The 56787-nt window shown below is 70.7% G+C and carries 51 protein-coding genes (2 of these 51 only partly in view); 31 read left to right on the top strand and 20 right to left on the bottom strand.

The features are described 5' to 3' along the window. Positions 1-785, bottom strand: the 5' portion of a protein-coding gene (locus JYA75_RS02180; protein WP_044476307.1) for an SDR family NAD(P)-dependent oxidoreductase. The gene continues 10 nt to the left of window position 1, outside the view; only the first 785 of its 795 coding nucleotides appear in the window; the start codon lies at positions 783-785; the stop codon falls past the left edge of the window. A gap of 73 nt (positions 786-858) precedes the next feature. On the opposite strand from JYA75_RS02180, the gene JYA75_RS02175 reads away from it, so the two are divergent. The 3 genes from JYA75_RS02175 to JYA75_RS02165 all read left to right on the top strand — a co-directional run bounded on the left by JYA75_RS02175 (position 859) and on the right by JYA75_RS02165 (position 5368). After that, positions 859-3048 carry a DNA polymerase III subunits gamma/tau gene (locus tag JYA75_RS02175; RefSeq protein WP_203329648.1) on the top strand — a complete coding sequence of 730 codons (2190 nt, stop codon included), beginning with the start codon at positions 859-861 and terminating at the stop codon, positions 3046-3048. Between the two features lie 98 nt (positions 3049-3146). Beyond that, on the top strand, positions 3147-4562 hold the full coding sequence (locus JYA75_RS02170) for an amidase family protein (protein WP_006943126.1): 1416 nt from the start codon (positions 3147-3149) through the stop codon (positions 4560-4562). Between the two features lie 92 nt (positions 4563-4654). Further along, entirely contained in the window at positions 4655-5368 is a 714-nt protein-coding gene (locus JYA75_RS02165) for a response regulator transcription factor (protein WP_029547118.1), read from the top strand. Positions 5369-5414: 46 nt separating this feature from the next. Here JYA75_RS02165 and JYA75_RS02160 read toward each other — a convergent pair whose 3' ends face one another. Both JYA75_RS02160 and JYA75_RS02155 read right to left on the bottom strand, forming a co-directional pair. Next, the gene (locus JYA75_RS02160; RefSeq protein WP_029547119.1) at positions 5415-6170 is read right to left on the bottom strand and encodes an IclR family transcriptional regulator C-terminal domain-containing protein; all 756 of its coding nucleotides are present in this window, start codon (positions 6168-6170) and stop codon (positions 5415-5417) included. Then, positions 6167-7588: an APC family permease gene (locus JYA75_RS02155; RefSeq protein ID WP_044476308.1), complete on the bottom strand. Its 1422-nt coding sequence runs from the start codon at positions 7586-7588 to the stop codon at positions 6167-6169. The genes JYA75_RS02160 and JYA75_RS02155 overlap by 4 nt, the downstream gene beginning before the upstream one ends. Before the next feature lie 446 nt (positions 7589-8034). Here JYA75_RS02155 and JYA75_RS02150 point away from each other — a divergent pair, with 446 nt between their 5' ends. The 8 genes from JYA75_RS02150 (at position 8035) to JYA75_RS02115 (ending at position 16772) form a co-directional block, all read left to right on the top strand. Further along, the gene (locus JYA75_RS02150; protein ID WP_006943134.1) at positions 8035-9540 is read left to right on the top strand and encodes an aldehyde dehydrogenase family protein; all 1506 of its coding nucleotides are present in this window, start codon (positions 8035-8037) and stop codon (positions 9538-9540) included. Positions 9541-9749: 209 nt separating this feature from the next. Continuing rightward, a complete protein-coding gene (locus tag JYA75_RS02145) occupies positions 9750-11231 on the top strand; it encodes an APC family permease (RefSeq protein ID WP_203329647.1) in 1482 nt (493 codons plus the stop codon). Then, positions 11228-13174 (top strand): primary-amine oxidase, encoded by a 1947-nt coding sequence (locus JYA75_RS02140; RefSeq protein ID WP_203329646.1) that lies wholly within the window; start codon positions 11228-11230, stop codon positions 13172-13174. Before JYA75_RS02145 ends, JYA75_RS02140 begins: the two co-directional genes overlap by 4 nt. 5 nt (positions 13175-13179) lie before the next feature. Beyond that, positions 13180-13662, top strand: a complete 483-nt coding sequence (locus JYA75_RS02135) for a hypothetical protein (protein ID WP_203329645.1) — start codon at positions 13180-13182, stop codon at positions 13660-13662. Next, positions 13659-14525: a polysaccharide deacetylase family protein gene (locus JYA75_RS02130; protein ID WP_203329644.1), complete on the top strand. Its 867-nt coding sequence runs from the start codon at positions 13659-13661 to the stop codon at positions 14523-14525. The genes JYA75_RS02135 and JYA75_RS02130 overlap by 4 nt, the downstream gene beginning before the upstream one ends. 119 nt (positions 14526-14644) lie before the next feature. Next, positions 14645-15331, top strand: coding sequence for a cutinase family protein (locus JYA75_RS02125; protein ID WP_203329643.1), 687 nt, complete (start codon positions 14645-14647; stop codon positions 15329-15331). After that, positions 15328-16545, top strand: a complete 1218-nt coding sequence (locus JYA75_RS02120; protein ID WP_203329642.1) for a M50 family metallopeptidase — start codon at positions 15328-15330, stop codon at positions 16543-16545. Before JYA75_RS02125 ends, JYA75_RS02120 begins: the two co-directional genes overlap by 4 nt. Positions 16546-16634: 89 nt before the next feature. Continuing rightward, positions 16635-16772 (top strand): hypothetical protein, encoded by a 138-nt coding sequence (locus JYA75_RS02115; protein WP_006943148.1) that lies wholly within the window; start codon positions 16635-16637, stop codon positions 16770-16772. A gap of 10 nt (positions 16773-16782) precedes the next feature. Here JYA75_RS02115 and JYA75_RS02110 read toward each other — a convergent pair whose 3' ends face one another. The 8 genes from JYA75_RS02110 to JYA75_RS02075 form a co-directional block, all read right to left on the bottom strand. Then, entirely contained in the window at positions 16783-17253 is a 471-nt protein-coding gene (locus JYA75_RS02110; protein WP_203329641.1) for a RidA family protein, read from the bottom strand. Next, complete coding sequence (locus JYA75_RS02105; RefSeq protein WP_065923132.1) at positions 17243-18841, bottom strand: gamma-glutamyltransferase; 1599 nt, start codon at positions 18839-18841, stop codon at positions 17243-17245. Before JYA75_RS02105 ends, JYA75_RS02110 begins: the two co-directional genes overlap by 11 nt. Then, a complete protein-coding gene (locus JYA75_RS02100; protein WP_006943156.1) occupies positions 18838-19194 on the bottom strand; it encodes a non-heme iron oxygenase ferredoxin subunit in 357 nt (118 codons plus the stop codon). The genes JYA75_RS02105 and JYA75_RS02100 overlap by 4 nt, the downstream gene beginning before the upstream one ends. 42 nt (positions 19195-19236) lie before the next feature. After that, positions 19237-20691: an aldehyde dehydrogenase family protein gene (locus tag JYA75_RS02095; protein ID WP_065923131.1), complete on the bottom strand. Its 1455-nt coding sequence runs from the start codon at positions 20689-20691 to the stop codon at positions 19237-19239. A 1-nt stretch (position 20692) separates the two neighbouring features. Then, positions 20693-21916 (bottom strand): FAD-dependent oxidoreductase, encoded by a 1224-nt coding sequence (locus tag JYA75_RS02090; protein WP_050034463.1) that lies wholly within the window; start codon positions 21914-21916, stop codon positions 20693-20695. Next, positions 21913-22296 carry a Rieske 2Fe-2S domain-containing protein gene (locus JYA75_RS02085; RefSeq protein WP_006943159.1) on the bottom strand — a complete coding sequence of 128 codons (384 nt, stop codon included), beginning with the start codon at positions 22294-22296 and terminating at the stop codon, positions 21913-21915. Before JYA75_RS02085 ends, JYA75_RS02090 begins: the two co-directional genes overlap by 4 nt. Positions 22297-22379: 83 nt before the next feature. Then, on the bottom strand, positions 22380-23099 hold the full coding sequence (locus JYA75_RS02080) for an iron-containing redox enzyme family protein (RefSeq protein ID WP_006943160.1): 720 nt from the start codon (positions 23097-23099) through the stop codon (positions 22380-22382). Positions 23100-23284: 185 nt separating this feature from the next. Further along, complete coding sequence (locus tag JYA75_RS02075; RefSeq protein ID WP_006943161.1) at positions 23285-23734, bottom strand: heme-binding protein; 450 nt, start codon at positions 23732-23734, stop codon at positions 23285-23287. A 254-nt stretch (positions 23735-23988) separates the two neighbouring features. Between JYA75_RS02075 and JYA75_RS02070 the strand changes: the two genes are divergently transcribed. After that, positions 23989-25662 carry a helix-turn-helix domain-containing protein gene (locus JYA75_RS02070; RefSeq protein WP_203329640.1) on the top strand — a complete coding sequence of 558 codons (1674 nt, stop codon included), beginning with the start codon at positions 23989-23991 and terminating at the stop codon, positions 25660-25662. Between the two features lie 7 nt (positions 25663-25669). Here the strand turns inward: JYA75_RS02070 and JYA75_RS02065 are convergent, their stop codons facing one another. Further along, positions 25670-27046 carry an MFS transporter gene (locus tag JYA75_RS02065; protein WP_203329639.1) on the bottom strand — a complete coding sequence of 459 codons (1377 nt, stop codon included), beginning with the start codon at positions 27044-27046 and terminating at the stop codon, positions 25670-25672. Between the two features lie 352 nt (positions 27047-27398). Here JYA75_RS02065 and JYA75_RS02060 point away from each other — a divergent pair, with 352 nt between their 5' ends. From JYA75_RS02060 to JYA75_RS02030, 7 genes are all read left to right on the top strand, one after another. After that, a complete protein-coding gene (locus tag JYA75_RS02060) occupies positions 27399-28958 on the top strand; it encodes a hypothetical protein (RefSeq protein WP_043799317.1) in 1560 nt (519 codons plus the stop codon). Positions 28959-29175: 217 nt separating this feature from the next. After that, positions 29176-29862 (top strand): hypothetical protein, encoded by a 687-nt coding sequence (locus tag JYA75_RS02055; RefSeq protein ID WP_043799319.1) that lies wholly within the window; start codon positions 29176-29178, stop codon positions 29860-29862. 44 nt (positions 29863-29906) lie between these two features. Continuing rightward, positions 29907-31841, top strand: a complete 1935-nt coding sequence (locus tag JYA75_RS02050) for a histidine kinase (protein WP_168578972.1) — start codon at positions 29907-29909, stop codon at positions 31839-31841. Then, positions 31826-32488 carry a response regulator transcription factor gene (locus tag JYA75_RS02045; RefSeq protein ID WP_082120183.1) on the top strand — a complete coding sequence of 221 codons (663 nt, stop codon included), beginning with the start codon at positions 31826-31828 and terminating at the stop codon, positions 32486-32488. Before JYA75_RS02050 ends, JYA75_RS02045 begins: the two co-directional genes overlap by 16 nt. A 148-nt stretch (positions 32489-32636) precedes the next feature. Further along, positions 32637-33851 (top strand): acetyl-CoA C-acetyltransferase, encoded by a 1215-nt coding sequence (locus JYA75_RS02040; RefSeq protein ID WP_006947448.1) that lies wholly within the window; start codon positions 32637-32639, stop codon positions 33849-33851. Positions 33852-33879: 28 nt separating this feature from the next. After that, the gene (locus tag JYA75_RS02035) at positions 33880-36030 is read left to right on the top strand and encodes a 3-hydroxyacyl-CoA dehydrogenase NAD-binding domain-containing protein (RefSeq protein ID WP_029547131.1); all 2151 of its coding nucleotides are present in this window, start codon (positions 33880-33882) and stop codon (positions 36028-36030) included. A gap of 123 nt (positions 36031-36153) precedes the next feature. Next, entirely contained in the window at positions 36154-37191 is a 1038-nt protein-coding gene (locus JYA75_RS02030; protein ID WP_050036250.1) for a type IV toxin-antitoxin system AbiEi family antitoxin domain-containing protein, read from the top strand. Between the two features lie 38 nt (positions 37192-37229). Here the strand turns inward: JYA75_RS02030 and JYA75_RS02025 are convergent, their stop codons facing one another. Both JYA75_RS02025 and JYA75_RS02020 read right to left on the bottom strand, forming a co-directional pair. After that, entirely contained in the window at positions 37230-38531 is a 1302-nt protein-coding gene (locus JYA75_RS02025) for a class I SAM-dependent methyltransferase (protein WP_203329638.1), read from the bottom strand. Continuing rightward, positions 38528-39961 carry an FAD-binding oxidoreductase gene (locus JYA75_RS02020; RefSeq protein ID WP_203329637.1) on the bottom strand — a complete coding sequence of 478 codons (1434 nt, stop codon included), beginning with the start codon at positions 39959-39961 and terminating at the stop codon, positions 38528-38530. Before JYA75_RS02020 ends, JYA75_RS02025 begins: the two co-directional genes overlap by 4 nt. Positions 39962-40098: 137 nt before the next feature. On the opposite strand from JYA75_RS02020, the gene JYA75_RS02015 reads away from it, so the two are divergent. Beyond that, positions 40099-40533, top strand: coding sequence for an SRPBCC family protein (locus JYA75_RS02015; protein ID WP_029547133.1), 435 nt, complete (start codon positions 40099-40101; stop codon positions 40531-40533). Here JYA75_RS02015 and JYA75_RS02010 read toward each other — a convergent pair. Continuing rightward, positions 40530-41288 (bottom strand): Rv3717 family N-acetylmuramoyl-L-alanine amidase, encoded by a 759-nt coding sequence (locus JYA75_RS02010; protein WP_203329636.1) that lies wholly within the window; start codon positions 41286-41288, stop codon positions 40530-40532. The two genes, JYA75_RS02015 and JYA75_RS02010, sit on opposite strands and share 4 nt — an antisense overlap. Positions 41289-41364: 76 nt before the next feature. Here JYA75_RS02010 and JYA75_RS02005 point away from each other — a divergent pair, with 76 nt between their 5' ends. From JYA75_RS02005 to JYA75_RS01990, 4 genes are all read left to right on the top strand, one after another. Continuing rightward, positions 41365-41688 (top strand): YbaB/EbfC family nucleoid-associated protein, encoded by a 324-nt coding sequence (locus tag JYA75_RS02005; protein WP_050034469.1) that lies wholly within the window; start codon positions 41365-41367, stop codon positions 41686-41688. Positions 41689-41697: 9 nt separating this feature from the next. Then, positions 41698-42306 carry a recombination mediator RecR gene (gene recR / locus JYA75_RS02000; RefSeq protein WP_006947462.1) on the top strand — a complete coding sequence of 203 codons (609 nt, stop codon included), beginning with the start codon at positions 41698-41700 and terminating at the stop codon, positions 42304-42306. Next, positions 42303-42860 (top strand): TetR/AcrR family transcriptional regulator, encoded by a 558-nt coding sequence (locus tag JYA75_RS01995; RefSeq protein ID WP_006947463.1) that lies wholly within the window; start codon positions 42303-42305, stop codon positions 42858-42860. Before recR ends, JYA75_RS01995 begins: the two co-directional genes overlap by 4 nt. Positions 42861-42960: 100 nt before the next feature. Beyond that, the gene (locus JYA75_RS01990; RefSeq protein ID WP_203329635.1) at positions 42961-44457 is read left to right on the top strand and encodes an MFS transporter; all 1497 of its coding nucleotides are present in this window, start codon (positions 42961-42963) and stop codon (positions 44455-44457) included. Between the two features lie 59 nt (positions 44458-44516). On the opposite strand, the gene JYA75_RS01985 is transcribed toward JYA75_RS01990, so the two are convergent. Further along, positions 44517-45527 (bottom strand): oxygenase MpaB family protein, encoded by a 1011-nt coding sequence (locus JYA75_RS01985; protein WP_203329634.1) that lies wholly within the window; start codon positions 45525-45527, stop codon positions 44517-44519. Continuing rightward, on the bottom strand, positions 45497-47011 hold the full coding sequence (locus tag JYA75_RS01980; RefSeq protein WP_203329633.1) for an aldehyde dehydrogenase family protein: 1515 nt from the start codon (positions 47009-47011) through the stop codon (positions 45497-45499). Before JYA75_RS01980 ends, JYA75_RS01985 begins: the two co-directional genes overlap by 31 nt. Before the next feature lie 130 nt (positions 47012-47141). Here JYA75_RS01980 and JYA75_RS01975 point away from each other — a divergent pair, with 130 nt between their 5' ends. Beyond that, a complete protein-coding gene (locus JYA75_RS01975; RefSeq protein WP_043799326.1) occupies positions 47142-48293 on the top strand; it encodes an acyl-CoA dehydrogenase family protein in 1152 nt (383 codons plus the stop codon). Positions 48294-48297: 4 nt separating this feature from the next. Next, positions 48298-48981, top strand: coding sequence for a GntR family transcriptional regulator (locus tag JYA75_RS01970; RefSeq protein WP_006947472.1), 684 nt, complete (start codon positions 48298-48300; stop codon positions 48979-48981). A 109-nt stretch (positions 48982-49090) separates the two neighbouring features. Here JYA75_RS01970 and JYA75_RS01965 read toward each other — a convergent pair whose 3' ends face one another. From JYA75_RS01965 to JYA75_RS01955, 3 genes are read right to left on the bottom strand one after another with little or no spacing between them, the layout of a single operon-like run. Beyond that, positions 49091-49567: a DUF4334 domain-containing protein gene (locus JYA75_RS01965; protein WP_006947474.1), complete on the bottom strand. Its 477-nt coding sequence runs from the start codon at positions 49565-49567 to the stop codon at positions 49091-49093. A 2-nt stretch (positions 49568-49569) separates the two neighbouring features. Continuing rightward, complete coding sequence (locus tag JYA75_RS01960) at positions 49570-50688, bottom strand: NAD(P)-dependent alcohol dehydrogenase (protein ID WP_084648676.1); 1119 nt, start codon at positions 50686-50688, stop codon at positions 49570-49572. Beyond that, the gene (locus JYA75_RS01955; RefSeq protein ID WP_050034472.1) at positions 50685-51965 is read right to left on the bottom strand and encodes a TetR/AcrR family transcriptional regulator; all 1281 of its coding nucleotides are present in this window, start codon (positions 51963-51965) and stop codon (positions 50685-50687) included. Before JYA75_RS01955 ends, JYA75_RS01960 begins: the two co-directional genes overlap by 4 nt. 247 nt (positions 51966-52212) lie before the next feature. On the opposite strand from JYA75_RS01955, the gene JYA75_RS01950 reads away from it, so the two are divergent. The 5 genes from JYA75_RS01950 to JYA75_RS01930 all read left to right on the top strand — a co-directional run. Next, complete coding sequence (locus JYA75_RS01950; RefSeq protein ID WP_203329632.1) at positions 52213-53196, top strand: nitronate monooxygenase family protein; 984 nt, start codon at positions 52213-52215, stop codon at positions 53194-53196. Continuing rightward, positions 53193-53972 (top strand): enoyl-CoA hydratase, encoded by a 780-nt coding sequence (locus tag JYA75_RS01945; protein WP_006947482.1) that lies wholly within the window; start codon positions 53193-53195, stop codon positions 53970-53972. Before JYA75_RS01950 ends, JYA75_RS01945 begins: the two co-directional genes overlap by 4 nt. A 274-nt stretch (positions 53973-54246) precedes the next feature. Then, positions 54247-55830, top strand: a complete 1584-nt coding sequence (gene fadD5, locus JYA75_RS01940) for a fatty-acid--CoA ligase FadD5 (RefSeq protein WP_203329631.1) — start codon at positions 54247-54249, stop codon at positions 55828-55830. A gap of 71 nt (positions 55831-55901) precedes the next feature. Next, positions 55902-56711: an ABC transporter permease gene (locus tag JYA75_RS01935; RefSeq protein ID WP_029547144.1), complete on the top strand. Its 810-nt coding sequence runs from the start codon at positions 55902-55904 to the stop codon at positions 56709-56711. Then, positions 56711-56787: the beginning of an ABC transporter permease gene (locus JYA75_RS01930; RefSeq protein ID WP_006947487.1), read on the top strand. It continues 784 nt past the right edge of the window; 77 of the gene's 861 nt are visible here — the first part of the coding sequence; its start codon is at positions 56711-56713; its stop codon lies off the right edge, out of view. The genes JYA75_RS01935 and JYA75_RS01930 overlap by 1 nt, the downstream gene beginning before the upstream one ends.

The following is a 56787-nucleotide window of genomic DNA, read 5'->3' as shown; positions in this document are numbered from 1 at the left end:
GCGGACGCCGGCGCGGCCATGAAGCGGTGGAGGAAGGCCTTCACCGAATCCGGTGTCACCGTCGACGCCGCCGCCATCGCCTTGGACATGGGGGAGCTGGCCACCACCTTCCGTTTGCCCTTCAGCATCGCCTCGTAGCCCTTGCGGGCGACCTTCGCAGGGTCGTCCTTGGGGCCGCGGGCGATCGGCGCGTCCGCCATCCCGGCCTTGCGGAAGAACGGGGTGTCGGTCGCTCCGGGCATCAGCGCGGTGACGGTGACCCCGGTCCCGCGCAGCTCCTCGTGCAGCCCCTCGGAGAACGACTGCAGGAACGACTTGGAGGCGTTGTAGACGACCTGGTACGGGCCGGGCATCTCCGAGACCACCGACGACGTGATCAGCACGCGCCCGGTGCCGCGCCCGGCCATGCCGTCGAGGACGTACTTGGCCAGATGCACGGTCGAGCGCACGTTGACGTCCACCACCTCGAGCTGGTCGTCGAGGCCGGTGTCCACGAACAGGCCACCCTGCCCGGTGCCGGCGTTGAGCGCAGCGGCGGCCAGTGGCCGGCCGGTCGCCGTCACGGCGGTGCACACCTCCTCCACGCCCGTCGCCGTCCGGAGGTCGGCGCGCACCGGAATCACGGCGGCGCCGGTGGCGGCGAGAGCGCGGGTGGCGTCGTCGAGGGCATCGGAGCGGGCCACCAGGATGAGGTCGTATCCGTCCCGGCCGAACAGTCGGGCGAGTTCCAGGCCGATGCCGCTCGACGCTCCGGTCACCAGGGCCAACGGTCGTGTTTCGGTCATGTCCCCGGATACCCGCATCACTCCGCCGCAACCACGCGGCCGGGGTGTCGGTCGGCGCCGGTAGTCTCGGCGCGTGGCCCTCTACCGTAAGTACCGACCGGCGACCTTTGCCGAGGTGGTGGGTCAGGAGCACGTCACCGAGCCCCTGAGCATCGCCCTCGACGCAGGTCGCATCAATCACGCGTATCTGTTCTCGGGCCCGCGCGGCTGTGGCAAGACCTCCTCGGCCCGGATCCTGGCCCGCTCCCTGAACTGCGCGGAGGGCCCCACGTCGGCCCCGTGCGGGACGTGCCGGTCCTGCCTGGCGCTCGGCCCCGGCGGTGGCGGCAACCTCGACGTCATCGAGCTCGACGCCGCCAGCCACGGCGGCGTCGACGACACCCGCGAACTACGCGACCGCGCCTTCTACGCGCCGGCCGAGTCGCGGTACCGCATCTTCATCGTCGACGAGGCCCACATGGTCACCACGCAGGGCTTCAACGCTCTGCTCAAGATCGTCGAGGAGCCGCCGGAGCACCTGATCTTCGTGTTCGCCACCACCGAACCGGAGAAGGTGCTGCCGACGATCCGCTCGCGCACCCACCACTACCCGTTCCGGTTGCTGCCGCCCCCCGTCATGCGCGGGCTGCTCGAGAAGATCTGCACGCAGGAGAACGTGGCGGTCGAGGACGCCGTCTACCCGCTGGTGATCCGTGCGGGCGGCGGTTCGCCGCGCGACTCGCTGTCGGTGATGGACCAGCTCCTCGCCGGCGCCGGCGAGGAGGGCGTGACCTACAGCCGTGCACTCTCGCTGCTCGGCGTCACCGACGTCGCCCTCATCGACGAGGCCGTGGACGCCCTCGCCGCCGGCGACGGTGCAGGTCTGTTCGGGACCGTCGAGAAGGTGATGGATGCCGGCCACGACCCGCGACGGTTCGCGGTCGACCTGCTCGAGCGGCTCCGGGATCTCATCCTGATGCGATCGGTGCCCGACGCCGCCGATCGCGGTCTCGTCGACGCCCCGGGCGACGTGCTGGAGCGGATGCGGGAGGAAGCCGACCGGATCGGTCCCGCCACCCTGACCCGGTACGCGGAGATCGTGCACTCCGGTCTGGGAGAGATGCGCGGTGCCACGGCCCCGCGCCTGCTCCTCGAGGTGATGTGCGCGCGGATGCTGCTGCCCGCCGCTTCGGGTTCGGAATCGGCTGTGCTGCAACGCCTCGAGCGTCTCGAAAGCGGGATCGCGGCCCCGCAGGGCGCCGCCCCGCGGGCCGTCGCTCCGGCGCCGGCCGCGCCCACGCCGCCGATCGCCCCCGAAGAGCCGGCCGCCCGTTTCCAGCGACCCTCGCAGCGACGAGCCGCACCGTCCTCGGTCGCGCCCGTCCCCGAGCCTGCGGCCGAGCCGGCCCCCGTTCCACCGGCGGAGTCACGACCGGCCGCCGCGGCGCCGGCGCCCGTGCCACCGCCGGCGCCCGCCCCACCGCCGACGCCCGCCCCACCGGCGCGCGAACCGGAGCCTGCACCGCGCCCCGTCGTGCAGGAACCGGAGCCTGCACCGCGCCCCGTCGTGCAGGAACACGAGCCGCCCGCACCGCGACCCGCGCCGGAACCCCAGCCGGAGCCGGCGCCCGCCCCCGCCGCCGGGCCCGACGCCGCGGCCGTCCGCGCGGTGTGGTCCGAAGTCCGTACCAAGGTCCGCGAGCGCAGCCGCACCGTCGAGGTCATGCTGTCCGGCGCCACGGTCCGCAGCGTCGAAGCGGGCCGCATCGTGCTCGGTCACGATTCGGCCCCCCTGGTCAAGAGGCTCGTCGAACCGCGCAACGCCGCGGTGATCGCCGACGCCCTGCGGGCGGTGTTCGGGGTGGACTTCGAGGTGACCTGCGTGCAGGGCGCTGCGACACCCCCCACCGCCGCGAAACCGGCCCCGGCGCAGGCGGGGTCGCGTCCTTCCGGTCAGCCTCGGTTCTCCCGGCCCAGCCAGGCCCGGCAGGCCCAGCCCGCCCCGCAAACGCGCGGGACGTCCCCCGGCGCGCCCCCGGTTCCGTCGCGTCCCGAGGTCGACGACATCCCGCCGCCCGAGGCGCCGGACTACCCGGACGACCCCGGTCCCGAGCCGGACTACGAGCCGCCGCGGATCAGCCCCGCCGACGTCACCCCCGAGGACGAGGAAGAGATGTTCGCCGAGGCCGCCACCCCGGGCGACCCGTCGACGCGGCGCGAACCGGAGGACGTGGCGATCGAGTTGCTGCAGGACATCCTGGGCGCGAAGAAGATCAGCGAGTGAGCACGAAAGATCGGTAAGTTGACCGATTGTCGGCGTGATCGCCGGGTTCCTATGGTCGAGCCACCTCAACCGGAACCCCGCGATTCACGGAGACAACCATGACCGATACCCTTTCCTGGCTCAGTGCAGCCGAACTCGCGACCGACGTTCGCCGAGGACAGATCAGCGCGAGCGAAGTCGCGGCGCACTTCGTGCGGCGCGTGGACAACGTCAACCCGGCGATCAACGCGATCGTCGACTTCGATCGCGAACAGGTCCTGGCGGACGCGCGCGCACTGGATGCGAAACTGGTCGGCGGCGAGTCCGTCGGACCTCTGCACGGAGTGCCGTTCACGATCAAGGATCTGACGGCCGTGGCGGGCCGGCCCCTGACGTTCGGCATGGTGCCGATGAAGGACAACATCGCCGAGCACGACGCGGTAATCGTTCGGCGGCTGAAGGCCGCAGGCGGTCTCTACCTGGGCAAGACCAACACACCGGAGAGCGGGTACTACGGCGGCACGGACAACCACCTGTTCGGTCCTACCCACAATCCGTGGAAGCGCGGATACAGCGCGGGAGGTTCCAGCGGCGGAGCCGCCGCCGCCGTCGCGGCCGGTCTCGGCCCGCTGGCCGAAGGCAGCGACGGGGCGGGGTCGGTGCGCATTCCTGCGTCGCTCTGTGGCGTGGTCGGGCTCAAGCCCTCGACCGGGCGGGTGCCGCAGACCATTCTGGGTGGTCGCTTCTACCATTGGGCCTACCACGGTCCGATCACCCGCACGGTCGAAGACAATGCCCTCATGCTCGGTGTCGTCGCCGGACCCGACGAATCCGATCCGCTCAGTCTGCCGGCCTCGGACACCGACTACGTCGCCGAGACGAAGAAGGACATCGCCGGGTGGCGCATCGCGTGGTCACCGGATCTCGGCTTCGCAGAGGTCGATCCGGAGGTGGCGGCGATCTGCGCGCAGGCCGTTCGGGCGTTCGAGGACCTCGGTGCCCGGGTCGAGGAGGCGACGCCCGGCTGGGGAGACCCGGAAGAAGCGATGTGGCACGGCATCTGGGTTCCCGGTTTCGCGGCCGAACACGACATGATCGACTGGGACGAGTGGCAGGGCCAGGTCGACGACAATCTCGTCGAATTGATGCGTGAAGGAGAGCGTCTCACAGGTGTCGATGTCGGGCGGGCGGACCTGTTCCGTGGCCGGATGTGGGATACGTTCTCGTCGTTCATGCAGGACTACGACCTGCTGGTCTCGCCCACGCTGTGTGAAGCGGCCCATCCGCTGGGACAGTTCGCTCCCGGCCGGCTGGCGGGCGCGTCTCTGCGCACCCAGTTGCTCGGCTGGCTGATGACCTATCCGTACAACATGCTGACGACCCCGGCCGTCACCGTCCCTGCCGGATTCACGTCGGACGGACGTCCGGTCGGACTGCAGATCGCGGGACGGCTCCACGCCGACGCTGCGGTACTGCGCGCAGCGGCGAACTTCGAACGCGCTCGCCCCTGGGCGGACCGCATCCCCGAACTGTGACCGGGCGGGGAAACGGGCACACGAGAGGGAAAATATCTGCCCGGTAACAGGATTCGGCTCCACTGGACACTGGGTTCGACTATCGTCGAGCAATGGTCGTACCCGTGTTCAGTGGACTGGTCTCGGTGTTGCTGGGAGAGAACGCCGTCGACCGCATGGCCGGACTCACCCGGTACATGACCGATCAGCTCGACTGCGCGGCGGCTGCCGTGACACGCGTGGCGGGCGGTCGGCACGCGGTGGTGGCCAGCCGTGGCTACGACGACCGGACCCTGGACTACCTCGTCACCGATTTCGTCGACAAGGATCCGGGCATGCAGGCGGTTCGGGCCGAGCCCTCCGCGATACTGACCTGGCGGGATATCCCGTCGTATCGTCAGACCTACTCGGTGCGCGAAGTGTTCGTCCCTGCCGGATTCTCCGAAGGCACCTCCGTCGTTCTGACGTCCCCCACCGGCGTGGCGGTGGGGGCTCTGCACGTCAGTGTGGCGCGCGATTCGGTTCCCCACGGGGTCAAGACGACGCTGAGCGATGCCCGGGAGTACGCCGCCTGGTCGGTGGACACGCTCACGCAGCAGGAAGAGGTGGCCCTCACCCCACGAGAACACGAAGTTCTCGAACTGGTGATCGCCGGCCTGTCCAACCGCGAGATCGCGCAGCGAATGCAGCTGTCGCGCAGCACGGTCAACACTCATGTGGAGCATCTGCTGCGCAAATTGAAGGCCCCCAACCGGGTCGGTGCGGTGGTGCGCGCGGTCCGGCTCGGTCTGGTGTCGAATCGGGATCCGTGGGCGCAGCCCACGTAGCAGCCCGCTCCGGGCCGGCGGCGGGACCCCGATATGGACGTCCCGTTCAGGTCAGCAGGGGCACGAGTTGCTGCGCGTGCTCTCGGAGTGAGTCGAGGTGGCGCAGCAGCAGGTGCTGATGGTCGATGCTGCCGGACAGGACCAGGCCCGCGACGAGGGTGCCGGTGGCGGAGCGGACGGGAACGGCGAGGCACGCGGAGTCGTCGCGCAGTTCGCCGAGCTGGGTGGCGAAGCCCCGGTCGCGGATCTCCCCGAGGTGACGGAGCAGGTCGCTGCGCACGACGATCGTGCGGCCGGTGAGGGCATGGGGTTCCCACCGGGGGAGGACGGTGTCGAGGTCGATCTTCTCGGCGAGCAGCAGCTTGCCGACGGCGCTCGCCTGGAGGTGCCGATTGAGGAGGGCCTCGTCGGCGCGGGGTGGATATTCGGGGTCGGCGTCGGCAAGGCGGAGCGCCGTGTCGGTGTAGTAGAACAGGTGGACGCCGAAGCGGACGGTCAGCCGAAGTTCGGTGAGAAGGTTACGTGCGGCTGTGCAGACGGTGGGGACGACGGCCGCGTCGACCAGTATGCCGATCTTGCGCCCGAGTGCGAAGCCGGACAGATCGGGTAGCCGGACGACGTAGCCTTCTCCGGCGAGCAGGTTCAGGAGCCGATAGGTGGTCGCCGGCGGCAGGGAGAGGTGTGCGGCGATGTCCTTGGCGGTGACCCCGGCCCCGGCCCGGGCGACTTCCTCGAGGACACGCAGGGCGCTGATCACCGCTTTCGGCTGCCGCCCCGACAGGGTTCCGTCCACGGGGCTCACCGCCGCACCTGCCAGGGGCGGTGCCGGCCGAGCAGATCGGCGGCGACGGTCTCGTCGTAGACGCCTATCCGGTCCGCGACGTCCGGGGCGCGCCGTACCCGGACCGCGAGCAGCGCGCCTCCGAGGAGCATCAGGACCGCGTACACGGCGGTCATTGCGCCCGCCACGTAGATCCCCGACGCAGCCGCCCACACGATCAGCGCCACCAGGCACGTGGCGGTGAGCGCGCCGATGACCAGCGGCAGGCGGGTCAGCTCGCCGATCCGGCGCAGGAACGCGGGCGTAGCGACGCAGAGGAGGATGTAGGCGAGGACGTACCCGTGCGCCGAGAGGGCCAGCAGCCCGATCAGGACGTCGCGGTTCGAGCCGGTCGCCGCCAGAAAGACGACGGGCACGACAACGACGACAGGCATCGCGACGGCCAGGGCGACGTGCGGCGTGTGGAACCGGGCGTGGGCACGGCCGACGACCGCCGGGGCGACGCCCTCGCGGCCCATCGCGAACAGGGTGCGCGACAGCGCGGTGGTGGAGCCCATGACGCACGCGAACCACGACGCGGTGATTCCGAGTTCCATCAGGACCGACAGCACCGCCGAGCCGCTCCCGGCGGTGTCCGGGAGGGTGAGCACGATCCGGAGCGAACCGACTCCTTCCCTGGCGGACTCCGGCAGCTGCATCGTCGCGGCGAACACGTAGAGCGCCGCGAGCACGACCGGCGTCCACCTGATCGCGCGCGGCACGCTGATCAGCGGGCTGTGGGCTTCACGTGCCACCGTTCCGGCGCTCTCGAAGCCGACAAACGAGGTGATCGCCAGCAGGAGCGCGAAGCCGATCGCGGATTCCGAACCGGTTCCGGTCGGCGCCGAGGGCGGGTCGCCGTCCCGGACGGACACGGCGAACGCGATCACCAGGACGACCGATGCGGCGACGATGGCGAACGCCTCGACGCCCAGCATGATGCGGGCGGAGAGCTGGACGCCGCGGACCATCAGCAGCAGCGCGACGGCGCCGACGACACCGACGAGCACTGCACTCGTCGCCGCTCCGGCCGGCAACCCGATCCGTTCGAGCAGCGACGCCAGATAGCTCGCTGCTCCCACCGTGCTGGCCATGGCGGCGGCCGCGTAGCCGATCAGCAGCGACCATCCCCCGGCGAAGCCGAGGCGGGGGCCGAGACCCTTCACCGTGTAGCTGTACAAGCCGCTGACCGCGACCATGCGGGTGGCGAACTGCCCGATGCAGTATCCGACGGCAGCCATCAGGACGGCCGCCGCGACGAACACCGGGATCGCCGCCCGCCCGGCCTCGGGGATGACGAGAGCCGGCAGGGTGACCATCACCGCGGACGGGGCGACGGCCGAGACGGACTGTGCGAGCACCTCGAAGAACGTGAGGCGTCCGCGCTCGAGGCCGGCCACCGGCGAACTACTTCGGATCTGTGGTGTACCGGACACCTTGCACCTGCTTCCACACTCGCCAGGGGACGTCGAGCGTCTGCCGCCGGACGATCCCGTGGGGTGCACGGTAGCGCAGGCACGCAGTGCGCTGCACCGATCGCACATCAATTTTCGGTCACTCGAATGAGAACGACGGGCCGTCCGGCGCCCGATCGGGCGGGGCCGGCGGTGCTCGTGCGGCCGTCACCTGGGCTGCGGTCGAGAAGTCGAACGAGAATCGGGAAACGGTCTGGGCCGCAGTCGAATGAGAATCGGACACCGCGTAATTTCCATCCGGAATCGGGGGTGACTCCCGCCACATCGTGTGGTTATCGTGGGTTCGGGTCACAGCGACGGATGCCGGCGGTTCTGCGTCGAAACGACTGTACCCGAGTCTTTTTCGCTATCTCTCACGAGTCGGAGACATCATGACTGCAGTTGCGCAATCCGCCACCGGCCTGCTTCCGGAGGTGGTCGACTTCCTCTCGTCGCCGAAGCAGATGCTGATCGGCGGCCGGTGGGTCGAGTCGGCCTCGGGCCGGCGGTTCGACACGGTCGACCCCGCCACCGGGCAGGTGCTGACCACGGTGCCGCACGGCGGCGCCGAGGACGTCGACCGGGCCGTCGCCGCTGCCCGCCGGGCGTTCGAGGAGGGACCGTGGCGGCGCCTGACCCCGGCCGAGCGCCAGCGCATCCTGTGGCGGATCGGCGAGGGCATCCTGGCCCGGGCGGACCAGTTCGCCCAGCTCGAGTCCCTGGACAACGGCAAGTCGGTGGTCGTCGCGAAGGCGGTCGACGTCACCTGGGCGGCCGAGATCTTCTTCTACTACGCCGGTTGGGCGACCAAGATCGAGGGCCGCACCGTCCCGGTGTCGGTTCCGTGGGCTCCGGGCGCTCGTTTCCACGCGTTCACCAGCCGCGAGCCGGTGGGGGTGTGCGCCCAGATCGTGCCGTGGAACTTTCCGCTGGTGATGGCCGCCTTCAAGCTCGCCCCTGCGCTGGCGTGCGCGAACACGCTGGTGCTCAAGCCTGCGGAGCAGACCCCGCTCACCGCCCTGCTGCTCGCCGAAGTCGCCGCCGAGGCCGGGGTGCCCGACGGCGTCGTCAACGTGGTCACGGGCTTCGGGGACGCGGGTGCGGCCCTGTCGGCCCATCACGACGTCGACAAGGTCGCCTTCACCGGCTCGACCGAGGTCGGCAAGAAGATCGTGGGCGCCGCCGCCGGGAACCTGAAGAAGGTCTCGCTCGAACTCGGCGGCAAGAGCCCCCAGGTCGTCTTCGCGGACGCCGACCTCGAGGCCGCGATCCCCGGTGTCGCCGGCGGATTCCTGTTCAACCACGGCCAGGCGTGCACCGCCGGGACGCGGTTGCTGGTGGAGGATCGCATCTTCGACGAATTCACCCAGGGCGTAGCGGAATTCGCCCGGTCGCAGAAGATCGGTCCAGGACTCGATCCCGCCAGCGATATCGGTCCGCTGATCTCCGAGGAGCAACTCGGCAAGGTGACCGGTTACCTCCGCGCCGGCCTCGAGGACGGGGCTCGTGCCCTGACCGGAGGAAAGCGCCACGGCGACAGTGGCTTCTACGTCGAGCCGACGCTCCTCGTCGACGTGCGCAGCGATTTCGGTGTGTACCGGGAGGAGATCTTCGGCCCGGTCGCCGTCGCGGTGCCTTTCAACCGGGAGGAGGGAGTTCGTGCCGCCGCCAACGACACCCCCTACGGGCTCGCGGCGAGCGTCTGGACGCGGGACGTCTCCCGGGCCCACGAGGTCGCCGCCGAGATCAAGGCGGGCACGGTCTGGATCAACTGCCACAACGCGTTCGACACCGCACTGCCCTTCGGGGGATACAAGCAGTCGGGCTGGGGGCGGGAACTCGGTGAGGGGGCCCTGGCGGAGTACACCCAGACCAAGTCGGTCAACATCGCACTGTGACCGGTCGGGGCGGTGCCCGGCACTGTGTGGGCACCGCCGTCCGTACCCCTGCCGGGCCGAACGAGAACCCGGCCCCCCGCCCTTCTCGTTTGCCGTCGACGAACCGTGACGCCGCGGTGACCGCACCGACAACGTCCGGGCGCACGCTTCTTCCGGCGGTCGGCACCGACATCGCCGGCGCACTCCCTCTCCCGAAAGTCGAAGCACCGATGACCCTCAACGCTCGCGCACACGAACCCCCCACCCACCGGTTGTCCGGCAGCCTCGGCCCCGGCGCCGTCGTCTTCATGGTGGTCGCGGCCGCGGCCCCGCTGACCGTGATCGCCGGCACGGTCCCACTCGGTATCTCCGCCGGAAACGGGGCCGCGTACCCCGCCTCGTACATCGTCTGCACGGTGGTCCTGCTCTTCTTCGCCGTCGGCTTCACCGCGATGGCGAAGCACGTGCCCGGGGCGGGGGCGTTCTACACCTTCGTCACCCACGGACTCGGCCGGCACGTCGGACTGGGTTCCGCCTTCCTGGCGCTGCTGTCCTACACTGCGGTCCAGGGTGCCGTCTACGGATACATCGGCGCGGCCCTCGGCGACTTCGTGACCTCGCACGGTGGTCCCGAGTTGCCCTGGTATCTCTGGGCTCTGATCGTTCTGGCGGCGGTCGCGATTCTCGGCTACCGCCACATCGACCTGTCCGGAAAGGTCCTCGGGGTCCTGCTGCTCTGCGAGGTCGGCATCGTGCTGGTGATCGATGCGGCGGTGATCGCTCGTGGCGGAGCGGAGGGTCTGTCCACCGCCGCGCTACGTCCGTCCGAGTTCTTCTCGGGCGCAACGGGTATCGCCCTGATCTTCGCTGTCGCCGGCTACATCGGCTTCGAGGCGACCGCGGTCTTCCGCGACGAGGTGCGCGATCCGGCCCGGACCATTCCGCGGGCCACCTATCTCGCCCTGGTGGTCATCGGCGGCTTCTATGCGCTGTCGAGCTGGGCGCTGGTCAGCGCGTGGGGTGACGAGGGTGCCGTCGTCCTGGCCACCGAGAACCCCGAGGGCATGATCATCGAGACCGCGACCCGTTACGTGGGAGCGGCGGCGGGAGACGTCGTGCAGGTGCTCCTCGTCACCAGTCTCTTCGCGGCGCTGTTGTCCTTCCACAACGTGCTCTCGCGCTACATCTTCTCGCTCGGCAACAGCGCGGCCCTGCCGGCGCGATGCGGCCGCTCGCACGTACGCCATGCGTCGCCCTACGTGGCCTCGATCGTGCAGACGGTCTCGGCCCTGGTTCTCGTCGTGGCCTCGGCCGTCGGCGGGCTCGATCCCGTCACCGAGGTCTTCGCCTGGTTCGCCGGTGTCGCGTCCGTCGGAGTGCTCGCGCTGATGGCGCTGACGTCGATCGCCGTCCTCGTCTTCTTCCGGCGATCCCGGGTCGACGCCCGGCCGTGGCCCACGCTGATCGCGCCGGTGCTGGGCCTCGCGGGGCTGAGCGCTCTGCTCGCGATGACGATCGCGAACCTGCCGCTGCTCGTGGGCGGATCCGGCACCCTCGCCGCCGTCATCGGCGTTCTTCTCGCCGGGACGTTCGCGGGCGGAGCGGCCGTGGCTGTTCTCCGCCCCGACGCTGCACGACATCACCACTATTCCGGCGGCATCGCGACCGCCGCCACGACCGAAACCGAGATCGACAAGGAGATCGCACGATGAGCACTGCCACCACGAAATTCACCGAAGCGGCATCGACGCCCGCACCGGACCACCCGCTCACCCCTCTGACCGCCGAGGAGATCACCGCCGTCAAGGAGACGGTATCGGCGGAGGGGCTGGTGACCGAGCACGTCCGGTTCGTCTACGTCGGGCTCGAGGAACCGCACAAGTCGGCGGTCCTGGCGTTCAGGCCGGGGGAGCACATCGAGCGCCGTGCCCGTGTCCTTCTCCTCGACCGCGCGACCGGGGTGGGCTCCGATCACGTCGTGTCCGTCACCGAACGCAGGATCCTCGGCACCGTCGCCGTCGACTCCGCCACCGAGGGGCATGTCCCGATCCTCGACGAGGAGTTCGAGGACATCGAAGCGTTTCTCCTTTCCAGCTTCGACTGGATTGCGGCGATGGCTGCGCGCGGCATCGATCCGGAGAAGGTGCGCGCGGTTCCGTTGTCGGCCGGGGTGTTCGGGCACGAGGACGAGGTGGGGCACCGGATCGTCCGCGTGCTCGCATTCCACCAGGAGGACGAGGCCGATCTGCCCTGGGCACATCCGATCGACGGGGTGGTCGCCTATGTCGATCTCACCGAGCAGCGCGTGGTGAAGGTCGTCGACGAGATCACCCTTCCCGTGCCGGCCGAACGCGGCGAATGGGACGCCGCTCCGCACGGAAAACCGGTCCGCACCGACCTCAAGCCGATCGAGATCACCCAACCCGAGGGGCCGAGCTTCTCGGTCGACGGTAACCGGATCACCTGGGCGGACTGGACGTTCCGATTCGGGTTCGACGTACGCGAGGGCCTGACCCTGCACCAGCTGTCGTTCTCCGACGACGGCGTGCAGCGGCCGGTGATCTACCGCGCATCCATTGCCGAGATGGTCGTGCCCTACGCCGACCCGTCGCCGGTGCGGTACTGGCAGAACTACTTCGACCAGGGCGAATACCTGTTCGGCCGCTACACCAACTCGCTGGAACTCGGGTGCGACTGCCTCGGCGAGATCCGGTACTTCGACGTCACCATCGCCGACGAGAAGGGCGACCCGCGGGTGATGAAGAACGCGATCTGCCTCCACGAGGAGGATTACGGCGTCCTCTGGAAGCACACGGACATGTTCAACGGCATGACCGAGACCCGCCGGTCGCGCCGGCTCGTGATCTCCTTCTTCCTCACCATCGGCAACTACGACTACGGCTTCTACTGGTACCTCTACCTGGACGGCACCATCGAACTCGAAGCCAAGGCCACCGGCATCGTCTTCACCTCCGCCTACCGCGGCGAGGACGGATTCGCCACCGAGATGGCTCCCGGGCTCGGTGCGCCGTTCCACCAGCACCTCTTCTCCGCCCGCCTGGACATGGCGGTCGACGGCAACGTCAACACGGTCGAGGAGGTCGACGCCGTGCCCGAACCGACGGGGCCGGACAACCCGTGGGGTAACGCGTTCCGCTGCCGCAAGACCACCCTCACCACGGAGGCCGACGGGCAGAGGCTGGCCGACAACACCAAGGCCCGGGTCTGGCACATCACCAACCCGACCAAGCAGAACCGGCTCGGGCGGAACGTCGGGTACGCACTGCACCCGGAGGGCCAGCCCGTGCTGCTGGCCGACCCGTCGAGTTCCATCGCCGCCCGCGCCGCGTTCGCCACCAAGCACCTGTGGGTCACGCAGTACGACCCGGCGCAGCGGTATCCGGCCGGCGACTTCGTCAACCAGCATCCGGGACAGGCGGGTCTGCCGACGTTCGTCGCCGGCGACCGGAACATCGAGGGCGAGGACCTGGTGCTGTGGCACACCTTCGGGCTCACCCACTTCCCGCGCCCGGAGGACTGGCCCGTGATGCCCGTCGACTACGCCGGGTTCAAGCTGAAGCCGGTCGGTTTCTTCGACCGGAACCCGGCCCTCGACGTTCCGGCCGGCACGTCGAAGCACTGCTGCACGGACTGACGGACATGTCCACCACCGATCCGGCCGCCCGCCGCACCACCCCGTGGTGCGGCCGGGCGGCCGCCGCCCTCGCCGTGTCGGCGGCCGTCCTGCATGCCGGCTCGCTCGGGGAGCACGCACCGTCGCCCGGTTCGGCGGCCCTGACCCTCGTCATGGCCGCCGGGTGCCTCTACTGCGCCCTTCACCTGTGGATGCGCGGAGACCAGCGGGACTGGATCCTGGTCACCGTCATGAACGTCGCGATGATCATGGTGCACCTGACCACCATGAGCCCGGGCCGGGCCGCGGGCGGCCACCACGGGCACGCTGTGGCTCCGGTCGCCGGTGCAGCGGCGGGTGCCTCGATCCCCCTTCTCATGGCGGCCGCGCTGGCGGTCGCGGCCGCGGAGGTCCTCCTTGCCGTGAGCGTGGTGTTCCACCGCACCCGGGGGATCGGCCCGGCGAACGCAGCGGCGCAGCCGGGTTGGAGCGGCACACTGTCCACATGAACATCCGGTTCCGGCGCGGATCGCTCGTCGTCGCGGCGTCGATCCTGGTCGTGACGGCCTGTGGTTCCGGCACGCCCGACGAGCCGCCCGAAACCACCGCGACGAGCAGCCCGACGTCGGAGCCGGCTACCCCGCTGTCCCTGCCCTCGTCCCCGGTGCCGGCACCCTCCGCGACCCTCCCCGTCCCGTCGTCCGGTCCGGAGCCGGTGCCTCCGGCGGGTGTACCTGCTGCCCTGCGCGGCATCGATCTCGAACGGATCCCCACCGAGGAGAAGGTGGTGGCGTTGACCTTCGACGGTGGAGCCTCCGATACGGCCGTCTCCCGTATCCTCGCCACGCTCGCCCGCTACGACGTGCCGGCGACGTTCTTCGTCACCGGTGATTTCGCGCGGACGTATCCGGACCGGGTCCGCGCCGTCGCCGCCGCCGGGCACTCGGTGGGAAACCACAGCAACACCCACCCCTCCTATCCGGATCTGACCGACGAGCAGATCAGGGCCGAGCTCGCAGCGGCCGAGAGCGCGATCACGGCACTGACGGGTCGCCCGGCCGTGCCGTTGTTCCGGTTTCCCTTCGGTGCTCGCACCGACGCCGACATCCGCGTCGTCAACGGTGCCGGCTACGTGCCCGTGCGCTGGACCGTGGATTCGCTCGGCTGGAAGGGCACGAGCGGTGGTCTCGACGCCGCGGCGGTGACCGAGCGGGTCCTCGCCGCGGCCGCGCCCGGGCAGATCGTTCTGCTGCACGTGGGCGCGAACCCCGACGACGGCACGACCCTGGACGCCGATGCGCTGCCGGCGATCATCGACGGTCTGCGGACGCGGGGTTACGGTTTCGTGGATCTGGCCGATGTCGTCCGCTGAGCCCACCGAGGTGCACCGCCCCCGCGTGTTCGATTTGCGGACTTTACGATCACTGTGCTTACTTATGAACGCGGTCGGGAATCGTTGGGTTGGATCCCATGGGCTGAAGGACGGTTTCGATGATCCTTTCCGCTGTCCGGGTGGCGATCGTCGGCGCGCTGACCATCGGTTCGATGTTCGGTGCCGTGTCGATCGCCCATGCCGACCCGTCCCCGGCCTCGTACTGTGCGCCGACCGTGGTGCTCGCCGTCGACGGCACGAAGGGTCCCGAAACGCCGGACTCGATCGATCCCGAGAGCCCGCTCAACTCCTACACCGATCAGTACCGCAACAGTCCCGACTTCGCGGTGCGGCACGTGCGGTATCCGGCGGGCATGGTCGCCGGGGTGTTCGGCTGGGACACGTTCATGGACCAGTCGGTGCAGATCGGTGTGCAGAATCTCTGGGCGGAGATCGGCCGGACCGAGGCCGCATGCGGGCCGCGCACGCGCTACGAGCTGTACGGCTACTCGCAGGGAGCGATCGTCGTGCGCAGGGTTGCGATGGAGATCGATGCGGCGGCGCCCGTGCACGATGACGGCACCGACCTGCAGGACCGGGTACGGGTGCACCTGATCGCCGATCCGGCGCAGGGCCGGCCCGCCCAGTACGCCGGGCCGCTCGTCCCCGGCATCACCCTTCCCCAGCCGGCGGGCGAGTTGCGGCACATCCCGGTCACCACCGAGTGCCTCGAGGGCGACATGGTCTGCGACCCGGAGGGGAACGTCAGCGGGTACATCCGCGAGCACGCGACGTATCACCCGTGACGTTCGCGCTGGGCGTCGTGCTCTTCGCGCTGGGGGTCGCGGTGTCCGTCGCCCTGCACGAGGCGGGCCACCTGTGGGCGGCGCGGCGTCTCGGGATGAAGGTGCGCCGCTTCTCCCTCGGGCGTGGCCCGATGCTCTTCTCCGTCCGGCGCGGTGAGACCGACTACGGGCTGGGACTGATCCCGGTGGGCGGGTTCTGCGAGATCGCCGGCACGACCGCGCTCGACGAACTGACCCCCGACGAGTACGACCACGCCCTGTACCGGCAGAAGACCTGGAAGCGGCTGGTCGTGATGTCCGGCGGCATCGGCATGAACTTCCTGCTCGCCGGGGTCCTCGTCTTCGTGCTCGCCGTCGGGTGGGGGCTGCCGGAGCTGCATCCGAAGGTGGTCGTCGAGTCCGTCGGATGCGTCCCGTCGTCGCAGCGGCCCGGCCCGGGATACGGCCTCGCCGCGTGCGACGGCCCGGGACCGGCCGGGGCCGCGGGGATACTCCCCGGCGACGCGATCCTCGCCGTCGACGGCGAGGGCGTCACCCGGTTCGGCGACCTGGTCGGAAAGATCTGGGACAGCGCAGGAGTCGTCGAACTGACGATCGAACGGCACGGCCGCCGGCTGGTGCTGCCCGTCGCGACCGAGCAGGTGCAGCGATGGGTGGTCGACCCTCGGACGGGGGACGAGCGCTCGACGGCCGTCGGTGCGATCGGAGTATCCGCGCGCCCGCCCGCCGGTCCCGTGCGGTACGACGTGGTGACCGCGGTGCCCGCCGCCCTCGCATTCACCGGCGACCTCGCCGCGCTCACGGCGCGCACGGTGGTGGACATGCCGACGAAGGCGGCGTCGCTGTGGCGGTCGGTGACCGGCGGCGAACGCGACGCGGACACCCCGATCAGCGTGGTGGGGGCCGGATCGCTCGGGGGCCGGGCCGTCGAGCGGGGCGCCTGGGAGTCGTTCGTGCTGCTGCTGGTGAGCCTGAACCTCTTCGTCGGCCTGTTCAATCTGCTGCCGCTGCTCCCTCTCGACGGCGGGCACATGGCCGTGGCGATCTACGAGGGTCTGCGGAACCGGGTGCGCGCCCGGCTGGGCCGGCCCGGCGGAGCGCCGGTCGACTTCGTGAAGCTGCTGCCGGTGACGTACGCGTTCGTCGTCGTCGGCGGGGCCTTCATGCTGCTCACCCTCGCGGCGGACATCGTCGCCCCGGTTCGTCCGGCCTGATCCCGGCAAACTTCGTGGAACTTCCCGCAATTCGACCGAATCGGTCTCGCCCCGTTGCGCATGCGGGGGCGAACCGCTTCCATGGAGTGATGCCGCGGTGGTGTTGGGACGAGGACGAACCGTTGTTCGGAGACGTCGAGTCGCCGGTCGGAGGCGCGACCATAGCGGGCCTGTCCGCGCTGATCGCGCTCGTCGCGCTGGCCGTGATCGGACCGGCCCTGGTCTGATCCGCGGTCGTCAGTGCGCGCCGGGTCCGTCCCCGACGTGCGCGGTGACGGCCACCTCGACCGGCGCGTTGCCGGGAAGCAGATAGACCCCGATCGCGCTGCGGGCGGGCAGTGACGCCGGGCCCAGCGCGCGTTCGACGACCTCCGATGCGCCGTCGGCGACCGCCGAGAGCTCGGTGAAGCCGTCGGCACACGCGATGTACACCACCATCTCGACGCACCGGAACATCGCACCCGGCGGCAGCACCGAACGGACCGCGGCCAGGGCGTTGCCGGCCGCGAGGCCCGCCGCCTCCCGGGCGACGGCCGGGTCCACTTCGCCGCCGACGCGGCCGGTGACGGTCAGCCGGCCGTCACGGCGCGGGGTCATCCCCGCCGTGTGGACGGTCGAGCCGGACAGCACCGCGGGTACGTAGCGGCCGCGCGGCCGCGGCGGCTGCGCGCCGAGCGCTGCCCGGCCGATCGCCTGTTCATTCGACACCGAGAGCCACTCCTTCCTGACGGGGATCGCTGCCGCCGCTGAGCACGCCGCGGGGATCGAGAGAGATGATCTGGGCGCTGCCCTCGGCGCCGAGCGGTTCGAGGGTGCGCACGTCGTGCCCCATCTCGGACAGGGCGGTGCGGACCTCGGGCGGGACGTCGGCCTCGATGCGCAGCTCGGCGGGGTCGCCGAGCACGTTCGCGTCGGAGCCGGGGAACACCGTGAACCGGGGCGCCGACACCGCCTCCTGCGGATCGAGCCCGTGGTCGAGGAGGTGCGAGAGCAGCTGCATGTTCCATTGCACCTGCCCGTCCCCGCCGGGGGTGTTGCCGACGTGGAGCAGCGCTCCCGCCGCGTCCGTGACGATCCAGGCATTGAGGGTGTGCAGCGGCTTGCGGCGGGGCCGCACCTCGTTCGGATGCCCGTCGATCAGATACGCGCCCCGCCCCAGCCGGTTGTTCAGGACGATCCCCGTGCCGGGCACGGTGAACTTGGCCCCGAAGGTGAACGCCAGCGAATGGATGAAGCTCACCGCGCGTCCGTCCCGGTCGACCGTCACCAGCGAGGTGGTGTCTCCGCCGGCCACCGTGAACGCTCCGGCGGGCGCGGTCGCCGACAGCCGGTCGCGGCCGGCGCGAATGTGGCCGGGATCGAGGATGCGCGCGGCACCGTCGTTGTCGGCGCCGCACCAGCGCAGCCGGTCCTCGAACGCCGTCCGCGCGGCCCGGGCCATGCGGTCGATCGCCGCCGCGCTCAGGAGCGGGGAGAACCCGACGACGCCCTCGCACAGCGCCGCCTGGTGCAACACCATCCACCCGGGGGTCGGCAGTGGGGTCTGATGGATCACCGCGCCGGCGTACCGGCCGGACAGCGCCTGCTCCGGCGTCACCGTCCCGGTTGCGACCCATTCGTCTCCCGAGAACGGGGCGCCCGCGTCGCGCAGCGCGGCGACGCACCGCTCGGCGAGCGACCCGGTGTAGAACGACGCCGGGTCGTGCGCGAGTTCACGGATGGTGCGCGCCAGGTCGGGTTGCGGCAGCCGGTCACCGACGAGCGGTACGAGACCGCCGTCGACGTACACGGAGGCCAGCCCGGGATCGGTGCGGACGGCGTCCAGCGCCGACCGCACGTCGTCGCGGGTCTTGGCCGAGCAGGGCAACCCGTGCTCGGCGAGGCGCGCGGCCGGTTCCCACAGCTCGGCAAGGCTGCGGGTGGCGCCGCGCCGGTGCAGCGCCGCGAGCGCGGCCGGAGCGCCCGGCACGGCCACCGCGAGGGCGCCGTCCAGCGGGATCGCGGCCAGCCCGCGGTCCCGGTAGAAGTCCGGTGTGCCGCCGTCGGGGCCGTAACCGCTCCCCCCGACCGTCCAGACTGTGCCGTCCGGTTCCCGCACCACGGCGAATGCGTCCCCGCCGAGGCCACACTGGCCGGGCAGGGTCAGCCACGTGGTCGCGGCCATCGCCAGCGCGGCGTCGACCGCGTTGCCGCCGTCGGCGAGCACCCGCGCCCCGGCCTGGCCGGCCAGCGGGTGGCTCGAGGACACCATGCCGCCGGTCGACAACGTCGCCGGACGGACCCGCCGCGCTGTCATGCCTGCCGGAGCCGGCGCCGGCGCGGGCCCTCCGGCGGCTCGGCGGGATCGATGCCGACGAAGATCTCGCCGCCGCGCTCCTCGACGGGATAGGTCCTGATCGGCTCCGTGGCGGGAGGGCAGATGGGTTCACCGGTTGCGAGATCGAAAGCGCTTCCGTGGCAAGAGCATCCGATTCCATCCTGCACGAGCTTGCCGGACGAGAGCAGGCAGTCCAGGTGTGAGCAGTAGTTGGATGTCGCGTAGGCCTTCCCGTCCAGCCGCGAGATCGCGAACTCGTAGTCGCCGGCGTAGAAGCGGCGGACGATGCCCTCCGGCACCTGCCCGGAACGGGCCACTCTCTTGAACTCCATGGTCATCCTCCAGGCATTGGGATCTGCTCCGACCGCGGGCGGTCAGGCGACGGGGTCGATGTAGACGGTCTTCTCGGATTGGTAGAACTGCATCAGCGTCGGCCCGGCCTGTTCCTTGAACGTCTGGGTGCTCGACGCCTTGTACCCACCGAACGGAGCGTTCATCGCCATGCCGTTCGTCGGCTGGTTCACCTTGACCAGGCCGGTGCGGGAACGGGCGACGAACTGCCCGACCCGGTCGAGATCGCGCGTGACGATCGCCGCGCTCAGGCCGAACGCCGTGTCGTTGGCCAACGTGACGGCCTCGTCGAACGACGACGCCCGCTGGAACGCCAGCACCGGACCGAAGATCTCCTCGGTCAGGATGCGCATGCCCGGCGCGGTGTCGGCGAACACCGTCGGGCGCACGAAGAACCCGTCTCCGAAACCGTTGTCGTCGCAGCGGGTTCCGCCGCACACCAGACGGGCCCCTTCGTCCTGCCCGACGGCGACGTACTCGAGGAACTTGTCCAGCTGGCCGCGGCTGGCGAGCGGACCCATCGACGCCCCCGCCCGCAGGCCCGGTCCGACGGTGAGGGCCTCGGCGCGGGCGACGACCCGCTCGAGCAGGGCGTCGTGGATGTCGTCGATCGCGACGACCCGGCTGGTGCCGGTGCAGGCCTGTCCGGAGAGCCCGAAAGCGCCCTTGACGATCAACGCGGCGGCGGCGTCGAGGTCGGCGTCGGCGAGGACGACGACGGGGTTCTTGCCGCCCATCTCGAGCTGTACCCGCCGGTCCGGGCCGACGCCACGATGGATGGCCCGGCCCACCTCCGTCGATCCGGTGAAGGTGACGGCCGCGACGCGTTCGTCGGCGACCACCGCGGCCCCGGCCCGCCCGCCGCCCTGCACCAGCGCGATCGCCGCCGGGGGCAGTCCGCCGGCGAGCAGCGCCTCGACCAGCCGCTGCCCCATGAGCGGGGTGATCTCGGACGGCTTGAACAGCACCGGATCTCCCGCGGCGAGCGCCGGCCCGAGCTTGCGGGACGGGATGTTCAGCGGAAAGTTCCAGGGGGTGATGGCCCCGACGATGCCGATGGGTTCGCGGACGGTGTAGATCATGGTGCGGCCGGCGGCCGGGTACGTCGCGCCGGTCGCGCGCAGCGCCTCGCCCGCGTAGAAGCGCAGGTTCATGGGGGTGCGGCTCACCTCGACGGTGGCCTCGGCGCGCGTCTTGCCCTCCTCGCGGACCAGTTCCCCGACGAGCGATTCCCGTCGCTCCTCGAGGTGCCGGGCGGCGGCCTCCAGGACGGCGGCCCGGCGCTCCGGTGGGGTGGCGGCCCATTCGGGGGCCGCCTTGTCGAGTGCGTCGACGGCGATGCGCACGTCGGTGGCGTCGGAATCGGGGAACGTTCCGATCAGGTCGGTGGAATCGGCGGGGTTGCGTCGTTCGAAGGTGGCGCCGGAGACGGCCGGCACCCACGCACCGTCGATGAAGTTCAGTCCTGTCACGGCCACCTCAGCTCACCACCTGTTCGCCCAGTTCCCACAGGTCCACGTCCGCGTCGGCGAGCTGGTGCGCGCCGACCGTCCGGCCGACGAGTTCGCGGGCGGCCATGATGTCCTCGCCGCGGTCCATGGCGAACGCCGCGGTGAGCACGTCGCCGGCGAGATAGAAGACGGTGAACTCACCCGAGCGGGCGTCGCCGCGCACGACGAGTTCCGTCGTCCCGGAAGGTGTTCCGGTGAACTGGATGTTCGTGTCGTACTGGTCCGACCAGAACCAGTGGGCGTCGTCGGCGAGCGAGGTGCGACCGACGATCGTGTCCGCGACGACCGCGGCCTGCCGGTTGGCGTTGTCGAAGTGCTCCACCCGGACTCGGCGGCCGGCGCGGTCGGAGAAGCGGTTCGCGACGTCGCCGGCGGCGTGGATTCCGGGTACGGCGGTGCGGCCCACGGCGTCGACGACGATGCCGTTGTCGGTGTGGAGTCCGCTCGCGGCGGCCACGTCGACGTTCGGCGTGATGCCGATGCCGACCACGACCACGTCGGCCTCGATCGTGTCGCCGGTCGTGGTGCGGACCCGCACCCCGGCCTCGGAGGTCGCGACGGAGTCCACGCCGACGCCGGTGCGCAGATCGACGCCGTTGCGGCGGTGCAGGTCGGCGCAGAACCCGCCGACCGTGGCGCCCAGGACGGAACCCAGCAGGGCGTCGGCGTATTCGAGGACGACCACGTCGACACCGAGATCGCGTGCCGTTGCGGCGATCTCGAGGCCGACGAATCCGCCGCCGACGACGACCAGGCGCGCACCGGGGGTCAGCCGCGGGGCGAGGGCGACGGCGTCGTCGAGCGTCCGCAGGTAGTGCACGAGATCGGGGCGCGTCCCGGAGGTGGGGATCGTGCGCGGGCGTCCCCCGGTCGCGAGGATCACCGCGTCGGCGGCGACGGACCCACCGTCGAATTCCAGGCTGCGCGAGGCGGTGTCGACGCGCCGTACCGTGACACCGGTCCGGATGTCGATATCGTTGTCGGCCAGCCACTTCGGTGTGAGCAGGGAAAGGGAGGCGACGGGTTCCCGGCCGGCGAGGAACTCCTTCGACAGTGGCGGCCGCTGGTAGGGCGCGTGCGGTTCGTCGCCGAGCAGGACGATGCGGCCGTCGAATCCGCGGCGGCGCAACGTGCGTGCGGCGACCGCGGCGACCTGGCCGGCGCCGACGGTGACAACGGTGCGTACGGTCATGACGAACTCTCCTCTTGCGAGCCGGGAACGACTCGGCGCGGGGCCGGATCGAGATAGACGGTGTCGCCCTCGACGGTCACGGGATAGGTCGGCTGGCAGAGATCTTGGTCCTCCTCGTAGCCGGTTTCGAGGTCGAACCGCCACTGGTGGCCGGGGCAGATGACCCGCCCGTGCAACAGGGTGCCCTTGGCGAGCGAGCGGTCCTGGTGGATGCACAGGTCGGCGAACGCGTACACCCGGTCGTTCGCGTGGAACAACGCGATGCCGACGCCGTCGACCTCGACGCGCAGCTTGCGCCGGCGGGTCAGCTCCTTGACGGTGGCGACGGCGACCCTGTCGCGGGTCGACCCGGGCGGGGCCGAGGCGGCGTCGGTGGACATGATTCTCCTTCGATCGGGGATGGCCGCCGGGACCGGTGCGGGAGGGCCGAGCGGTGGACCCTCCCGCGGTCCGGTCACGTCGGTCAGGCCGGAGCCAGCTCGAGGTCGGGAGCGACGTACGTGTCGTACAGGCCCTTGGTGTACGAGAAACGCATCTCCGCGCCCCAGCGCACGAGCTGCAGGCAGCGCTGCTGCAACTGCGGGGTGTCGGCGCAGTCCAGCACGATCTGGTACCCGCGTTCGCCGTGGACGACATCCGAGGTGATGTGCAGGTCGAAGAACTCGATCTCGTCCTCGGTGAACCCGTACACCTCGCGCAGCGGCACGATCTGCTTCTTGTAGATGCTCGGCACCTGCGACTCGAGACCGACGACCAGGGCCGCGGTGGCGACCACGAAGTGCTCGCGCTGCGAGACCGCGTAGCACCACGCCTGCAGGCCGCGGGTGACGGCGTTCATGTTGTTCGGATCCTCGACGCGCTCGCGGGTGGTGCCGCACGCCTCGGCGAACTTGATGAGCAGGTCGGTGTGCCGGATGTCGGCCAGCTCCTCCTCGTACATGTTCTGCAGGGTGAAGTCCTTGGCGTCGGTGAACGTGTCGGGCGTGTTGGAGTAGATGTTCGCGAGGTAGTCCGCGAACGGGCCCACGTAGTGGTAGTGGTTCTCGGCCCACCGGGCGAAGTGGTGCTTCTCGAGCTTGCCCTCGGCCCAGGCCTTGCTGAACGAGGCGTCCTTGGCCTCGCGGCCCTTGATCGCGTTCTCGAGTGCGGCGCGGAACTCGTCGCGTCCGAGCAGTTCGGTCATGGTGGTTTCCCTTTCACGCTGTGTCGTGCGGTCGGGCTGGGGTTGATCCGCGACGTTGCGGAGAACGATCGAAATCGGCTGAGTGAAAGCCTGTTCCGGTCGGTTTCGAAACTAGTGCCGGCGTCGGGGTGCGGCCACGGCCACACTGACCGGAATGCGGCGCCGGCGGGGGTCGAAGTGCACAGTCAGTGCGCCACCGACGCGGTGATCGCCTCGAACTCCGCGAGCATCGCCGCGCCGACGGCCTTGTCCTGCTCGCCGTTTCCGCCGCTGATGCCGACGGCGCCGACGATCTGGCCGTCGAACACCAGCGGGAAGCCGCCGACGAAGATCGCGAACTTGCCCGGCAGCATGTGGCTGATGCCGAAGGCCTCGTTGCCGGGCAGGGCCGGCCCGTTGGGCGGTTCGTTGAACAGGTGCGTGGCGCGTTCGTGGCCCGCCGCGGTGAACGCCTTGGCCATCGCGATCTCGACACCCGTCAGCCGCGCACCGGGGAGGCGGTGCAGGGCGATGACGTTGGCGCTCTCGTCGCAGACGCACAGGGTCTGCTTGACGCCGATCTCCTCCGCCTTCGCGCGGCCGGCGGCGAGGAGGGGGAGCGCGTCGTCGAGGGTGATGCGATGAATTCGATGCATGGGTCTCCACTTTCGGTCTGCGGGAGTACCGGCCTGGCGGAGCGGGAAGCGAGGGTCCGGCCGGTGGATGCGTTTTCGCCAGTGGGCTATTTCTAACAGGGATGCGGCCACGGAGGGACGGTCAGAATCACCCGTACCCGACACAATTCGTGTACAAGTTGCACATCGCCTGCGGACCTTCGACTCTGGTACTTGATGAAAAAGGTGCACGTCGTCCCTCGCGCCGGCGCCCCGCTCGCAGAAAGCAGGTCGACATGGAACCGAGCCCGCGCCTGACCGTCCGGGGTCTGCTCGACGAGTCGCTGATGACCGGGGCGCGGATCGCGTCCGGGCACACCGCCCTCGACCGCGCCCTCACCTGGGCACTGCCGTTCAGCGAGGTCATGGGCCGATTCGACGACCTCGATGCCGTCGCCGTGTACGTCCGTCCGGAGGCGCTCGCCGGCAACGTACACGCCGTCGCGGCGTTGGCCGCGCGCGGCGCCGCCGCCCTCGTCGTGGACGGCTCGCTGCCCGCGACGACCGCGGAGTCGCCGCTGCCCGCGGGACTCGTCGTCCTCGAGCTGAGCTTCCCGATCGGCTTCGCGGCGCTCAACCGCCTCCTGGCCGAGCGTGCCCTGACGCAGGAGGTGCACGTGATGCGCTACTCGTCGCACGTCCACACCACCCTGGCGGGGCTGCTGCACCGGGGCGCGGGCATGACCCTGCTCCTCCGCGAGGTCTCGGCCCTCGCGCACCATCCCGCCGTCGCGCTCGACGCGCGCGGGCACGTCGTCGCGGTCCACGGCCTGGACTCCGCGACCACGGACCTCGTCTCCGACCGGCTTCCGCGGGCGCTGGCCGAACGGCAGGGCGCGGAGACCACGAGTGGATCCGGACACGGCCACGACACCCGGGTGGTGGAGCTGTCCGGCGATTCGGGACGCTGGACGTGCACCGCCAGCCCCATCCGCCTGGGCAAGCGGTTCGAGGGCTGGGTCGCGGTGCTTGCCGCCGGTCCCGGCCCGGGCCCGCACGAACTGGCTCAGCACGCGGTCGTCACCGAACAGGCGACGGCGATCATCGGCTCGGAGATGTTGCGGCAGCGCAGTGTCGACGAAGCGGAGGAACGCGCCCGCGGGGACTTCGTGCAGGCGCTCGTGCACGGCAGCTTCACCAGCCAGCACGACATGCAGGCGCGGGCCGGGTATCACGACATCGATCTGACCTCGACGTTCGCGGTGTTCGTCGCGGCCGGGCACGCTCCGGACGCCGGGGGTGCGGGCGTCGAGGGCTCGGGGAGCCTGCTGCGGCTCGCGCGGTACGCGGCGAGCGTGCTGCCGCACCCGGCGGTGCGGTCCTACGTCACCGTGATCGGGGACGTCCTCGTCGTCGTCCGTTCGCTCCGGTCGCACGACCGGCGCGACGTCGAGGCGGAGATCGAGAAGTATGCCGAGGCCATGGCCCTGGACCTGGAGGACCGGCGCGGCCGGCCGGTGCCGGTCGCGCACGGCGCGCCCGCCGTCGGCGCGGACGAGATCCGGGAGAGCTACCGTCAGGCCCGGGTCGCCCTGGGAATCGGGCAGCGGCTGGGCTTGTCCGGCGCCGTCTCCTACCGCGACCTGCGCGGCTACGGCGTGCTCGAACTCGTCGCCGAGACCGACCGCAGCCGCCGCCTGGTCCGCGACGTGCTCGGCCCGATCCGCGCCGGAACCGACCTGCACGACACGCTCGTCGCGTACCTGAGCGCGGGTGGCAACGTCAACGCCGCGGCGCGGGAGCTCAACGTGCACCGGAACACGATGCTGTCCAAGCTCGATCGCATCTCCCGTGCGCTGTCGATGGACGTGCGCCTGCCGGAGAACCAGTTCACGGCGTGGCTCGCGATCCGCCTCGAGCTGCTGGACCAGGTCCACACCGCCGTGGACCGCGAGATCAACTACCGCTGAACAACGTTCACACGCCTGCCAGTTCGGGGTCGCGGCCGAGGAAGGACGCGGCCAGCCCCGCTGCGACGACGACGGCGCACACGACGAACAGCACGGGGTACGACCACGAGTCCACCGCGATGGCCACCCACGCGGCGCCGACCGCCGATCCGCCGAAACGGATCAGGTTGAACAACCCCAGCCCGGTGCCCTGGGCTCCGGCGGGCGAGCGCGTCGACCCGGCCGCGGCCGGGGTCTGTACGAGCGCGCTGCCCACCCCGGTGACCGCGAGCACCGCGACGACCGCCCAGTGGTTCGTCGCCGCGGTCGCCAGGACGGCGGCCAGGGCCGACTGGGCGACGATCAGCACCGCCAGCCCCGCCCGCAGCACCCTCCGGGCGCCCAGCCTGTCGGTCGTGCGGCCCACGATCGGGGCCAGGACGACCATCACGGCGGGCAGCGCGAACAGGATCGTCCCGGCCAGGGCGGTGGACACCCCCGCGCCGGTCAGGTACAGCGGCACCGCGAGCAGGGTCGCACCGAGGCAGAACATCTGACCGAACGCCGCGATCGCGCTGCGGGCGAACCGCGGTTCGGCCACGAGGCGGACGTCGACGAACGGCACCTGCGTGCGCAGGCAGTGCAGCACGAACCACACGAGAACGACGGCCGCGCCCCCGATCAGCGCGAGGGCGGCGGGCAGCGCCACGCCGGGCTGCGGGACCAGCGTCAGCCCGAGCACCAGCACCGCCGCGCCGAGCGTCAACGCGGCCGCGCCTGGGCCGTCGAGGCGCATGCGCCGGCCCTCGAACGCGGGAATCCAGCGCAGGGTCCCCGCGAAGCCGATCAGCGCCACCGGCACGAGCGGGACGAACACCCAGCGCCACCCCCAGTGGTCGGCGATCAGGCCGCCCATCGACGGTCCGAGGGCCTGACCGGCACCGTTGACCGCCGCCCAGGCCCCGACGGCCCGCGCCCGCCGCTCGGGCCCGAACAACCACGCGATCAGGCCCATCACGGCGGGCGCGAACGCGGCGGCGGCGACACCGCCCAGCGAGCGCCACGCGACGAGCACCGCCAGGTTGGGGGCCGTCGCGGCGCCGGCCGAGCACACCGCCGTCGCCAGGAGCGCGCCGCAGTACACGCGCCGGCGGCCGAAGCGATCACCGATCCAGCCGGCCAGCGGCATCGACGCCGCGAACGTCAACAGGAAACCGGCGACGACGAGCACCCCGCTCTCGAGCGAGGTGCCGAAATCCGACAGGATCTCCGCCAACGGGACATTCACGACGTTGTTGCTGATCGTGCCGACCAGGGTTCCCGCCAGTAGGGCGGACAGCGCGAGCGGGGTTCCGGAATCGGCGTGCGCCGGGGCCGGAGTCGGCGCGGCAGTACGGGTGGTCATCTGTCTCCTGTGGCTCGCGAGCGATACGGCGGGGGCCGTGGCCTCACTGTCTCACCGCGCCCGGTACCGCCGCATCGGCGTCGAATTCGTAAACAGCACAGGCGGACGCGCCCGGAGTGTGCACCCTGCCCAAGGAATCGGGGTTCGCCCGGCGGAAACGGCGGAAGACACAAGTTCGTAGCAATTGTTCACGATCGCGCTACCGGAGGACACGGAAACGCAAAACAGGAACACACTGCACATCTACAGTTCGGGGCACTGTGCAAGGTTTGCGTTGACCAGGCATGAACGAGCGCGGAAAGTTCCACGAACACAGCCCCTCACTCGTTCTGCTCCTGACTTAGGACTCGAATTGGACGTACAACTCACAGCCGCCCACTGGGTCTACGTGGCCGGCATCGTCGTCATCCTGGCCACCATGGCCCTGCGGAAGAACATCGTGGTTCCCGCAGTCATCGGAACGTTCCTGACCGCCTTCGTGTTCTCCGGCAGCATCGTCACCGGACTGTCCTCGATCTTCAACGCCAGCCTCGTGGCCGCGAAGGAGCTGTTCAACATCTTCCTGATCATCGCGCTGGTGACCGCGATGCTCGGCGCGCTGCGGCAACTCGGCGCCGACCGGCTGATGGTCGCGCCGTTCCGCAGGGTCATGCGTACCGGCACCAGCAGCTTCGTCGTGCTGGCCGTCGTGACGTACGTGATCTCCCTGTTCTTCTGGCCCACCCCGGCGGTCCCGCTCGTCGGTGCCGTGCTGATCCCCGTCGCCATCCGGGCCGGCCTGTCGCCGCTGTCGGTCGGCATGGTCATCGCCATCTGTGGCCAGGGCATGGCCCTGTCGTCGGACTACATCATCAAGGTCGCACCGGGCATCTCCGCCACGGCGGCCGGTGCCGACGTCGACGCCGTGGCGGACAAGTCGCTCGTGCTGTCGCTCGTCGTCGGCGTGACCGCGCTGGCGATCACGTTCGTCGCGCAGCGCCGGACGTGGCGGGCGCCGTCGCCGGACCTGCTCGTCGAGTGGGAGGCCGAGGCCGACCGCGGCGCCGACGGCCCGGCCGGCGGCGGATCCGCCCCGAGCCGGCAGCCGGTGCAGCCCGAGCCCGTGGGCGGCGGCCCCGCCGGTGGCCCCGACGGTGCCGCGAGCACGGCGACGGCCGTGATCGTCGCCGAGCGCGACCCCGGCAGCTACGAACTCGCCGAGAGCAGGGGCACCGCGAAGGCGTTCGCGATGCTCGTTCCGCTCGCCTACCTCGCCTTCATCGTGTATCTGCTGCTGGGCAAGTTCACCCAGGTGGTGCCGCCCCTGCAGGGTGGGGACGCCGCGGCCATCGTCGGTGGAATCGCGGCGCTCATCCTGTTCGCGGCCGCCGCGTCCAACGACAGGGGCGGCTTCCTCGAGACCACCTCCGAGCACCTCGTCGACGGTCTGGTGTTCGCCTTCAAGGCGATGGGCGTCGTGCTGCCGATCGCCGGCTTCTTCCTCATCGGCAACCCCGACTTCTCCGGTGCCATCCTCGGCTACGCGGACGGCGAGACGGGTCCGGGAATCCTGTTCGATCTCGTCAACGCGGCACAGTCGCACCTGCCGCAGAACCCGTTCGTCACGTCGTTCGGCATCCTGCTCATCGGCGTGGTGGCCGGGCTGGACGGGTCCGGCTTCAGCGGTCTGCCGCTGACCGGTTCGCTGTCCGGCGCGCTGGGCCCGGCGGTCGGCATGGATCCGTCGACCCTCGCCGCGATCGGGCAGATGGGCAACATCTGGTCCGGCGGCGGGGTGATCGTCGCGTGGTCGTCGCTCGTCGCCGTGGCCGGATTCGCCCGCGTCCCCGTCCTCGACCTGGCCCGCAAGTGCTTCCTGCCGGTGATGGCGGGGCTCGTGCTCAGCACGCTGTTCGCCGTCCTCATCTACTGATTCGCCTGCAGCGCGGTCACTCTCGCGCGGAACGGTGCTTGTCGCGCGCGTCCTCACGCGCGCGGCAAGCACCGACGCGCGCGAGGACCGGTCCGGCATCCCGCCGGAGGAATCCCACCGGGACGGGACGGGTGTCCCTGGCGACCGGGACGCCGGGCGCAGCAGCCTCTCCGTCAGGCGCAGAGCGCGCCGGTACGACGGGAGGGACACCGAACCGATGAGCACAGTGAGCGTGACGGAGGACGGACGCACGGCCGCACGGCGCGCGTCGTCGAGCGCCTGGGCATGGTCGGGGGCCGTTGCCGGGCTCGCCGGGGTCGTCGCCATCCAGGCGAGCATGGGTATGGGCGCCGCCTACGACGAATCCACGGCCGGCAACGCGCCCGCGATCGCCGAGGCGTTCGCGGGCGAACGAACCCCACTGCTGGTGATGCACCTGTCGCTCATGGTGTCGACGGTGCTGCTGCTGATCTTCGCCGCCGGCCTGCAGCGCCGCCTGCGGATCGCCCTGCCCGAGGACAGCCTGCTGCCGTCGGTCGCGGCGTTCGGTCTGCTGCTCACGGCGACCGCCGGACTGCTCGGCGCCGGCCTGGACACCGAGCTGCTGTTCGGGCTGAGCGAGCCGGGACAGATGGTCGCCGAGTTCGCCGTCGTCGGCGCGCACTGGGTCGGCACGATCCCGTGGCTGTGGGTCGGCGCGGGGGTCAGCGGCCTGGCGGTGGCGGCCGCGTCGCTGCGCCACGGCGCGACGCCGCGGTGGCTGGGCTGGGCGAGCGTGGTGCTCGGCGGCCTGACCGCGCTGCTCGGGATCTCCCCGCTGCAATACATGGCCGGCTTCGTCGGTCCCGTGTGGGTGCTCGTCGCCGGCATCGGATTCGCCGTCTCCGACAGGGCGCGCCGATAGGCTGCCGCGCGACGGATCCGGCCGCGGGGCATACTCACCGCATCATGGCTGTTGCGGACGCATCCGAGACGGCGGCGGGCACCGGTGGCGCACCGGTGCCCGCCGCCGTCGTCGCCGTGCTCTCGGGGGGCCTGGCCGTCGCGGCCCTCGTGGTCTTCGCCACCGCCCGCCCGGACCTCGACTCCGATCAGCTGTTCTTCCTCGTCGACGCCGTGGGTGCCGCGGTGTACGGCACCGTCGCCGGCGTGGTGCTGGCGCGCCGGGTGCATCCGGTGCCGATCCTGCTGTCGCTCGCATCGATCGGCGTCGGGCTCTCGGCCCTGAGCTACGCCTGGACGAAGCTCGCGGAGGTGCGGCCCGGGCTGCCGTTCGCCGGGGTCCTCGCGCCGCTGCAGAGCACCGCGTGGATCCCCGGCACCCTGGCGTTGTTCCTGGTGGTGCCCTGGCTGGTCCGCGACACGCCGCTCGACCGGCGCGCCCGCCTCGGCGTGCTCGCCGGTGCCGTGGTCACCGCGTGGTTCTTCTGGGCCCGTACCTTCACCGGCACCGCCGTCGGCTGGCTCGTGCTGCCCGTCGTCACGCTCGGCCTGCTCGCCGCTGCGGACATCACCTACCGGTGGCGGTGCGGCCCGGTCTCCGATCGCATCGGCCTGGGCTGGCTCGCGCTCGGCACCGCCCTGATGGCGGTGTCCTACATCCCGCTGGCGGTGCCCGGCCTGCCGTGGATGCTCACGCCGCTGCTGCACCTGGCCACGCAGGCGTTCTACCCGGTCGCGATCCTCGTGGTGGTGCTGCGGCAACGGCTGTGGGGGCTCGACCTCGCGGTCGGCCGCGCCGCCGTCGCCGGCAGCCTCGTCGCGGTACTAGCCACCGGCTACCTCGCCGTGACCGCCACCGTCGCCCTGATCCTGCCGACGGACGGATCCGTCGTCGCCCAGGCCATCGCCGCGGTCGCGGTGGCCCTGGCCGTGCAACCGGTGCGGGCCTGGCTGACCCGGCGCGTGCACACCCTCGTCTACGGCGAGGGCGACGACCCGGCGAGCGCGGTGCGCCGGCTCGGCCGGCACTTCGCGGGGGCGCAGACGCCGCGGCGGCTGCTCGAGGACCTCGCCGCCGGAGTCGGTGTGGCGCTGCGCCTCGAGTCGGTGACGGTGCGCCGCGGCGACGAGGCGCTCGCCCGATGGGGCACCCCCACCGGGCCCACCGAGCAGGTCGTCCTGCGCGACGGCCGGCTCGAGGTGACCGCCCCGCCCGGTGAGACGCTGGGGCCCCGCAGCTTCCGCGCGCTCGGCGAACTCGCCTCCGTGGTGGAGGCCGGGCTCGTGGTGCTGCGGTCCTCGGAGGAGCTCGACGCGGCGCGCGACCGGCTCACCGAGGCCCGGCTCGCCGAGCGCCGCACGATCCGCCGGGAACTGCACGACGGGCTCGGTCCGTCCCTCGCCGGTATCCGGCTCGGGCTGCAGGGCGCCCGCAACCTCATCGACAGCGACTCCGCCGGCGCCGCTCCGCTGATCGACTCGCTGCTGCGCGAACTCGACCACCAGGTCGAGGGCGTGCGCGAGCTCTCCCGGGGGCTGCTGCCGCCCGTCCTGGACGAGCTGGGTCTTGCCGCCGCGCTGGAGGAGATGTCGGCGGTCCACTCGCGCAGTGGATTCCGCGTCGACGTGGACGCCGATGTGCCACCGGGCCGGGGCGGGGCGGTCGTCGCCGCGGCGTACGGGATCGCCGCCGAGGCGGTCACCAACGCGCGTCGGCACAGCGGTGCCGACGGGTGCCGGGTGCTCGTGCGGGCGGCGGCGGACCGGCTCACCCTCGAGGTACGCGACGCGGGCCGCGGGCTGGACCGGAACGCGCGACGGGGCGTGGGGACGCACAGCATGCGCGAACGCGCCGAGGACGTCGGCGGCACCGTCGAGATCGCCGCGGCGCAGCCGCACGGCACCGTCGTCACGGCGGACCTCCCGTGGGGCCCGTCGTGAACGCCCCCGCGGCGATCGCCGTCGCCGTCGTCGACGACCATCCGGTGTTCCGGCTCGGGCTCGTCGCGCTGCTGGGCAGCCTCGACGGCATCGAGGTGGTGGCCCAGGCCAGTTCGGTCGCCGAGGCGCTCGAGGTGATCACCGCGGACGTCGACGTCGTGCTCATGGACCTCGAACTCGGGGACGGCTCGGGCATCGAGGCGACCCGGCAGCTGCTCGGGCGGTTCCCCGAGCTGCGGGTGCTGGTGGTGACGATGCACGAGGACGAGGAGTCGCTCGTCGCCTCGGTGCGCGCCGGGGCGCGCGGCTACCTCGTCAAGGGTGCCGACCCGTCGGGTGTCGAGCGGGCGATCCGCGCCGTCGCGGACGGCGAGGTCATCGTCGGTGCCGCCGTCGCCGCCAAGGCCATCGGAGCGATGGCCGCCTCCCGCACCCTGGCGCCGGCGGTGTTCCCGGAACTCACCGATCGCGAACGCGAGGTGCTGGACCTGATGGCGCGCGGGCACGACAACGCGACCATCGCCCGCCGGCTGGTGCTGAGCCCGAAAACGGTGCGCAACCACGTGTCGAACGTGCTCGGCAAGCTCGGCGCGGCCGACCGGTCGACCGCGATCGTGCGGGCCCGCGAGGCCGGTCTCGGGGCGTGAACGTCCGCTCGGTTCGGTCACGGACTCCGCTCGGTTCGGTCCTTCAGTCCGGGGCGCCCCGGCTCCTAGGGTGAACGAGGTCGGGCGTGACGGCTGTCACGAGCCGCCGCCCCTCGCATCCGCAAAGCACGGGAAGGAACCCTGCACTGTGACCTCCGAGGCATTCATCTACGAAGCCATCCGAACTCCGCGCGGCCGCGGCAAGAAGACCGGGTCGCTGCATTCGGTCAAGCCGATCTCCCTGGTCACCGGCCTGATCGACGAACTGCGCGTGCGGTTCCCGGACCTGGACGAGAACCGCATCTCGGACCTGATCCTCGGCGTCGTCGGACCGGTGGGCGACCAGGGTGCCGACATCGCCCGCACCGCCGTCACCGCGGCGGGCATGCCCGACACCGTGGGCGGCGTGCAGATCAACCGCTTCTGCGCCTCCGGCCTCGAGGCCGTGAACATGGCCGCGCAGAAGGTCCGCTCCGGCTGGGACGAGCTCGTCGTCGCCGGTGGCGTCGAGTCGATGTCGCGGGTGCCGATGGGCTCGGACGGCGGCCCGTGGGCCCTCGACCCGGCCACCAACTACGACACCTACTTCGTGCCGCAGGGTGTGAGCGCCGACCTGATCGCCACCATGGAAGGCTTCAGCCGCGAGGACGTCGACGCGTACGCGCTGCGTTCGCAGCAGCTGGCCGCGGCGGCGTGGTCCGGCGGGTACTTCGCCAAGTCCGTGGTGCCGGTCAAGGACCAGAACGGCCTGACCGTCCTCGACCACGACGAACACATGCGTCCCGACACCACCCTCGCGGGCCTGGCCGGGTTGCAGCCGTCGTTCGCGATGGTCGGCGAGATGGGCGGTTTCGACGCCGTCGCGCTGCAGAAGTTCCACTTCGTCGAGAAGATCGACCACGTCCACCACGGCGGCAACAGCTCCGGCATCGTCGACGGCGCCGCGCTGGTGCTCGTCGGCTCCGAGCAGGCCGGCAAGGACATGGGCCTGACCCCGCGCGCCCGCATCGTCGCCACCGCCACCTCGGGTGCGGACTCGACGATCATGCTCACCGGCCCCACCCCGGCCGCGCACAAGGTCCTCGCCGCCGCCGGCCTGACCGTGGACGACATCGACCTGTTCGAGATCAACGAGGCGTTCGCGTCGGTCGTGCTCAAGTTCCAGAAGGACCTGAAGATCCCGGACGAGAAGCTCAACGTCAACGGCGGCGCCATCGCGATGGGGCACCCGCTCGGCGCCACCGGCGCCATGATCACGGGAACGATGGTCGACGAGCTCGAGCGCCGCGGTGCCCGCCGCGCCCTCGTCACCCTCTGCATCGGTGGCGGCATGGGCGTGGCCACGATCATCGAGCGTGTCTGAAACTTCGGAAGGGACTGGGGAATTCACAGTGACTGAGAACAACATGATCGGCTGGGAGCGCGACGCCGACGGCATCGTGGTGCTGACCCTCGACGACCCGAACCAGGGCGCGAACACCATGAACGAGCTCTACAAGGCGTCGATGAAGGCCACCGTCGACCGCCTGGTCGCCGAGAAGGACGACATCACCGGTGTCGTGATCACCTCCGCGAAGAAGACCTTCTTCGCCGGCGGCGACCTGAAGAACATGATCAAGGTCGGCCCCGAGGACGCGCAGCGGATCTTCGACGAGGTCGAGGGCATCAAGGCGGACCTGCGCCGGCTCGAAACCCTCGGCAAGCCCGTCGTCGCCGCGATCAACGGCGCGGCCCTCGGCGGCGGTCTCGAGATCGCCCTGGCCACCCACCACCGCATCGCGGCCGACGTCAAGGGTGTGCAGATCGGCCTGCCCGAGGCCAGCCTGGGCCTGCTGCCCGGCGGCGGCGGCGTCACCCGCACCGTGCGCATGCTCGGCATCCAGACCGCGCTGATGCAGGTGCTGCTGCAGGGCAACAAGTACAACCCGGTCAAGGCCAAGGAACTCGGCCTGATCGACGAGGTCGTCGGCTCGATCGACGAACTCGTCCCCGCCGCGAAGGCGTGGATCAAGGCCAATCCCGAAGGCGGCGTGCAGCCCTGGGACAAGAAGGGCTTCAAGATCCCCGGCGGCACCCCCGCGTCGCCGTCGTTCGCGGCGAACCTGCCGGCGTTCCCCGCGAACCTGCGCAAGCAGCTCAAGGGCGCCCCGATGCCCGCCCCGCGGGCCATCATGGCCGCCGCCGTCGAGGGCTCGCAGGTCGACTTCGACAACGCGTCGAAGATCGAGGGCCGCTACTTCACCGAGCTGGTCACCGGCCAGGTCGCCAAGAACATGATCCAGGCGTTCTTCTTCGACATGCAGGCCATCAACTCCGGGGCGTCGCGCCCCAAGCAGGCCGACGGCACGCCGTTCCCGAAGACCACCTTCCGGAAGGTCGCCGTGCTCGGCGCCGGCATGATGGGCGCGGGCATCGCCTACGTGTGCGCCAAGGCCGGTATGGACGTGATCCTCAAGGACGTCTCGATCGAGTCGGCGCAGAAGGGCAAGGCCTACTCGGAGGGCCTCGAGGCCAAGGCGCTCGCCCGCGGCAAGACCACGGAGGAGAAGTCCGCGGCGCTGCTCGCCCGCATCACGCCGACGGCCGACGCCGCCGACCTGGCCGGCGCGGACCTGGTCATCGAGGCCGTGTTCGAGAACACCGGCCTCAAGCACAAGGTGTTCCAGGAGATCGAGGACGTCGTCGCGCCGGACGCGGTGCTCGGGTCGAACACCTCGACCCTGCCGATCACCGGCCTCGCCGAGGGAGTGAAGCGCCAGGAGGACTTCATCGGCCTGCACTTCTTCTCCCCGGTCGACAAGATGCCGCTGCTCGAGATCATCGCGGGGGAGAAGACCTCCGACGCGACGCTGGCCAAGGCGTTCGATCTCGCCCAGCAGATCCGCAAGACCCCGATCGTCGTCAACGACTCGCGGGGATTCTTCACCTCCCGCGTCATCGGCACGTTCGTCAACGAGGCGATCCGCATGGTCGGCGAGGGCATCGAGCCGGCCACGATCGAGCAGGCCGGTTCGCAGGCCGGCTACCCGGCTCCGCCGCTGCAGCTGTCGGACGAGCTGAACCTGACGCTGATGCAGAAGATCCGCAAGGAGACCGAGGCTGCCGCCGAGGCGTCGGGTCTGAAGGTGCCGCAGGACGATTCGACCACCGTCGTCGACTTCCTCGTCGACGAGGGCCGCCCGGGCCGCGCCGGTGGCGGCGGCTTCTACGAGTACGCCGACGGCAAGCGCACCCGCATCTGGCCGGGCCTGCGCGAGAAGTTCAGCAGCGCGCCCACCGACATCCCGATCCAGGACCTGATCGAGCGGATGCTGTTCATCGAGGCCATCGAGACCCAGAAGTGCTTCGACGAGGGCGTGCTGCGTACCACCGCCGACGCCAACATCGGCTCGATCCTCGGCATCGGCTTCCCGGCCTGGACCGGTGGCGTCGCGCAGTACATCGCCGGCTACCCGGGCGGTAAGGAGGGCTTCGTCAAGCGCGCCGAGGAACTCGCCGCCAAGTACGGCGAGCGCTTCACCCCGCCGGCGTCCCTGCGCTGACGCGCCCGTGCGTGGTTTTGGTAGCAATCGCTGCCAGAACCACACACGAGTTGTCCACAGGCAAGGGCTCCCGACCACGGTCGGGAGCCCTTGCCCGTCGCCGGGTCGGCCATCATCGACGGCATGGGGGACGACTTCGGGAAGAGCGAGATTCAGAAGCTGGTCGACGATCGGGCCGGCCTGGTCACACAGGCGGAGCTGACTGCGCTGGGGGTGGGCCGTGGAGCGGTCCGGCATCTGCTCGATACGGGACGGTGGCAACGTGTCCTGCAGGGCGTGTGTGCCGTCAGCAGCGGACCGTTGACGCGGACCATGGTGCTCCAGGCGGCCCTGCTGTATGGGGGCGGAGCGGCGATGCTCAGTCACCGGACCGCGGCGGAGGTGTGGGGCATGCTTCCGGTCGACGACACCGCACCGGTTCACCTCACCGTTCCCGTGGGGAAGTCTGCGCTGCCGCAGCGAGCCACGGTGCGGGCACCAGGACGGAAAGCGAAGCTGCCGGTGTCGAAGCCGACTGCCGTTCTCCATCCGGGGGTAGTCGTGCACCGGTCACGGGCACACGCACACATCGGCGTCGATCGGTACTTGCCGCGCACGACCAAGGTCGACACCGCACTGGATCTGGCCACCGCGCAACCGTCGCCGCGGGAGGCGTACCTGTCGCTGATCGCCACCGTGACGAACGCCGGCATCCGACTGGCCGATGTGCGTCTGCGACTCGAGGAACGACCGCCGTATCGGTATCGGAGTTCGCTGGCAGAGGCGGTGACGTTGCTCGCAGACGGGGTGCAGTCCGTGCTCGAGTACCACTACGCGATCGACGTCGAGCGTGCACACGCTCTGCCCGTGGCGCGCCGGCAGAGTCCGGTCGTCGTGGACGGCAGGACCCTGTACGAGGACTGCACGTACGACGGCGCCGGATGCCCGCTCACGGTGCGGTTGGACGGCAGGTGGGTCCATTCGATGCGCGAAGTCGCCTTCCGTGACCGGCGCCGCGACAACGCCGCCGAGCTGGCCGGCCGGTCGCGACTGGTTTTCGGATATCGGGAGGTGGCGTCGTCGCCGTGCGACGTCGCGCGGGAGGTCGAGACGGTACTGACCCGGCTGGGCTGGGTCCGGGACGAGCCGAACCCCTGCAGCTGCCGTGCGCGGTTCTGGTAGCGGGCACTACCAGAACCACGCACGGGCGGCGGAGCCGCCTAGGCCACCCACCAAGGGCGCAGCGGGACGTTCGGCTCCTGGTCCGGGCCCAGCTTGACGGCCAGGACGTGGTGCAGCTGAACGACGTTGCGTTCGAAGCCGAGGCGGGAACCGGCCATGTACAGGCCCCAGACGCGGGCGGTGCCCTCGCCGACCTCGGCGACGCAGGCGTCCCAGTCGGCGACGAGGTTCTCGCACCAGCCCTTCAGGGTCAGCGCGTAGTGCTGGCGCAGATTCTCCTCGTGCAGCACCTCGAAGCCCACGTCCTGGACCTCGGTGATGATGCGGCCCGAGCCGGTGAGCTCGCCGTCGGGGAAGACGTACCGGTCGATGAAGCCCCCGGCCTTCACGGGACCGCGGTTGACCGGGCGGGTGATGCAGTGGTTCAGCAGCAGCCCACCCTCGCGCAGCTTCTCGTGCAGCCGCCGGAAGTACGCCGGGTAGTTCTGCACGCCGATGTGCTCGGTCAGCCCGATCGACGAGATCGCGTCGAAGCCGGTCTCGGGCACGTCGCGGTAGTCGGAGAAGCGGACCTCGGCGAGGTCGGTGAGTCCCTCCTCGACGATGGCCTTCTGCGCCCACTCGGCCTGCTCACGCGACAGGGTGACGCCGAGCGCCTTGACGCCGCGCCGCGCCGCGTACCGGACCATCCCGCCCCAGCCGCAGCCGATGTCGAGAAGCCGGTCCCCGGGCTGCAGCCGCAGCTTCTCGAAGACGAGGCGATACTTGTTCTCCTGCGCGTCCTCGAGGCTCTGCGTCTCCGAGTCGAACAGGGCGCACGTGTACGTCATGGAGGGCCCGAGGACGCGCTCGTAGAACGCGTTGGAGACGTCGTAGTGGTGGTGGATCACCTCGGCGTCGCGGCTGCGCGAGTGCCGCAGGCCCTCGGCGAACCGGCGCCAGCGCGGCAGGTGCTCCTGCGGGGGCGGCGCGATGGGCTTGAGCGTCTCCAACCCCAGCGAGCGTGCGATCTGAGCGAGCGTCATCGCCGGCGGGCGCTGGAAGTGCAGGTCGCCCAGGGCCTTCAGGAGCTCGTACGGGTTGCCGGGGTGGACGCCCTCGGCCTCGAGGTCGCCGGAGACGTAGGCGCGTGCCATGCCGAGGTCGCCGGGGGCCGTCGCCAGGTAGGTCGTGCCGCGCGTCGAGGTCAACCGCAGGCCGTACGGGGCGTCCGTGGGGCCGGCGCTGGAGCCGTCGTACGCGGTGAACCGCACCGGCAGCTCGCCGCCGGTCACGGTCTCGAGGATCTGGGCGAGGGTGAGCCGGCCGTCGTTCGTGCGTGGTTCTCGCAACGTGGTCATCTGTTGTGCACCGCCTTCGAGAAGAGGTCCAGCAAACGGGATTCGGGATCGTACCGCTTCTTCAGGGCGGGATAGTCCCCGCCGCCGTAGTAGAGCTGCTCGAACTCCGCGCGTGAATAATACGAGTCGGAGTACAGCGATTTGTGCCCGTCGAGCTCGGCGACCTTGTGTTCGATGCGACGGTTGGCCGCGCCTTCGATCTCTCCGGGAACGGTCGGCACCGACGACCAGAAGCCGATGTTGACGTAGGTGCACTTCGGCTCGAGCGGGTACAGGGGCCACGGGCGCTGGACATCGCCCACTGCGGGTCCGTTCTCGCGTAACCGCAAGGGGCACAACCATACCGGATCGATCGGTATCTCGTCGAGGAACCAGCGCAGGAACTCCGCGGTCCGCTCGATCGGCACCTCGATGTCCTGCACGACGCGTTCGCGCGGCAGGTTGCCCTTGCGCCGCTCGATGCGGTCGGCGATGCCGTAGCGGTGGTCGAGGGCGATCAGCTTCCAGTAGAAGCTGCTGCGGAGCAGGTGCTTCGGCCACAGCCGCCGGATCCGGGGGTTCTGGGCGCCGAAGGCGCGCGAGCACCAGAACCAGTCGGTGTCCCACCGCCACAGGTAGTCCCGGATGGTGAGACGGTCGGTCCTGGGATGGTTGACGGACGCGTGCTGGATGGAGCGGTAGTAGATGTGCTCGCCGGTGTAGTCGCTGACCGGGCCGGGTGCGTCGGTCTGCGTGCCGACGGTCAGGTAGGACTCGGTCGCGGAGAACATCACTCCGTCGAGATAGTCGACCGGCACCCCGGCGTGCACCCGTTCGGTGGCGATGCGGTCGAGGGCGGACTGCATCTCGTCGAGCGAGTCGAACCGCAGGTGCCGCAGCGCCACGTACGGTTTCACCGGCTCGAGCTCGATGCGCAGGCGCGTCGCGTATCCGAGGGTGCCGTAGGAATTGGGGAAGCCGTGGAACAGATCCGCGTGCTCGCCGTCGGGAGTGGCGGTGACGATCTCGCCGGCCCCGGTGAGAATGTCCATCTCGAGCACCGACTCGTGCGGCAGGCCGTTGCGGAAGGAGGTCGACTCGATGCCGAGCCCGGTGACCGCCCCGCCGAGGGTGATCGTCTTCAGCTGCGGCACCACGAGGGGCGCGAGGCCGTGGGGGAGCGTCGCGTCGACCAGATCCTCGTAGGTACACATGCCGGCGACGTCGGCGGTGCGCGCGGCGGGGTCGACGGAGACGACCCCGCCGAGGCCGGACACGTCGAGGCCCGGCGCGTCCACCCGGGCCCGGGCCCGGAACAGGTTGGAGGTCTTCTTGGCCAGGCGCACAGGGGCGTCGGCTGGGATGGCGCGGTAGGAGCGCAACAGGCGCTCGACACCGGCCCGGTGGGCGGATTCTCCGCTCGGGGCTACGACTGACTTCGGCTTCTGCATACGACTCCCTGGGGCGACGCGCCGGTGGCGATCTTCACAATAGCCCCGCGGGCCCGGCCGGGCGCGACGATGAAGCAGGCAGGATGGGACTCGGTGACGGCCGCGACGTGAGCGGCCCACGAGACACAGGAGGAACAGTGGGACAGGTAAGCGCCAGCAGTTCGATTCAGCTCGCCGCAGCGCCGGAGCGGGTGCTCGAGGCCCTCGCGGACTACGAGTCGGTGCGTCCGCGCATCCTCACCGAGCAGTACCGCGACTACCGGGTGCTCTCGGGTGGCCGCGGCGACGGCACGGTCGTGCACTGGATCCTGCAGGCGACGAAGAAGCGGGCCCGCGACGTCGAGGCGCGAGTGGCGGTGTCGGGTAGCACGATCACCGAGCGGGACGCGAACTCGTCCCTGGTGACCACGTGGAGCGTGGTGCCCAACGGCACCGGTTCGACCGTGGTGACGTTGACTGAGTGGAAGGGCGCGGGTGGCATCGGCGGCTTCTTCGAGAAGACCTTCGCCCCGCTCGGGCTGCGCAAGATCCAGGAGCAGGTGCTGGCGAACCTGAAGCGCGAGCTGGACTAGAGAGCCTCGGCCGGTTCGCCGGCGAACGCGACGATCCCGGCGACGACGGCGGTGGCGTAGCGCTGCCGCCCTTCGGGGCCGGTCATCGTCGCGGCGTCCGCCGCGTTGCGCATGTTGCCGAACTCGACCAGCACGGACGGCCGTCGGGCCAGGTTGAGCCCGGCCAGGTCGTCGCGGCCGAGCAGGCCGTCGGTGCCGAGGTAGGTGGACGGGGACAGGCCCGCATCGACGAGGGCGTCGCGCACGGCGGTGGCGAGGGCGACGGACGGGCCGGCCTGCACCTCGTTGAGCGGGGGCGCCGAGAAGTTGACGTGGAAGCCGTGGCCGTCGGCCGGCCCGCCGTCGGCGTGCAGGCTGACCACGACGTCCGCGCCGGAGGCGTTGGCCTCCTCGGCGCGACGGTCCACGCAGGCGGCGACGGACGTGTCGTCGGGCCGGCTGAGCAGCACGTGCGCGCCGAGCCGCTCGAGTTCGGCGCGCACGAGCGTGGCCACGTCCCAGTTGAAGGTGTGCTCCGCGTAGCCGGAGTCGGTGCTGGTGCCGGTGGTCTGGCAGTTCTTGGTGCCGCCGCGACCGGTGGGCACCTGGGTGGCGATGCTCGCGTCGTTGGCGCCGTTGTGGCCGGGATCGAGGAAGACGGTGCGACCGGCCAGCGGCAGGTCCTGGTTCGCGGTCGCGGGCAGTCCCGGCAGGGACAGGGCCAGCACGCAGGTGGCGGCGACGGTGATCCGGCGGGACAGTCCACGCACGCGCATGCCGTCACGGTACCGGGGACGGACTACCCTGAGTTGCGAAATCCCGCGGAAAGGACATGCCTTGGAACCCGGTGGAATGCCCGACATGCAGCAGCTCCTCGCGCAGGCGCAGCAGATGCAGCAGCAGCTGATGGCCGCCCAGGCGGAGATGGCGCAGGCGGAGGTGACCGGCCAGGCCGGTGGCGGCCTGGTGACGGCGACGGTGAAGGGGACCGGCGAGGTCGTCGGCCTGCACATCGACCCGAAGGTCGTGGACCCCGAGGACGTGGAGACGCTGCAGGACCTGGTGATCGGCGCGATCGCCGACGCGTCGGCGAAGGCGCAGGAGATCGCCTCCGAGAAGCTCGGCCCACTGGCCGGCGGGCTGGGCGGCGGCATCCCCGGTCTGCCCGGCTTCTAGAGGAGTCACGTGTACGAGGGACCGGTCCAGGACCTGATCGACGAACTCGGCAAGCTGCCGGGCATCGGTCCGAAGAGCGCCCAGCGCATCGCGTTCCACCTGTTGTCGCTCGAGCCGCCGGAGATCGACCGGCTGCAGGCGGCCCTGCAGCAGGTGCGCGACGGCGTCCGGTTCTGCGAGGTGTGCGGCACGGTGTCGGATCAGGAGCGTTGCCGGATCTGTTCCGATCCGCGCCGGGACCGCACCCAGATCTGTGTGGTCGAGGAGCCGAAGGACGTGCAGGCCATCGAGCGCACCCGCGAGTTCCGGGGCCGCTACCACGTGCTCGGCGGCGCGCTCGATCCGCTCAGCGGCATCGGGCCGGACCAGCTGCGGATCCGCGAGCTGCTCACCCGCATCGGCAACCAGGAGGACGGCGTCGACGTCGCCGAGGTGATCATCGCGACGGACCCCAACACGGAGGGCGAGGCCACCGCGACGTACCTCGTGCGGATGCTGCGGGACTTCCCCGGCCTGACGGTGACGCGGCTGGCGTCCGGTCTGCCCATGGGGGGCGACCTCGAGTTCGCCGACGAGCTGACACTCGGCCGGGCGCTCTCGGGCCGACGCACACTGTGACGGCGCCGAGGCGCACCGGGGAGCAGACGCGCCGCCGGATCCTCGACGCGGCGGGCATGGCGTTCGCGACGCGCCCGTACCGCGAGATCACCCTCAAGGACATCGCCGAGGACGCCGGGGTCAGCGCGCCGCTGATCATCAAGTACTTCGGCTCCAAGGAGCAGCTGTTCGACGCCCTGGTCGACTTCCAGGAGGCGGCGCGGGTGCTGTTCGACGGCCCGCTCGGGGAGCTGGGGGAGCGGATGGTCTCGATGCTGGCCCGGCCGCTCGAGCCGTACAAGCCGCTCTCGATGAACATCCTGTTCATGAGCGGGGCGAGCGAGGAGAGCAACCGCACACTCCGGGAGAACTACTCGAAGCAGATGATCGACGCGCTCGCCGCGCGGTTGCCCGGTCCGGACGCGCGGCTGCGCGCGGAGCTGGCGATGTCGATGGTGATGGGGCTGGCGATCATGCGGCGCCGGATGCTGGGGGAGCGGGCCACCGGTTCGGTGCCGGACGTGGTGGCGCGGTACGCGCCGCTGGTTCAGGAGCTGCTCGACGGGGCGGAGTGACAGACGGTCCGGGGTGAGACGCGGGTCACCTCTGTTGCGGGGTAAACGGCTATTCACTTAGCCTAGTAAACAATTATTCACCCCACGCGGAGGAGGACCGATGGCGTACGTGTCCACCCACCCCCTCCGGCTGCGCGGGTCCCGGCCGGACCGGCCCCTCGCCGCGGCGTCCGCCGGTGGGTCGGGAACGGCCGTCGCGCCCCGGCCGTCGCGTTTCGTCTTCCCGATCCTCGCGGTCGGGGCGATCTTCCAGGCGATCATGCAGACGGTCATGGTGCCGCTGCTGCCGAGCATGCCGGCCCTGACGGGCGCCGGCACCACGGCCGTGTCGTGGCTGGTGACGACCACGCTGCTCGTCGGGGCCGTGATGACCCCGATCTTCGGGCGGCTCGCCGACATGATCGGCAAGAAGCGCATGCTGCTCGTCGCCCTGGTCCTGATGACCGTCGGGTCGCTGCTCTGCGCGATCAGTTCGAACATCGCGGTGCTCATCACCGCCCGCGGCCTGCAGGGCGCGGGCGCCGCGATCATCCCGATCGGCATGTCGATCCTGCGCGAGGAACTGCCCAGGGAACGGATCGGACGGGCGATCGCCCTGCTCAGCTCCACGCTCGGACTGGGCACCGCCCTGGGCATCCCGTTCGCCGCGGCCATCGTCCAGTTCGCGAACTGGCACGTGCTGTTCTGGGTCACCACCGCGATCGGCGCGGCGGTGATGACCGCGGCCGCGGTGTTCATCCGGGAGTCCCGCACCCGCACCGGCGGCCGGTTCGACGGCGTCGGCGCGGTCGGCCTGACCGCCGCGCTGGTGAGCCTGCTCGTCCCGATCACACAGGGCAGCACCTGGGGCTGGACCAGCCCGGCCGTGCTGTCGATGTTCGCCGCCGCCGTGGTCCTGTTCGGACTGTGGGGCTTCCAGCAGCTGCGCAACCGCAACCCCCTCGTGGATCTGCGGGTCTCGGCGCGGCGCACCGTCCTGATGCCGCACCTGGCCGCCCTGCTGGTCGGGTTCGCGTTCTACGGCAACACCCTCATCACCACGCAGCTGCTGCAGGCCGACCCGGACCGCGGCGCCGGTTACGGGCTGCCGATCCTGCTCGCGGCCCTGTGCCAGCTGCCGGCGAGCTTCGCGATGATGTCGTTCTCCCTCGTCGCGGCGCGGTTGTCCGACCGGTGGGGAACGAAGGTCCCCATGCTGGCCGGCGCACTGTTCCTGCTGTGCGGATACTCGCTGCATGCGGTGCCGGACAAGCCGCTGTGGTCGGTGGTGGTGGCGCTCGGCGTCGCCGCCATCGGCACCACCCTCGTGTACTGCACGCTGCCGGTGCTGATCATGGGCGCGGTCCCGCTGGAGCAGACCGCCGCGGCGAACGGTGTCAACGTGCTGCTGCGCACCACGGGCAGCACCGTGTGCAGCGCGGTGGTCGCGACCGTTCTCGCGGCGCATCTGTCGAACGGGGGCATCACTACGGCGGGATTCTCGATCGCCTACCTGGTGTGCGCGACGTGCGCGGTGGTGGTGTTCGTCGCCGCGCTCGCCCTGCCGGCGGCGAACCGGCGTCCCGCCGAGCACGTCGCCGAGGTGCCCGCCGGGTGACGCACGCCGGCCCGCCGCCCCTCCCGGGCGGCAGGCCGGCGCCCTCCCCTCCCCCCGGATCAGTACCCCACGCCGAGATCCCGGGGGCGGTAGCCCTCCGGATATCCCGGATAGGTGCGGTTGTTGGGGTTGCTCGCCGCTCGCGAGAGCCGTCGCTTGGGCAGTCGGCGCACCACCGCGGACCGGGCGCGCAGCGCGGCCTCCGCGACCGCCCGGACCTGCGCAGAGCCCTGCGGGAACCCGAACGCCGCGGCCATCCGCTCGTCGATCAGTGCGTACACCGCGGTGGCGACGGCGGGTGCGAGCGCCTTCGGATACCACGACTGGAACAGCCGCAGGGTGTAGGTGCCGATGCGGTGGTTGTCGTCGCTGTAGGTGAAGTGCTCGTCCTCGTAGTCCAGCTTGAACCGCTGGAACTCCTGGTAGGACTCCGGAATGTCCTTGATGCCCATCCGGATTCCCACCTGCCGGTAGAAATGGAACGACGCGAGGCGCTCGTGCGGGTGCAGCCGCCGCCAGCCGTAGCGGTCGATCCAGTCGATCGGGTCGTAGACGAACGTCGAGAGCACGTAGAGCATGTCGTCGTTGTCGATCGAGTACCTGCCGTGCATCCGGTTGACGTTGCGCAGCGACTCGCGGCCCCGTTCGGAGTCGTAGCCGTGCTCGACGAGCTCGGACATCAGGATCGCGGTGTCGTCGTAGCGTTTCTGCGGGCGGTGCTCGAACTCGCCGGTGCGGGCCAGCAGCGCGGAGATGCTCGGCACGCAGTAGGTACGGAACAGCGCGAACTCGAGCGACCGCTGGTAGTCCCACGGGAACTCGTAGCCCGCGGTGATCCGCAGGATGTCCTGATGGTGGGTCACCGGGTCCAGGCCCTCGATCACCTTCAGCCAGCCGAACCGGCCGAGCCCGGCGTGCGGGTCCCGGTTCGGCGCCGGGAAGGTGGTGGCCTTCTCCGTCCGGGCGTCGGGGCGGGCGGCGACGGACGCGCCGCGCGTGCGTTCCTGGGTGCGGTCGGGGGAGGTCGACGTCATCGGTGTCACCGCCCGTGCCGGGTCTTGAGCATCCACGCGGCGATCTTCACGTCCCGCGCGGTGCGCTCGAGCGTGAGCAGGTTCAGCGGGGCCCGGAACCTCTCGACGGTCACCGACTTGGGCCGGCTGAATTCGCGCAGGCCGTCGGCGCCGTGGATGCGGCCGAACCCGGATTCGCCGATGCCGCCGAACGGCAGCGACGGGATGCCCGCGAAGCCGAGCACCGAGTTCACCGACACCATGCCGGTGCGCAATCGGTCGGCGATCTTGCGGCCGCGGGAGCGGTCCTTGGTGAACACCGACGCGCCGAGGCCGTAGTCGGTGGCGTTGGCGCGCTCGACGGCCTCGTCGAGATCGCGCACCTTGTTGACCACCACCGTCGGGCCGAAGGTCTCTTCGCACACGGCGGAGGACCGCTCCGGCACGTCGGTGAGGATCACCGGGTCGACGTAGCGGTCGTGCACCGACTCGCGACCGCCGACGACGGCCTCGGCGCCGTGATCGAGGGCGTCGTCGATCTGGCCGCGCACGATGTCGATCTGCCGGGGCAGCGTCATCGGGCCGTAGCTGGCGTCGTCGGTGCCGCCGGGGCGCACCCGCTCGATGGTGGCGGTGAGCTTGTCGAGGAACTGCCGGTAGACCGGCTCGACGACGTAGATGCGTTCGACGCCGGCGCAGGTCTGGCCCGCATTCCCGAACGCGCCGAACGCGGCCATCTCCACGGCCTTGTCGAGGTCGGCGTCCTCGGCGACGATCATCGCGTCCTTGCCGCCGCACTCGGCGACGAGCGGGGTGAGGGTCTCGGCGCACACGGCCATGACCTTGCGGGCGGTGGCGCCGGAGCCGGTGAAGGCGATCTTGTCGACACCGGAGCGGGCGAGTGCCGCGCCGGTCTCGCCGAGGCCGGTGACCACCTGGAACACCGGCTGCGTGGGAGCGAGCGCGTTCCACTTCTGCTCGAGCCACCTGCCCACGCCCGGGGTCAGTTCGGACGGCTTGAACACGACAGCGTTGCCGGCGGCGAGGGCGTAGGAGATCGAGCCCATCGGGGTGTAGACCGGGTAGTTCCACGGCCCGATGACGCCGATCACGCCGAGCGGCTGGTACTCGAGCGTGGCGTGCTGGTTGGCGCTGGCGAGGCCGGACGGCACCCTGCGGGGGCGCAGCACCTTCTTGGCGTTGCGGGCGGCCCAGTCGAGGTGCTCGATCGCGAGCATCACCTCGAGGAAGGCGTCGCCGCGCGGCTTGCCGGTCTCGGCGGAGACGACGGCCGCGAGGGCCTCGGCGTCGGCGGCGACGGCCTTCTTGAACTCGAGCAGCCAGTCCCGGCGGCCGCGGAAGCCCTGGGCGGCCCACCAGCGGGCGGCCGACCGGGCGCGGTCGACGGCGGCGGCCACGTCGGTGGCGTCGGCGATCGGGTACTCCGCGAGGACGGAACCGTCGCGCGGGTCGAGGCTGGTGAACGTGGCGGACGGGGGAGCGGGCGACGGCGTGCCGGGGGTGCTGAGGTCCTGGGTCATGGAGTGACGCTTCCTTCACTGGGTCGCATCAAATATATTTGATGTGATTCACTGTCGTGGATCTCACACTAGGCGGCGCGCCCGGCGTCGACAACCCCCCGCTACTTGTCCAGGCCAGGAGGCCGATCCCATGCACACCAACCTCACCGAGTTCACTCCGGAGCAGCAGGACTTCGCGGCGGCCGTCGCCGACTTCTGCCGCCGTGAGGTGGGCACCCGCGCCCAGCGCGACGCCCTCACCGACCACGGCACGCACAGCCACAGCCAGGAGCTGTACCGGAAGATGGCCGACCTCGGCTGGCTCGGGGTGACGGTGCCCGAGGAGTTCGGCGGGTCCGCCGGCAGCACGGTCGACCTGTGCATCCTGCTCGAGCAGAGCACGCGCGGCATGGCCCCCATCGGCGGCATCGGCCCCACCCTCATCACCGGCGCCGCCTACGAGAAGTTCGGCACGCAAGCGCAGAAGGAAACCGTGCTCGGGGGCATCGTCGAGGGCCGGTCCCAGTCCATCTCCATGTCCGAGCCCGAGGCCGGTTCCGACGTCGGCGCCCTGACCTGCCGCGCCGAGAAGGTCGACGACGGTTGGCTGATCAACGGCCAGAAGACCTGGTGCTCCAACGCGCACTTCGCCGACAACATCCTGCTCGTCGCCCGCACCGACCGCAGCGGCGCCAAGCACCAGGGCCTGACCATGTTCCATCTGCCGGCCGGCACGCCGGGCCTGAAGATCAGCGGCATCGACACCATGGGCGGCAAGGAGGTCAACGACCTCTACCTCACCGACGTGCGCCTGCCGGAGGACGCCGTCGTCGGCGAGGTCGGCAACGGCTGGACCCAGCTGATGGCCGGGCTGAACACCGAGCGGCTCATCCTGGCCGCGATGATGCTCGGCACCGCGCAGCGCGCCTTCGACGACGCCTTGCAGTTCGTCACCGAACGCAAGCAGTTCGGCCGCCCGGTCGGCACGTTCCAGGCGATCCGTCACCGGGTCGCGGACCTGGCCACCGAAATCGAGGCGACCCGGCTGCTGGTGTACCGCGTCGCGCGCCTCGTCGACGCCAACCCGGGCACGCTGTTCCCGCGCGAGGCGTCCATGGTCAAGCTCAAGGCCACCGAGGTCGCGAAGAAGACCGCCCTCGAAGGCATGCAGATGATGGGTGGCTACGGGTACGCCACCGAATTCGACATGGAACACCACGTGCGCAGGACGATCGTGTCGACGATCTTCGGCGGCACCAACGAGATCCAGCGCGACATCATCGGCAAGAGCTACGGGCTGTAGACCGATGACGGCACCGGCCCGAGCGTCGCGCGGATTACGGCGACGGCCCCAGCTCTCCGAGGAGGTCGCGACCCACCTGCGCGGACTCATCATCTCCGGTGCGCTGCGGCCCGGCGACTTCGTGCGTCTCGACGAGACCGCCGCCGAACTCGGGGTCAGCGTCACCCCGGTCCGGGAGGCGCTGCTGACGCTGCGCGGCGAGGGCTTGGTGCAGTCGGTACCCAACCGCGGCTACGTCGTCTCGCCGCTCGACCGGGGCGACGTGGCCGACATCTTCTGGCTGCAGAAGCAGATCGCAGTGGAACTGGCTCTGCGCGCGCTGCGCTCCGCGGAACCCGCGGACCTCGAGCGGTTGAGCGCCCTGAACGATGCGCTGTGCCTGGCCGTCGAGTCCGGAGAGGCACAGCGGATCGCCGACGCGGAGTTCGAGTTCCACCGGGACCTGAACCGGATCGCGGCCAGTCCGAAGCTCGCCTGGTTTCTCTACTGTGCGGCGCGCTACACCCCGTACCGGCTCTACGCGGCGGATCCGGGTTGGGGCCGGCTCGCTGTCGCGTCGCACGCCCGGCTGATCGACGCGTTCCGCAGGGGGGACCGCGCCGAGGTGATCGCGCAGACCGAGGTGCAGTTCGACGACGCGGTGGCCCGGTTGCTGGCCCACCTGGACCGGATCGCACCTCGCAGCTGACCCGCACCCCGGGTGGCGGTGGTTGCGGTGGTCGTGAGGGCCGAATGTCACATTCCTTCGATCAGACCGAAGTGATGTGACATTCGGCCACTGCCAACGGGATCGGGCGCTACAGCGCGACGTCGCGTTCGAGGCCGAACCAGTAGTGTTCGCCCGCGTCGAAGACGAGCTTGCCCTTGCCGTTCATGACCCCGACGAGCGTGTCGTCGTCGGCCTTCTTGAAGTGGTCGAACACGGGCATGCCGTCGTAGACCATCGTGGCGGTGACCTCGCCGCGGAACCGGATCTCCCACAGGCTCGCCTCGCCGCGCCCGGTGTCGACGTCGGAGAAGAGTTCCCCGTTCGCGTCGTAGCACAGCAGCGGCTGCACGTCGTCGGCGGCGGCGAACTGCTTGCCGTACCACCGGGCCCGGCCGAGGCGGGTGTGGGTCCGGTGGCCGGTGTCGAAACTGAATCCGCGCCAGCGATATCCGACGAGATCGCCGAGGCGGGCGGGCTCCAGACGCGTCCACAGGGCGTCGAGTTCGCGCGGGGAGATCACGTCGGTCCGGCTGCGCAGTGCGGCCAGCTCGTCGGCCACGGTCATGGTCACTCCTGAGGGTCGAAGGTGAGTACTGCCTTGACGACGTCGCCGGCCCGGACGTCGGCGAGCGCCTCGTCGAATCGTTCGAACGGGAAGGTGCGGATCAGTTTCTCCACCGGGAACGAGCCCTGCTGCCACAGGCGGACGAGTTCGGGGAGGAACACGTGCGGGTCGGCGTCCCCCTCGATCACCCCGGTGAGGGTGCGCCCGTTGAGCAGATGCGTCTGGTCGACGGTGACCGGATTCCGGCCGGCGCGCAGTCCCAGCGTGGCACAGGTGCCGGGGATCGTGAGCGAGGCCAGTGCCTGCCGGATCACCGCTTCGGTACCGACGGCTTCGACGGCGTGATCGACGCCCCCACCGGTGATCTCGCGGATCCGCCGGCCGGGGTCGGTGTGCTCGTCGGGGTTCAGTGTCTCCGTCGCACCGAGTTCGCGGGCGAGCGCGTGCCGCCGCGGGTTCGGGTCGACGCCGACGACGGTGCCGCACCCGGCGATCCGGGCGGCCATGACGGCGGCCATGCCGACCGCGCCGAGACCGAACACGGCGATCGACGAGCCGGGTTCGGGCCGCAGGACCCGCAGCACCGCTCCGGCGCCGGTCTGCAACCCGCAGCCCAGCGGTCCGGCCGGGACGAGCGGAACGTCGTCCGGCAGGCGCACGGCGTTGCGTTCGGTGGCAATCGCGAGGGATGCGAACGACGACTGTCCGAACCAGTTCCCGTGCAGGGGCGCCCCCGACGCGTCGCGCAGGGTGGTCGAGCCGTCCGCGCGACGGCCGCCGTAGTTGAGCGGGGCGAAGCGGGTGCAGTAGGCCGGCCGGCCGCGCGCGCAGTTGCGGCACGTGCGGCACGAGTCGAATCCGAGCACCACCGGGTCGCCGACGTCGAGATCGGTGACGTCGGGGCCGATCTCGACGACGGTGCCCGCACCCTCGTGCCCGAGGACGGCCGGCAGCGGGATCGGGACCCCGCCGGCGGCGGCGGTGAGATCGGTGTGGCAGATGCCGACGCCACCGATCCGGACGAGGACCTCGTCGGGCCGCAGCGGCGGCAACTCGATCGGCTCCGCCCGCGGCGTCGTCCCGTAGTCGCGCAGTACCGCCGCGGTGGCCGTGTGCGTCACGAGTTCGCCTCCCGCGGGGCGCTGTTGCCGAGGAGGGTGACCAGCATCAGTTGCTGCACCCGGCTCTCGTTGGACGGGGTGGGTTCGAAGTGCATCAGCCGGCCTATGTCGAGCACGAGGTTCAGCGCGGCATGGACCAGGAATCGGCACTCGACCGCGGACAGGCCCGGCCGGACGTCGGCGAGCAGACGGGCCCATTCCTCGACGTTGAGCCGCTGGATGTTGCGCAGGTCGGTGCGGTGGGCGGCGGGCAGGCTGCCGATCTCCGTGAAGTACACCGACATCAGCTCGCTCTGGGCGAAGGACAACCGGACGTACACGTCGGTGAGGGCGCGCAGCGCCTCGGCCGGAGACGTGGAGTCGGCCAGCGCGGTGTTCACGGCGACGGAGAGCCGGTCCGCGGCCCGGTGGAAGGCCGCGGCGAGCAGGTCGGACTTGCTCGCGAAGTGCCGGTAGACCCCGGAGGCGTTGATGCCGGCCGCGGCGCCGATCTCCTCGATGCTCACGTCGTGGTACCCCCGGGCGTGGAACAGCAGGATCGCCTCGTGCAGCAGCACCTCGCGTTTGTTGGCGACGGCGAGGCCGGGGGTCCGGACGGCCGCGGCGCGCGACGGGCCGGCCGCCTCGAGCCGGACCGCGGCCACCGACCGGCACGCGTCCAGCAGCAACCGCTCGATCCGGCGGTTGGACAGCGGCGCCCGATGGGCGGTGATGCTGCCGACGACGCTGAGCATGGCGGCGCTGAGCAACACGTTGTCCGGCTCCGGCAGGTCCGGGCGCAGGGCGGCCAGGGCGGCGCCGACACGGCGGTTGACGCCCCAGATCACGCTGCGGACCTCGCTGCGGTCCTCGGCCGTCAGGTAGCGGTTCTCCCACCGGTAGAGCCCGGCGGTGCGACGGCACTCGACGGTGGTGCGGATCGCGGCGAGCAGCAGCCGGTCGAGCCACTCGGCGGGGTCGTCCACCGCGTCCTCGTCCGCCTCGGCGACGGCCGTGCCGAGCGTCGTGCCCAGGCTCAGCGCGGCGTCCCGGAACAGCGCGTACTTGTTGGGGAAGTGCCGATAGAGGGCGGGGCCGGAAATGCCGACCGCGGCGGCGATCTCGTCGATCCCGACGCCGTGGTAACCGCGTTCGCTGAACGCTTCCGCCGCGACCGCGGCGATCTGTGCCTTGCGGTTCTTCGGCCGCCGTCGCGGAGCCGGTGCCGCCTCGGTCGACGTGCGGGCGGTCGACCGTGTCCGCGTCCCCCGCGAACCGGTCCGGGTCTGCTCCGCCACCGTACCTCCATCCATGCCGGGCGTGGTCCCGGCAGCCTATCGCAAACGTTAGCGCCCAGCACCATATCCGCGGCGGCGAATTCCCTCGGGCCGCTCCGTGGAAAGGCCTGCGGAGAGCCCTTGACAAACAAGACCGCACACCGCGAAAGTTAACGGGAATTCTTGAAGTCATCGCGGTACCCGGCGCTGCGCCGGACGTGTCCGTCCCCTGCGCTCGCGGCGCAGGTCCAGGATCCGAGGAGGTCCAGTGAGAACCCGATTCACCGAGGCATTCGGGGTCGAGCACCCCATCGTCCAGGGCGGGATGATGTGGGTCGGTCGCGCCGAGCTCGTCGCCGCCGTGGCCGAATCCGGCGCCCTGGGATTCCTGACCGCGCTCACCCAGCCGACGCCCGAGGACCTCGTGAAGGAGATCGCCCGGACCCGCGAGCTCACCGACAAGCCCTTCGGCGTCAATCTGACGATCCTGCCGTCGATCACCCCGCCGCCGTACGCCGAGTACCGGCAGGCCATCATCGAGTCGGGCATCAAGATCGTCGAGACCGCCGGCTCCAACCCGGTCGACCATCTGCCCCACCTGAAGGACGCCGGCGTCAAGGTCGTCCACAAGTGCACGAGCGTGCGGCACGCGCTCAAGGCGGAACGGGTCGGCGTCGACGCCGTCAGCATCGACGGGTTCGAGTGCGCCGGTCATCCCGGCGAGGACGACGTGCCCGGCCTCGTCCTGATCCCCGCGGCCACCCGGCAACTGCAGATCCCGGTGATCGCCTCGGGCGGCATCGCCGACGCGCGCGGCCTCGTCGCGGCGCTCGCCCTGGGCGCGGACGGGATCAACATGGGGACCCGGTTCATGTGCACCGTCGAGTCGCCCGTCGCACACGCGGTCAAGGAACAGATCGTCGCCCACACCGAACGCGACACCAGGCTCATCTTCCGCACCCTCCACAACACCGCCCGCGTGGCGGCGAACTCGATCAGCGCGGAGGTCGTCGAGATCGAATCGCGCGGAGCCGAGTTCGGCGACATCGCGCACCTCGTCGCCGGGGCGCGTGGCCGGAAGGTGTTCGAGGACGGCGATCTCGAGGCGGGCATCTGGACGGCCGGGCAGAGCCAGGGCCTGATCGACGACATCCCGACCGTGGCCGAACTCGTCGACCGCATGGTGACCGAGGCGGAGTCGATCATCGAGGACCGGCTCCGCGGATTCGTCGGACAGGGGGTCCGGGCATGAGTACGCCGACCGTCGAGGGGCTGCGGTCGGAACTCGCCGACGGCATCCTGCGTCTGACCATCGACCGGCCGAAGCGGATGAACGCCGTGGACCTGCCGACCATGCGGGCGCTCGGCGCCGCGCTGGACGAGGCCGGCGCCGATCCCCGGGTTCGCACCGTCGTCCTCACCGGCGAGGGGAGCGCGTTCTGTACCGGAGCCGATATCGCTGCGGCGGCGACGAACCCGGCCGACCCGTCCGAGGTCATGGACGCCGCGAACGCGGTGATCCGATCCATCGCGACGGTTCCGGTGCCGGTGATCGCCGCCGTCAACGGCCCGGCCGCGGGGGTGGGTGTGTCGATGGCTGTCGCGGCGGACCTCACCTACGCCACGGAGAGCGCCTACTTCCTGCTGTCGTTCGTGAACATGGGGCTGATGCCCGACGGCGGCGCGAGCCTGCTCGTTCCTGCCGCGGTCGGACGTGCGCGGGCCGCGGAGATGGCGTTGCTCGGCGAGCGGGTCTCGGCCGCGGACGCCGACCGGTTCGGCCTCGTCGCGCGCACGCTGCCCGACGCGGAGTTCGCCGCGCACGTCGACGCCGTGGCGGCCCGGACGGCGACCACGCCGCGGCGCGCCGTCGCGCTGACCAAGCGGGCCCTCGCCGCCGCGACGCTCGGCCGGCTCGACGACGCGCTGGCACGGGAGAAGAGCGGCCAGACGGAGCTGCTCGCCTCGGCGGACTTCGCCGAGGCGGCCATGGCCATGCTCGAGAAGCGCCCACCCCGATTCTCCTGACGATCGCTCGCATACTTCCAGGCCCGGGTGCCCGGGCCGCCGAGGGGCGGGTCTGCGTCGAGGATCTCTGTTATACCCCTGGGCAGCAGTAATATTCATGCCGGAGAGCGGTCCCGTGCTGCGTGCACCCGCCCCTGCATCGACGGTCAGATCGGATGAGAATTTCGATTAACAAAGTGGTGGCCGAATGTGGCCGATGCCTGTAATGTGCCTCACATCGAGAACCGGGATCGCGTCCCGTCGGCACCCCCGTCACGCCCCGAGAGGAACCCTCATGGTCACCCCGTCAGCCCTCGCCGAGACCCAGCGCCTGCGCCGCAACAACTGGAACAACCACGTCGCGCGGCACGCTCTGATGATCCCGGACCGCACTGCGCTGCGGTTCCAGGGCCGGTCGATCACGTGGGCGGAGTTGCACGAGCGGGTCGAGCGGCTCGCCGACGCCCTCGCGCGGCGCGGCGTCGGTTTCGGCGACCGGGTCGTCGTCCTCATGCTGAACCGTCCCGAGTATCTCGAGACCGTGCTCGCCGCCAACGCCCTCGGTGCGATCGCCGTCCCGGTCAACTTCCGCCTCACCGCACCCGAGGTGGCATTCCTGCTGCGGGACAGCGGATCCAAGGCGATCGTCGTGGAAGCGCCGCTCGCTCCGCTGGCCGCCGCGGCCCGTGCGGAGAGCGAAGGCCTGGAACTGTCCGTCACCGTCGGCGGCATCCCCGAGGGCGACGGCCTCGCCTACGAGGATCTGATCGCCGAGGCGGGCGACCCCCACCCGGCGGTCGACGTCCCGGACGACACCCCGGCCCTGATCATGTATACCTCCGGCACCACGGGCCGGCCCAAGGGCGCGGTGCTCTCCCACAGCAACATGTCCGCGCAGGCGCTCACGTGCATCCGCGCGTTCCACCTGTTCGACGAGTCCGGCGTCGGGTTCTGCGCCTCCCCGATGTTCCACATCGCCGCGCTCGGCGCGATGGCGCCCAACCTGATGCTGGGCGTTACCACCGTGATCCATCCGGTCGGGGCGTTCGACCCGAACGACCTGCTCGACGTCCTCGAGGCCGAGCAGGTCACCAACCTGTTCCTCGTGCCGGTGCAGTGGCAGGCGGTGTGCGCCGCCCAGCAGGCGAATCCGCGGAAGCTGGCCCTGACCAACATTTCCTGGGGCGCGGCGCCGTCGTCCGACACCATCCTGCGCGCCATGGCCGAGACGTTCCCCGACGCGTCGAACGTCGCGGTGTTCGGCCAGACCGAGATGTCGCCCATCACCTGCGTGCTGGACGGCGCGGACGCGCTGCGCAAGCTCGGTTCCGTCGGCCGCGTCATCCCGACGATCCAGGCGCGCGTCGTCGACGACGAGATGAACGACGTGGCGCCCGGTCAGGTCGGCGAGATCGTCTACCGCGGGCCCACCATGATGAGCGAGTACTGGAACAACCCGGCTGCAACGGCGGATGCGTTCCACGGCGGCTGGTTCCACTCCGGCGACCTCGTGCGCGTCGACACGGAGGGATTCGTCTACGTCGTCGACCGCAAGAAGGACATGATCATCTCCGGGGGTGAGAACATCTACTGCGCCGACGTCGAGAACGTGCTGTTCTCGCATCCGAAGATCCTCGAGGCGGCCGTGATCGGGCGTCCGGACGCGAAGTGGGGCGAGGTGCCGGTCGCGGTGATCGCGTTGCGGCCCGGCCACGACGATCTCACGCTCGACGAGTTGCAGCCGTTCTTCGACGCGCAGCTCGCGCGCTACAAGCATCCGAAGGAGGTCGTGATCGTCGAGGCCCTGCCGCGCAACGCCAGCGGCAAGGTCGTCAAGCACCAGCTGCGCGGCGGCCTGTCGGCGGTCGTGCAGGGCTGAAGACCGCAGGGGCCGAAGAGGTTCCATCGGGGGACGGGGCACGCCGCGATGACGCGTACGGGAGTGTGGGAGTGACGTTCGAGCTGCCCAAGGCGAGGGGGCCGGTGCACGACCTGGCGATCCAGGTGGGTGCGCTGGTGGGGTTCTCGGTGGAGACCCTCGCCACGACCGTGCGCGTCGTCGTCGGCCGTCGCCTCTCGCTCCGCGAGACGATCACGCAGTCGCTGTTCATCGCCAAGGTGTGCAGCGGTCCGGCCCTGCTGCTGATGCTGCCCGTGGGGGTGCTCATCGCGGTCTCTGTCGGATCCCTGGCGGGCCAGCTCGGAGCCGGCGCCTACTCCGGCGCGATCGTCGCCTTCGTCGTGGTCGGACAGGCGGCCGCACTCGTGTGCGCCCTCATGCTGGCCGGCGTGGGCGGCTCCGCGATCTGCGCCGATCTCGGCGCACGCACCATCCGCGAGGAGATCGAGGCGATGGAGGTGATGGGGCTGAACGTCATCGAGCGCCTCGTCGTGCCGCGGCTGCTCGCCGCGGTCCTGGTGTCGGTGATGCTCTGCGCGCTCGTCACACTCGTCGGGGTGGGCGCCTGCTATCTGTACGAGATCTACCTCAACGATGCCTCCGGCGGCGGATTCCTCCGCACCCTGGGCGAATACGGCCGGTTGTCGGATTTCGCGACGGCGATGGTCAAGTCGGCGTTCTTCGGGATCACCTCCGCCCTGATCGCCGCGTTCAAGGGCCTGCACGCCAAGGGCGGTCCCAGCGGCGTGGCCGACGCCGTCAACGAGGCGGTCGTGCTGGCATTCGTCATGGTGTTCGTCGTCAACACCGTTCTGTCCCAGATGTACACCGTGATGGTGCCGGCCGTGGGGACGTACTGATGCTCTCCTGTTCGGCGGTGACACAGGCCCGGGCCGTCCATCGGTCGCTGACCGGGGTCGTCGGCGCGTTCGCCAC

It is taken from the genome of Rhodococcus sp. PSBB066 (assembly GCF_017068255.1).
Classification (GTDB): domain Bacteria; phylum Actinomycetota; class Actinomycetes; order Mycobacteriales; family Mycobacteriaceae; genus Rhodococcus; species Rhodococcus aetherivorans.
Note: the sequence above shows the minus strand (reverse complement) of the source record. Positions and strands in the feature narration are given on the sequence as shown.

What these genes read in the sequence shown, in the direction of transcription:
- JYA75_RS02075 (WP_006943161.1), bottom strand. Translation starts at nt 23,734, where the DNA reads ATGCATCGAATTCATCGCATCACCCTCGACGACGCGCTCCCCCTCCTC.
- JYA75_RS01975 (WP_043799326.1), top strand. Translation starts at nt 47,142, where the DNA reads ATGCACACCAACCTCACCGAGTTCACTCCGGAGCAGCAGGACTTCGCG.
- JYA75_RS02025 (WP_203329638.1), bottom strand. Translation starts at nt 38,531, where the DNA reads ATGACCACGTTGCGAGAACCACGCACGAACGACGGCCGGCTCACCCTC.
- JYA75_RS02105 (WP_065923132.1), bottom strand. Translation starts at nt 18,841, where the DNA reads ATGACAGCGCGGCGGGTCCGTCCGGCGACGTTGTCGACCGGCGGCATG.
- JYA75_RS02125 (WP_203329643.1), top strand. Translation starts at nt 14,645, where the DNA reads ATGATCCTTTCCGCTGTCCGGGTGGCGATCGTCGGCGCGCTGACCATC.
- fadD5 (WP_203329631.1), top strand. Translation starts at nt 54,247, where the DNA reads ATGGTCACCCCGTCAGCCCTCGCCGAGACCCAGCGCCTGCGCCGCAAC.
- JYA75_RS01990 (WP_203329635.1), top strand. Translation starts at nt 42,961, where the DNA reads ATGGCGTACGTGTCCACCCACCCCCTCCGGCTGCGCGGGTCCCGGCCG.
- JYA75_RS01965 (WP_006947474.1), bottom strand. Translation starts at nt 49,567, where the DNA reads ATGACCGTGGCCGACGAGCTGGCCGCACTGCGCAGCCGGACCGACGTG.
- JYA75_RS02115 (WP_006943148.1), top strand. Translation starts at nt 16,635, where the DNA reads ATGCCGCGGTGGTGTTGGGACGAGGACGAACCGTTGTTCGGAGACGTC.
- JYA75_RS02165 (WP_029547118.1), top strand. Translation starts at nt 4,655, where the DNA reads ATGGTCGTACCCGTGTTCAGTGGACTGGTCTCGGTGTTGCTGGGAGAG.
- JYA75_RS02100 (WP_006943156.1), bottom strand. Translation starts at nt 19,194, where the DNA reads ATGGAGTTCAAGAGAGTGGCCCGTTCCGGGCAGGTGCCGGAGGGCATC.
- JYA75_RS01945 (WP_006947482.1), top strand. Translation starts at nt 53,193, where the DNA reads ATGAGTACGCCGACCGTCGAGGGGCTGCGGTCGGAACTCGCCGACGGC.
- JYA75_RS02055 (WP_043799319.1), top strand. Translation starts at nt 29,176, where the DNA reads ATGAGCACAGTGAGCGTGACGGAGGACGGACGCACGGCCGCACGGCGC.
- JYA75_RS02135 (WP_203329645.1), top strand. Translation starts at nt 13,180, where the DNA reads ATGTCCACCACCGATCCGGCCGCCCGCCGCACCACCCCGTGGTGCGGC.
- JYA75_RS02030 (WP_050036250.1), top strand. Translation starts at nt 36,154, where the DNA reads ATGGGGGACGACTTCGGGAAGAGCGAGATTCAGAAGCTGGTCGACGAT.
- JYA75_RS01980 (WP_203329633.1), bottom strand. Translation starts at nt 47,011, where the DNA reads ATGACCCAGGACCTCAGCACCCCCGGCACGCCGTCGCCCGCTCCCCCG.
- JYA75_RS02085 (WP_006943159.1), bottom strand. Translation starts at nt 22,296, where the DNA reads ATGTCCACCGACGCCGCCTCGGCCCCGCCCGGGTCGACCCGCGACAGG.
- JYA75_RS02080 (WP_006943160.1), bottom strand. Translation starts at nt 23,099, where the DNA reads ATGACCGAACTGCTCGGACGCGACGAGTTCCGCGCCGCACTCGAGAAC.
- JYA75_RS02090 (WP_050034463.1), bottom strand. Translation starts at nt 21,916, where the DNA reads ATGACCGTACGCACCGTTGTCACCGTCGGCGCCGGCCAGGTCGCCGCG.
- JYA75_RS02170 (WP_006943126.1), top strand. Translation starts at nt 3,147, where the DNA reads ATGACCGATACCCTTTCCTGGCTCAGTGCAGCCGAACTCGCGACCGAC.
- JYA75_RS02130 (WP_203329644.1), top strand. Translation starts at nt 13,659, where the DNA reads ATGAACATCCGGTTCCGGCGCGGATCGCTCGTCGTCGCGGCGTCGATC.
- JYA75_RS02010 (WP_203329636.1), bottom strand. Translation starts at nt 41,288, where the DNA reads ATGCGCGTGCGTGGACTGTCCCGCCGGATCACCGTCGCCGCCACCTGC.
- JYA75_RS02070 (WP_203329640.1), top strand. Translation starts at nt 23,989, where the DNA reads ATGGAACCGAGCCCGCGCCTGACCGTCCGGGGTCTGCTCGACGAGTCG.
- JYA75_RS02145 (WP_203329647.1), top strand. Translation starts at nt 9,750, where the DNA reads ATGACCCTCAACGCTCGCGCACACGAACCCCCCACCCACCGGTTGTCC.
- JYA75_RS02065 (WP_203329639.1), bottom strand. Translation starts at nt 27,046, where the DNA reads ATGACCACCCGTACTGCCGCGCCGACTCCGGCCCCGGCGCACGCCGAT.
- JYA75_RS01970 (WP_006947472.1), top strand. Translation starts at nt 48,298, where the DNA reads ATGACGGCACCGGCCCGAGCGTCGCGCGGATTACGGCGACGGCCCCAG.
- JYA75_RS02150 (WP_006943134.1), top strand. Translation starts at nt 8,035, where the DNA reads ATGACTGCAGTTGCGCAATCCGCCACCGGCCTGCTTCCGGAGGTGGTC.
- JYA75_RS02140 (WP_203329646.1), top strand. Translation starts at nt 11,228, where the DNA reads ATGAGCACTGCCACCACGAAATTCACCGAAGCGGCATCGACGCCCGCA.
- JYA75_RS02050 (WP_168578972.1), top strand. Translation starts at nt 29,907, where the DNA reads ATGGCTGTTGCGGACGCATCCGAGACGGCGGCGGGCACCGGTGGCGCA.
- JYA75_RS02005 (WP_050034469.1), top strand. Translation starts at nt 41,365, where the DNA reads ATGCCCGACATGCAGCAGCTCCTCGCGCAGGCGCAGCAGATGCAGCAG.
- JYA75_RS02020 (WP_203329637.1), bottom strand. Translation starts at nt 39,961, where the DNA reads ATGCAGAAGCCGAAGTCAGTCGTAGCCCCGAGCGGAGAATCCGCCCAC.